Genomic DNA, 55,287 nt, shown 5'->3' with positions numbered 1-55,287 from the left:
GCCGCTGGACTGGTTGAGGGGGTTCGGCTTGACCCCCGCGGTCCAGACCAGGGTGTCGGAGTCGAGCTCGGTGCCGTCGCTGAGCACGATGCGGCCGCCCTCGGCGGACTTCATCAGCGTCTCCATCCGCGCGTCGATGCCGCGGGCGCGGAGCTCCTGCAGCGTCCAGAGTCCCATCTCGGGGCCGACCTCGGGCAGGATGCGCCCGGTGGCCTCCACCAGCATCCAGTGCATGTCGCCGCGCTGGATCGTCCGGTAGTAGCGGCAGGCGTACCGGGCCATGTCCTCCAGCTCGGCGAGCGCCTCGACGCCGGCGTATCCCCCGCCGACGAAGACGAAGGTCAGGGCCCTGTCGCGGATCTCGGGGTCGCTGGTCGACTCGGCCAGGTCGAGCTGGCCGAGGACGTGGTTGCGCAGGTGGATGGCCTCTTCCAGGCTTTTGAAGCCGATCCCGCACTCGGCGAGGCCGGGGATGGGCAGCAGCCGCGAGATCGACCCCGGCGCGTAGACGAGGATGTCGTACTCCATGACGCGGACCGGCCCGAGCTGCGGGCAGAGGTCGACGGTGCGGTTCACGGGGTCGACGCCGACCACCGTGCCGTTGACGATCGCGCACCTGTCCAGGGCCCGGCGCAGGGAGACGACGACGTGACGCGGTTCGATGTTCCCGGCCGCCGCCTCCGGCAGGAAGGGCTGGTAGGTCATGTAGGAGTCGATGTCCAGGACCGCGATCCGGGCCTCGCCGCGACGAAGCCTGCGCTGCAGACGCAGGGCGGTGTTCAGGCCGACATATCCGCCGCCGACGATCAGAATGCGGGGAGCTTCAGTCATAAACCGGCTTGTACCCGGAAAAACCTCTCAAATCGGGAAGGTCATGGTAATGAACGTTCCCGCGACCCCTGTCCTGAACTGCATGTCCGAGCTGACCATCCGGGCCACCCACAGCCCCATGCCACTGGTGGCGTGCGGACCGGGGGGCGTCTGACCGGGGGGCTCGGCGGGGAACCACCGGCCCTCGTCGTGGATCTCCACGACGAGGGCGCCACCGGTGGTCCATATCCTCAGCACGGCCTTGGCCGTGGTGTGACCGTGGGTCACGGCGTTGGTGGCGACCTCGTTCACCGCCACCAGGAAGTCGGGCAGGTTCTCCTCGCGCATCCCGCCGCGCAGCGCGTGGGCGGCGGCGAAGTCGCGCACGTCGGGCAGGTCCGGCAGGCAGAAGGCGAGCTCGGCTGCGGGGACGCCATCGGGGTGCGGCCGGGAACGGTCGTCCCCCGCCATGAAGCGAGCCGGACGAGCACCGTCCTCGTTCACGCGAGATCCGCCTCCCCTGTCCCAGCGCGCGATCGTCCTCAGCATCCGGGGATCATCAAGAAGCACCCTATGCCACACCACGCCGTCGCCGACTTGGGTGCCCGATGCGGGCCGGTGTATTCAGCATTCCGCCACCAACTCGGCGCGGAGCTGGTCGAGCACCTTCCGCAGGATACGGGAAACGTGCATCTGGGAGATACCGAACTCCGCCGCGATCTCGGCCTGGGTCATGTTACCGAAGAAGCGCAGGAGCAGGATGTTCTTCTCCCGGGCCGGCAGCTTGTCGATCAGCGGCTTGACGGCCTCGCGGTCCACGAGCGCGCCCATGGCGTCGTCCTCGTCGGGGATGACGTCGCCCAGTGCGGCCGCGTCGTCGTCGGAGCCGAGGGGGGCGTCGAGCGACAGGGCGCTGTAGGCGGCGGAGGCGTCCAGGGTCAGCAGGACGTCCTCTTCGGAGATCTTCATCTTGGCGGCCAGCTCGGCGACCGTCGGGGCGCGGCCGAGGTCCTGGCTGAGGTCGGCGACGAGCCGGTTCAGCTCGGCCCGGCGCTCCTGGTAGACGCGGGGGACCCGGATCGCCCAGGTACGGTCGCGGAAGTGGCGCTTGACCTCACCGGTCATGGTGACCACGGCGTAGCCGCGGAAGGGGTGGCCGAGGGTGGCGTCGAAGCCGTTGATGGCCTTCATGAGCCCGACGTAGGCGGCCTGGAGGAGGTCCTCCATCGGCTCGCCGCGGTAGCGGTAGCGGCGGGCGATCTCCATGGCGAGCGGCCGGTGCATCTCGACGAGGCGCTCGCGCAGACGCTCGGCGCGGTACTCGGAGATCTCGGGGGCGGACATCTCGGCGAGGAGATCCTCGGCGGTCATGTCGGTGATTTCGAGGGCCTGAACAGACATCGCTGCTCCTTGGTATAACTGCCGGGCGAAGCCATCGGCGCGGAGCAGTATCCGGGCAGACGGCATCGCCTCGACCTGTCTTCGAGGCGAGGCCCTCTGCTGGACCTCGGTTCTAGTATTACCCCGATTCCGGGAGTATTGCTCGCTCGCAGGTAACAGTAAGGTTGCTAATCGAATGTCGAGGAGGACCTGAGTGACGGTGTCGGAGAACGGCGAGAGAGCGTCAGCCCTGACTCTGACGTCGGCGCTGGCCGACGGGGTCAACGTGATCCGGGTGACGGGCCTGCTGGACGCGACGACCAGGGACCAGTTCGCCGACTATTTGGCGGCCGAGTTCGGAGAGCACGGCCCGGACATGGCGCTGGACCTGGCGGGAGTGACCTTCATGGACTCCCGGGCGCTGGGCCTGATCGTCCACCACTGGCAGCTCAGCACCGGTGCGGGCGGGAAGTTCGCGCTCATCGGGGTGGAGTACGCCAAGACCAAGGTGATGTGGATCACCGGGCTGGCCCAGCGGCTGCCGCTCTACGACACGATCGACGACGCGCTCGCCGCCTTCGGCTGAGGCCGGGCGCGGCTCCGGCCGCGCCCGGCCTCAGCCGGCCTCCTCGTGGCTCTCCTCGTGGCTCTCCTCGGGGCGGTCGCGCTGGTTGCGCTGGTGCTCGTCGACCAGCAGCCGGGCCAGGTCCACCACCTTCACCTGGTGGTGCTGGGAGATGCGGCGCAGCTCGTCGAAGGCCGCCTCGGCCGAGCACCCGCTGGACTTCATGATGATGCCCTTGGCCTGGTCGATGATCGCCCGGCCGGCCAGCGCCTCCTGCATCTGGGCGGCGTCGGTGCGGACCTCGTCGTAGTCCCACATGTTGGCCAGGGCCACGCTGACCTGCTCGGCGAGCATGTCGGCCAGCGGCGGGACGTTGCGGGCCGCGAACGCCCCGGGCCGCACGCCGTACAGGCCGAGGACGAGGACGGCGCGCTCGACGGTGATCGGCAGGGCCAGGATCGAGCGGACCCCGAAACGGACCGCCATGCCGGTGTAGGCGGGCCAGCGAGGGTCGCGCAGGACGTCCTGGACGATCACGTGGCGGCCGGTCGCCCGCGCCTCGGCGGAGGGCCCCTCCCCCAGGTCGCCCTCGCTGTCGACGAGCACGACGAGCTCGCTGTGCGAGGCCGACACCACAAGGCGTTCCTCGCGCCACAGCTCGGCGGAACCGCCCGCGCAGCCGGGCACCCCACCCGCCAGAGTCGCGGTCAGGCCGCGTAGCACGCTCTCGCTCGATGTCTCCTCGTTCACCCTGCCCAGGGCCGCGAGGTCTCGGGCGAGGACAGGTGTGACCATGTCCATGGCGCGAATTCCCTTCCCGATGTCGCTAACTTAACCACTATCCGACCGCGCATCGATTCGGCCCACCGGGTGGCGTACCGTCTACGACGAAACCCGCCTCACGGCCGCTGACGAGGACGAGCATTGACCGACGCCATTGGCCTTCAGGCCCTGGAGCACGCGCTGAACGCGCTCACGACCAGGGTCTCCTCCCTGCGTGAGGCGAGGTCCGCCTACCCCGCCGACCCCCGGTCCACACTCGACGCGGCGCTCGCCGAGCTCGACACCGCCGGGGAGCTGCTGGAGGCGTCCCTGCGCGAGCTGCGCAGGGCGCCCCGCCGTTCCGGGGAGCGGGAGAGCGGCTCGCAGCGCGAGCTGAAGCTGCTGCGGCAGGTGTTCCGCACCTTCCCGGTCCCCGTGGTGGTGCTGGACGGCTCCGGGGTGGTCCGGCGGATCAGCGCGGAGACCTCCCGGATGCTGGGCAGCCCCGCGGGTTACCTGATCGGTCGTTCCTTCCCGCTGTTCGTGGACGTCTCGCGGCGGGCGGCGTTCCGCTCGCACCTGACGGCGGTGCAGCGCGGAGCCGAGACCGCGACGTTCCAGACCCGGCTGGCCCACCAGGGCCGGGCGCACACGGTGCAGCTCGCGGTGACCCGGCTGGCGATGCCGGGCGAGCCGCAGGCGATGATCGCGATCGTGGTCCTGCCGCTGGAGACGCAGGTCTCCGGCGCGCCCGCCGGTCCGGTGGCCCGGTCGGACGCCTCGCTGATGCTGGCCGCCGCCCGCCGCCAGGAGCTGCTGGCCAGGATGACCCGCATACTGCTCGACGAGGAGAGCCTGCGCCAGCCGGTGACCGTCACCCGGGCCGCCCGGCTGCTGGCGGCCGAGGCCGCCGACTGGGTGATCGCCGACGTGGTCCGGGACGGCATGCCCCGGCGGGCCACCGTGCTCGGCCCGAGCGACAAGCCGGTGACCGAGCTGGTCCGCGTGGTCGAGGGGCTCAACCCGCTGACCGCGCCGGCCGTCGCCCACGTGCTCACCGGCGGGTCGGGCGTGGTCCACGAGATGCTGGAGGACGACACGCTGCTCGGGTCGGTCCCGGGCGGCCCGCCGCTGCTGCGGGTCATGGGCGCCGCGTCGGTGCTGATCGTGCCGATCCAGGGCGAGGCGGGCGCGCTGGGCGCGCTGACCCTGGTACGGCTGCGCGACCGCGAGCCGTTCACGCTGGCCGACCTCGGCCTGATGGAGGAGATCGGCGTCCACCTCGGGCTGGCGCTGCGGGCCCGCCGCAACTTCCAGACGCGGTTCCAGGCCGCCGAGGCGCTGCGCACCAGCGTGGTCCCCCGCGCCCTGCCGGACATCCCGGGCTTCGAGGCCGCGGCGGTCTACCACGCGGGCTCCTCCTCGGTCGGCGCGGAGTTCTACGACGCCTTCCCGGTGCGCGACGGCTGGGGCTTCGCACTGGGCGGCGCGGTGGGCAAGAGCGAGGAGGCCGCGCCGGTCACCGCCATGGTCCGCAACGGCCTGCGCGTGCTCAGCGTCTGGGAGTCCGATCCGGCCGAGGCGCTGCGCAAGATGAACCAGGCGCTGACCGCGCAGAACAGCGGCATGTTCGTGATGGCGGCGGCCGGGTTCGTCCGGGGCCGAAAGATCAAACTCGCCAGCGCCGGGCACCACCCGGCCGCGCTGCTGCAGCCCGACGGCGGGGTGCGTTTCACCGCCGGCGGCGGGGTTCCGCTCGGCATCGACCCCGAGGCGGAGATGTTCGGCGAGGAGATCACCCTCACCAGGGGCCAGACCCTGGTCTTCTACTCCGACGGACTGGTGGCCTCCCAGAACGAGCAGGGCGAGCCGTACGGCGAGGACCGCCTGGCCGACGTGCTGGCCCGGTCGACGGCGCAGGCTCCGGCCACGGTGGTCAAGGCCATCGAGGACGACCGGAACGCCTTCTCCGGCGGGCGGGTCTGGGACGAGGTCGTCATTCTGGCCCTGCGCGCGGTGTGAGCCGCTCCCGCGGGCGGTCGTCCACGGGAGCGGGCCTACCCGGCGCGGATCCCGTCCCGGCCGGCGGATCGCCTGGTCAGGAAGCCTGGCGATCCGCCCGCCGGCCCGTCCGCGGCAGGGCGGGTTTGCCTTCGCCGGATAAAGGGGTATGGTTTTTCTCATACAGATGAGTGCCTAAGACGCAGGCACCCCTGAAGGAATCACAGGCTCCCCACGCCTATACGTCCTCCCAGAGGTGTGCCATGAACATTGCATTCGTCTCCTTCGACACCGTGTCTCCTTCTCAGAGCCGGTCGGACATCGCCGCGCAGCGTGAGCACCTTCTGTCCGTCGCCCGCGAGCTCGGCCGTGACCACAAGGTCACCGTCTACTCCCGCAAGACCTCCGAGGACGACCGGGACCGCGTCCGCGTCTCCCCCGGCGTCACCCTGGAGAACCTCTCCGCCGGGCCCGCCCACGACCTTCCCGAGGACGGCCTGCTGCCTCACCTGTCGGGCCTCGGCGAGCAGCTGACGCGCCGCTGGTGCCAGGAGCGCCCCGACGTCGTCCACGCCCGCTCCTGGATCGGCGGGCTGGCCGCCATCGCCGGCGCGGACGGCCTCGACGTGCCGCTCGTGCAGAGCTTCGGCGCCCGCCGCACCCGTGACGCCAAGAAGGTCCGCGTGCAGCGCGCGATCGCCCGCCGGGCCGCCGCGGTGGTCGCCGGCTGCGGCGACGAGGAGTCCGAGATGATCCGGCTGGGCGTGCCGCGCAACGCGATCTCGGTGATCCCCTGCGGCGTCGACGTCGAGCGCTTCCGCCGCCAGGGCCCGGCCGCGGCCCGCGCCAACCGGCCGCGCCTGCTGCACGTCGGCTCGCTGGCCCCGGGCCAGGGCGCCCACACCGCGCTGCGCGCCCTGGAGGGCGTCCCGGAGGCCGAGCTGCTCATCGCGGGCGGTCCCGCCGCCGCGGAGCTGGAGCACGACGCCGAGGCGCACCGGCTGATGCTGCTGGCCAAGGAGATGCGGCTGGAGGACCGCGTCACGTTCCTCGGGCACGTGCCGCACGCCTCGGTGGCCAAGCTGATGCGCAGCGCCGACGTGGTGCTGTCGCTGCCGCGCGAGGCGGCCGGCGGCGCGGTGGCGCTGGAGTCCATGGCGTGCGGGGTTCCGGTGATCGCCTCCTCCGTGGGCGCCCACCTCGACTCCGTCGTCGACGGCGTGACCGGCCTGCTGGTGCCGGCCGACCGTCCGGCGCAGACCGCCCGGCTCGCCCGGGAGCTGCTCGCCGACCCCACCCGCCGCACCGCGCTCGGCTTCGCCGGCGCCGACCGGGCCCGCTCGCGCTACTCGTGGGAGCGGATCGCCCAGGAGTTCGCCCAGGTGTACGAGGGCCTGCTCGCCACGCGGCACGCGATGGCCGCCTAGTCCGCCGACGCCGCCGGCGGACGACCGCCGGGTCCCCTTCGGGGGACCCGAAATCCAGGGCCCTTCGGGGCCCTGTTTTTTTGCTCCTCCGCCCCCGCCCGGCCGGTCCGCTCCGTACGGCGGTCCGGTCCGCCCGGCCGGTCCCTCCGTACGGCGGTCCGCTCCGTACGGCCGGTCCCTCCGTACGGCGCCGCGGGGCTCGGAACGGGGCGGGGCTTCAGGCGGGGTGAGGCTCAGAGCAGGCGGGCCGCCTTGAGGGAGAGGTGGACCAGCAGCCGGTCCGCGCCGTCGTCGAGGTCGCGGCCGGTGAGCCGCCCGGCCTTGGCGAGCCGGTAGTAGAGCGTCTGGCGGTGCACGCCGAGCGCGGCCGCGGTCTGCTGGACGTGTCCCGCGCGGTCGAGGTACTCCTCCACCGTCCTGGCCACCTCCGGATCGCGGGCCAGCGCCACGGTCTCCTCGGCCAGCTCCCGCAGAGCCTCCCGGGGCAGGCGGGCGAGCGTCCGGTAGACCCCGAGGTCGGGCCAGGACGCGACGGGCGCGAGGCCCGGCACCCGGTCGGCCACCTTCAGCGCGCTGACGGCCTCCCGCCAGCTCCGCCACGCCTGGGCCGGCTCGCCGCGGGCGCCGCCGACCCCGGCGGCCGTGCCGTACATCGCCTGGACCCGCTGGGCGGTCTCCCGGGCCTGGCCGGCCGGGGCGAGGAGGGCGACCAGGGACTCGCCCTCGCCGATCACGCCGGGGTCGGCGAGCACGGTGCGCGGCAGGGCCCACAGCGCGGCCACCCGGTCCAGCGAGCCGCGGACGGCGATCGCCGCCACCGGGCCGGGCAGGTCGAGCCGGGACAGCGCCCAGGAGCGTTCCTCGGCGTCGGAGGAGAACAGCTCCCGCAGGTTCCCACCGAGGTCCTGGCGGCGGCGGGCCTCCTGGGCGAGTATCGCGGCGGCCCGGGCCACCAGAGGAGCCACCGACGCGAGCGCGGCGTCGCCGAGCGTGCCGTCGTCGAGCAGCCACAGGTACCCGTAGGTGACGTCGTTGTGGCGCAGCGGCACGCACACCCGGGCGAGCACGCCCAGCGCGGCGTCGGCGGGGATGCGGACCGGGCCGCGCGCCGCGGCGATGCCGTACCCCTCGAAGTAGGCCCGCACCTCGGGGGTCGCGCGGCGGCGCAGGATCGACTCCTGTCGCACCTCGTCGATGTCGCCGCTCTGGGCGCCGTAGGCGAGGAGCTGGAAGGAGCGGTCCTCCAGCGTGGCCGAAGCGCCCAGCCGGGCGGCGATCTCGTCGATGGTCTCCTGCAGCACCGTTCCATTGTCCGGCACTTTGGACAAATGTCGGAAAGCACCGCCGGATGATCGTTGCACATGCACATGCGCCTTCGTTGACCTGCGGTTTTAGCATGAGAGCATGCTCGGTTCCCTTCTTCTCGCCGGTTCGCGGATGCCGCTCGTGCGGCGCGCGGTCTCCGGCGTCCCCCTGACACGCAAGGTCGTCGACCGCTTCGTCGCGGGCGAGAGCGCCCGGGAGGCGGTGGAGGCCGTACACCGGCTGGCCAGTGCCGGCCTGGCCGTCACCGTCGACCACCTCGGTGAGGAGACCCGGGACGCCGAGGCGGCCGCCAAGACGGCCGAGGCGTACGTCACGTTCCTCGGCGCGCTGCGCGAACTGGAACTCGGCGACCGCGCCGAGGTGTCGGTGAAGCTGTCGGCCGTCGGCCAGGCGCTCGGCGCGGACGGCGACAAGATCTCCCTGGACAACGCCCGCCGGGTCGCCGAGGCGGCCCGCGCGGCCGGGGCGACCATGACCCTCGACATGGAGGACCACACCACGGTCGACTCCACGCTTGCGACCCTGCGCGCGCTGCGCGAGGACTTCCCCTCCACCGGGGTCGCCCTCCAGGCGTACCTGTTCCGCACCGAGGGCGACTGCCGCGACCTGTCGCACACGGGTTCGCGGGTCCGCCTGGTCAAGGGGGCCTACGCCGAGCCCGCCTCCGTGGCCCACCAGGGCAAGAGCGACGTCGACCGGGCCTACGTCCGCTGCCTGCGTCTCCTGATGGGCGGCGAGGGCTACCCGATGGTGGCCACGCACGACGACCGGCTGATCGCGATCACCGAGACCCTCGCCGACCGGTTCGACCGTCCCCGGGGCGGCTACGAGTACCAGATGCTCTACGGCATCCGGACCGACAAGCAGCAGGCCCTGGCCGGGGCGGGTCACACCGTGCGCGTCTACGTCCCCTACGGCGACGACTGGTACGGCTACTTCATGCGCCGGCTGGCCGAGCGCCCCGCCAACATCGCCTTCTTTCTCCGTGCCCTTGGAGGCAAGTGATGGATGCCATCTCCAACGTCCCGGCTCCGGTCAACGAGCCGGTGCTGGGCTACGCGCCCGGCAGCGCCGAGCGCGCCGCGCTCGAGAACCGCATCAAGGAGCTCTCCGGAGCCCAGCTCGACCTGAGCATGACGATCGGCGGCGAGCAGCGCATGGGCGGCGGCGCCTCCATCGACGTGGTGCAGCCGCACAACCACGCCTCGGTGCTGGGCCGTACGGCCGACGCCACCGCCGATGACGTGCGGGCCGCGATCGACGCCTCGCTGGCGGCGGCCCCGGCCTGGCAGGCGCTGTCGTTCGACGAGCGGGCCGCGATCTTCCTGCGCGCCGCCGACCTGCTGGCCGGCCCGTGGCGGCAGACGCTGAACGCCGCGACGGTCCTGGGCCAGTCGAAGTCGGCGCAGCAGGCCGAGATCGACGCCGCCTGCGAGCTGATCGACTTCCTGCGGTTCAACGTCTCCTACGCCCGGCGACTCTACAGCGACCAGCCGGTGTCGTCGCCGGGGGTGTGGAACCGGATGGAGTACCGCCCGCTGGAGGGCTTCGTCCTGGCGATCACGCCGTTCAACTTCACCGCCATCGCCGGCAACCTGCCGACCTCGGCGGCCCTGATGGGCAACGTCGTCGTCTGGAAGCCCTCCCCCACCCAGCAGTTCGCCGCGCACTTCACCATGCGGCTGCTGGAGGAGGCCGGGCTGCCGCCGGGCGTGATCAACATGGTCACCGGCAACGGCCAGGCCGTCTCCGAGGCGGCCCTGACCCACCCGCGGCTGGCCGGCATCCACTTCACCGGCTCCACCGCGACCTTCCAGCACCTGTGGTCCACGGTGGGAGCGAACATCGCCTCCTACCGCGGCTACCCGCGCCTCGTCGGCGAGACCGGCGGCAAGGACTTCGTGCTGGCCCACCCCTCGGCCGACCCGGCGGTGCTGACCACCGCGCTGGTCCGGGGCGCCTTCGAGTACCAGGGCCAGAAGTGCTCGGCGGCCTCGCGCGCCTACGTCCCGCGGTCGCTGTGGTCGCTGATCCGCGACGATCTCGTCGGCACCGCCGAGTCGCTGACCGTCGGCGACGTGGCGACCGACCTGTCGGCCTTCATGGGCGCGGTCATCGACGACCGGGCGTTCGCCAAGCACAGGGCGGCGATCGACCGGGCCCGCTCGCTCGACTCGATCGACGTGCTGACCGGCTCCTACGACGACTCCACCGGCTACTTCGTACGGCCCACCGTCCTCGAGTGCGCCGACCCGGCCGACGAGATCTTCGCCAAGGAGTACTTCGGGCCCATCCTCGGCGTCCACGTCTACGACGACGCGGACTTCGACACGGTGATGGACCAGATGGAGAACGTATCGCAGTACGCGCTGACCGGCTCGATCATCGCCCGCGACCGGTACGCGATCGCGACGGCGTCGGAGCGGCTGCGCTTCGCGGCGGGCAACTTCTACGTCAACGACAAGCCCACCGGCGCGGTCGTCGGCCAGCAGCCCTTCGGCGGCGCCCGCTCCTCGGGCACCAACGACAAGGCCGGCTCGATCTACAACCTGATCCGCTGGGTGAACTCCCGCACGATCAAGGAGACGTTCGTCCCGCCGACCGACCACCGCTACCCGCACATGGGCTGACGTCCGCTCCGGCCGCTCCGGCCGGTCGCGGGAGGCGGCGACGCCCGGGTCTCAACGGCGAGACCCGGGCGTCACCCTTTTCCACCGCTCCCGCCTCCCCCGGGCGCTGGAGACGCCCCGGGCACCGGGCGGACCGGGCGCGGCGATCGGGGCTCGGGCCCCGCCGACGTGCGGGCGGACCCTACGTGGCTTACGTGGCCGAGGAGGCCGTCAGCCCCGCGAGGATGCAGCCGACGCCGAACTCGAAGTCGGCGTCTTCGTGGCGTTCCGGCGACTCGCGGTAGAGCCCGCCGTCGAAGAGGGCGGCGATCCGCGGCATCCCGCGCTCGACGAGCAGCGGGCCGACGAGGTCGATGATGGCGGACCCCTCGACCACCGGCGTCCGGTTCCCGGCGAGATCGCGGGCCGCCGCGGAGCTCCACCGGACGTAGCCGTCGAGGAGCCCCGCGGCGCGCAGCGTGCCCACGTCGTCCAGGCCGCTGCCGCCGAGGCGTTCGAGGAGGATCTCGAGCCAGGCCAGCGCGTGCGGGGTCACCGGGACACGGACGCTCAGGTCGGCGAGCCAGGGGTGCCGCACGTAGCGCGCGCGCAGGGAGCGCGCCCATTCCGCCACGGCGTCCTGCCAGCGGTCGAACGTCCGTTCCGTGCGTTCCGGAGCCCCCAGCGCGTGGTCACGCAGCAGGAGGTCGAGCTCCTCGCGTGAGTCGAGGTAGCGGTAGAGCGCGTTGGTCGTGACCCCGAGCTGTTCGGCGATCCGTACGAGGGACAACCCCTGGAGTCCTTCGGCGTCGGCGAGCGACACCGCCGCGTCGAGGATCATCGGGATCGACAGCGACGCCTTGGGGCCCCGTCTCGGCGCCGGATCGGCGACCCCCCACGCGCGGCGCAGGCCACCGGGAAGCCCGGCGTTTTTCTCGTGGGAGGCGTCGGGCGGGGCCTTCGTCATCGTCCCATGGTATCCGTGTGACCCTCGCACTGATCGGGCGGCCCGCTGTGCCCCCACCCGGGAACCGGTGCCCGATAAAACAGTGCATGCCTCATACTGTTCATTCATTACACTATTTATGGTGATGATCTGACGGCTTGGGGCCGAGGATGGAGAAGTCGGATGGACGTCGGCGAGCAGCCGCCCGGGGGCGGGTCCACGGGGATCCCGGTGGCACTCGACACGGTGACGAAGGTCTACGGAACGGGCGAACAGGAGATCCGCGCGCTCGACGGGGTGTCGCTGGAGCTGAGCGCGGGGTCGTTCACCGCCGTCATGGGCCCTTCCGGGTCGGGGAAGAGCACGCTCATGCACTGCGCGGCGGGACTCGACTCCCCCACGTCCGGATCGGTCACGCTGGCCGGGCAGGCGCTCGGCGGCATGTCCGAGGACCGGCTCACGGAGTTCCGGCGTGAACGGGTGGCCTTCGTGTTCCAGTCGTACAACCTCGTCCCCACCCTGACCGTCGCGCAGAACGTCGCCCTTCCGATGACCCTCGCGGGCCGCGCCCCGGACCGGCGGCGCATCGAGCGGGCGCTGGAGCGGGTCGGGCTCTCCGGACGGCAGGCCCACCATCCGGGCATGCTGTCCGGCGGCCAGCAGCAGCGCGTCGCGATCGCCCGCGCGATGGCGGGCGAGGCCGACGTGCTCTTCGCCGACGAGCCGACCGGGGCACTCGACACCGTGACCGCCGCCCGCGTTCTCGAACTTCTGCAGGACTCGGCCCGTGAGACCGGCCAGACCATCATGATGACGACGCACGACCCCGTCGCCGCGTCGTACGCCGACAGCGTGGTCTTCATCGTCGACGGGCGCGTCGCCGGCCGGATCGACCGCCCGTCGGCCGAGAGGGTCGCCGAGCTCCTGGCGCACCTCGCCGCCGGCCGTACGGCGGTGCGCTGATGCTCGGTCTGGCCCTGAGCGGCATCCGTCACCGGATCGCCGCGTTCGTCGCCGTGTTCGTCTCCGCGCTGCTGGGGGCGGCCCTCATCGTCCTTTCCGGCTCGCTCTTCGAGACGGGCATCCGGCTGACCGCGCCGCCCGAGCGCCTCGGCGCCGCCCCGCTCGTCGTCATCGGGGACGCGAGCTACCGGATGCTCGACGGGGACGGGCGCCCCACGACGGACTTCCGTCCCTACCCCGAGCGGCACCGGCTCGGCGCGGACGTGACGACCGCGCTGTCCTCGGTGGAAGGCGTCGGCGCCGCGGTACCGGTGTCGTTCTTCCCCATGACCGCCGTCCGGAGCGACGGGTCGGCGGTCACCGTCCTGGCCCAGAACTGGTCGTCGGCCGCGCTGGGCCCGTTCCCGCTGTCCGGAGGCGCCGCGCCCGCCGCTCCGGACGAGATCGCGATCACCCCGGCCCTGTCCCGGTCGCTCGGCCTCGAACCCGGCGGAACCGTGAGGCTCACGGTCCAGGGCGACGCCGCGGACCACCGCGTCTCGGCCGTCGCCGGAGACACGGACTCACCCCCCGTGATCTTCATATCCGACGGGAGGGCGCGGACGCTGGGCGGCACGGAACCGGTCGACGCCGTCGGCGTCCTGCCCCGGCCGGGCGCGGACACCGACGAGGTGGCGAGGCGCGCCGCCGCCGCGGTCCCCGGCTCGACGGTGCTCACCGGGGACGGCCGCGGCGCCGCGGAGGATCCCGCGGTCCGGGCCGCGCGCACCCCCACGATCGTCATCGGGGCGGTGTTCGGCGGCATCGTGCTCATCGTCCTGGCGACCGTCGTCTCGGCCACCGTGAGCCTTTCGGTCAGGCAGCGCGCCAGGGAGATCGGCCTGCTCCGGGCCGCCGGCGCGACCGGCCGGCAGGTACGGGGACTCATCGTCTCCGAGACCATGATCGTCGGTGTGGGCGGGGCGGCGCTCGGCCTCGCCGCCGGGATCCCGCTGGCCCACCTGGTCTTCGGTGTCATCACCGCCGCGGGGGTGGTGCCCGGCACGCTCCGCCTGGAGGCGGGCGTCGTCCCGCTCGCCGTCGCGCTGGTCGTGACCTCGCTCGCCGTCTGGTCCGCCGCGCGGTCGGCCGCCCGCCCCGCGCGGCGGTCCCGGGCGATCGACGCGATGCGCGAGGCGGATCTGCCCTCGTACCGCGTCGGCGCCGCACGATGGGCGTTCGGCGTCCTCTTCGGGATCGGCGCCGTCGCGCTCGCCGTCGTCACCTGCCTGATGAGCCCCTCCGTGGTGTCCGCGACCAGCGGTCCCGCGGTCCTCGCCGGGAGCATCTCCGCCGCCCTGCTGGCGCCGGCGATCCAGCGCCTCGGGACCCTGACGCTCCGCCCGCTCGTACGGCTCGCCGGCGGACGCCTCGGGACCCTCGGCGCGGACAACGTCCGGGCGCGCGCGGCCCAGCTCGCGACGGTGAGCTCCTGCGTGGCGCTCGTGATGGGGATCGGCGGGGGCGATCTCGTCGCGCAGTCGATCCGGCTCGCGGCCCAGGAGGAGGCGTCGGTCGCCACGGTCGGCGCGGACTTCACGGTTCAGGTGCCCGGCGGCGCCGGGCCCGGCCTCGTCGGCGCCCTGGAGGCGGTCCCGGGAGTGGACGCCGCGAGCGCACTCGTCATGAGCGGCGGCTGGATCGAACGCCCGTACGACGGCTCGCACCGTGACCGCCCGTGGCCGGTGCGCGGGGTGACGGCCGCGGGAGCGGGCCGCGTCCTCACCAACGAGGTCGTCACCGGATCCCTGTCCGATCTCACCGGCGCCGCCGTCGCGCTCCCGGCGGCGAACGCCGGAGAACTCGGCGTCGCGGTCGGCGACACGCTGCTGTTCCGGTTCGGCGACGGCGCGGCGAAGGAACTGCGCCTCGTGGCGACGTTCGAGGACCGGGCGGGCTACGAGAACCTGCTGCTTCCCGCCGGGCTCCTCGCCGCCCACACGACCGGACGCGGCATCGGGCAGGTCGTCGTCCGCGGCGCCGGGGACCTTCCGCCCGGCGACCTCCGGGCCCGGCTCGCACACGCCGTCGCCGGGCAGCCGGGAGCCGTGGTGCGGGGCCGCGAAGGCGTCGAAGCCGCGTTCCGGCCAGGACTCGGGGTGCAGGCGCTCGTCGACTCCCTGCTCGTCGCCATCACCGTCGCCTACGCGGCGATCGCCGTCGTCAACACCGTGAGCGTGTCCGTCCTGTCACGGCGACGCGAGCTGGCCCTGCTGCGGCTCGCGGGGGCGACCCGGCGGCAGGTCCGCAGGATCGTCCTGACGGAGATGGCGATCGTCGCGGCGACCGGGATCGGCGCCGGGCTGGCCGTCGCCGCCGCCGCCGTCCTCCCCACCGCGATCGCGGTCTCCGGGGACGTCCTCACCGGCGGATCGGCGGCCGTCGCGCTGTGCCTGCTGCTCGTCGTGGCGGCGCTCGTGACGCCGGTGACCTCGGTCGCGGTCCGGCGGGCGATGGCCCGGAGACCGGCGGAGGTGCTGGCGGAACCGGCATGACGATCGAGGCCACGATGATCAAGATCAACGACGACCTTTCCGCAATGTTCTCCGGACGAAGTCGGGGTCGTATCGCACCGGCTCATCGGCGGCGAGATGACCACGGACCAGCCGGGCGAACGCAGAGGTCCCCGCCCGATCCAGGGCATCGGCGATATCCAGGACGGTCATGGGCGGACGGCGCTTCCCCGCTGCCATCCGGCTCAGCACGCCTGTCACCTCACCGGGGTGTCGACCAAATAGTGAGCACAGATAGGCATCGGGATCGGTGACGGTCAGCCCGTACCGGCCCAGGAAGGACACGGGGAAATCGGAGAGGTTCCAGGTGACCAAGGTCTGGGCCCGGCCGGCGATGGCGGCGGCCATGTGATGGCGATCGTCGAGGTCAGGGCCGTCCATCTGATCGAGCAGATGCTTGTAGTCGTCCTCGTCAACGCGAGTGTCGGCGAAGAACTCCCGGATCGCGGTGCTTATGCGCACCGCCGCATGCGTGGAGCGATGCCGTTCGCGCACGATCACACGCTCCCACTCCTCCAGCAGATGGTCACTCCAGACCACGGTGTGCACCGCGTCCTCGGCCAGAGCGAGCATCAGGTCCATCAACGAGAAGGGGAACAGCACGTTCGTGTCGACGAAGACCCGCGCCATCGGCCAGTCCCTCCGAAAGATCAGTAGGGCAGTTCTTCCTCTTCGGCGATCTCAATGATCCTCCGGCGGCCCTCGGCGCGGCGTTCACGACGAACCTGGAACTCCAGGACATCCGCAAGGCGGACCAGACGGTGACGGCTGTCTGGCAGACGCTGGAAGGGGATCTCACCCTCATCGAGCAACCTGACCACGAAGGGGCGTGACAGGCCGAGCATCCGGGCGACCTCGTTCGGGGTCAGCCGGGTCTCCACCGGCAGAGCGAGAACGGCGTTGCCCTTCGCGAGATCATGGGCCGCGGCCAGGACCAGGCTCACCAACGACCGGGGCAGTTCGATGTCGGCGCCGTCGGGGCCGCGCAGCACCAGCGACGCCTGCTCAGCGGCTATGGCTTCTTCCACGTGGGCCAGGAGCTCGCGGTCATCACTGTCCGCCTCGATACGCGTGGCGTCGGCCAGGACTCCGGAACGGGACATGGCACCTCCAACTCGAAAGCTTATCTGCAATAAATGTAACCCGATGGCGTCGAACACGCCACACGATGACCGAGCGCGTGAACGCGGGTCAGGCCGTCTCCGCCAGCAGGCGGTCCCAGTCGGACAGGAAGCGGGACAGGCCGTAGCGGGACAGGGCGGCGGCGCGGGCGGCCCTGCCCGCCCGCGCGGCCAGAGCCGGGTCGGCGGCGAACGCCTCCAGGGCGGCGACCAGGGTGGCGACGCGGGTGGAGATCACCCCGGCCTCGGCGGGCACGGCCTCGACGGCCTCGGTGCAGGCCGGCGCCACCACGGGCATGCCGAGCAGCATGGCCTCGATCAGCGAGAGCCCCAGCGAGGTCCACCGGTAGGGGTGCAGGTAGACGCGCCGCCGGGCCAGCTCGGCGTGCATCCGCTGCTGCGGCAGGTCCTCGAAGGTCCCGTACGGCAGGCCGGTGACCTTCATCCCGAAGAGGTCCAGCGGCACGGCGGCGGCGAAGCGCGGGAGCAGGTCGGTGCCGGCGACGCGGGTACGGCGGACCGGCTCGTTGACCACGACGCCTGCGCGGGGCAGCTCCCCGGTGTAACGGTGCCCGGGATCGACGACGCCGTGCTCGATGACCCGGGCGGGGGCCAGGCCCGAGTCCCAGAACAGGTCGTTGAAGTGCGTCACGTGCACCAGCGGGATGTCGGAGCGGCCGGCCAGCGGGTGGCGGGTGCGCGGGACGTCCCCGGCGGGGGTGTTGTGCTCGACGTAGACGGCCGCCAGGTCGCGTCCCGGGCGGCGGCCGAGCCACTGTTCGGCGAGTTCGGTCTCGCGGGGCCGTTGCAGGACGGCGACGTCGATCTCCTCGTCGCGGAGCCGGTCCCACGGCACCTCGCGGACGTTCTGCGGCCAGGGGAAGGTGCGGGCCCGGCCGCGGCCGTCGGGTCCGCGATCCGGGACGAGCGGCACCAGGTAGTCGTGGCCGCCCTGGACGAACGCGGTGGTCCACGACCCGTGCACGTGCCACAGCAGGATCTTCACGCGGGCTCCTCGGTGTCGGCCCGCGCGGTCTCGGCGGGAACGGGCCGCAGGATCAGGTCCACGGCGGCGGCGAGGTCCGCGGCGACCTCGGGCGCCGCCGCCACCTCCTCGGGCAGGGTGATCGGCGTCGGGACGAGGATGCCGCGCGCCCCGGCCGCGCGGGCGGCCTCCACGTCGCGCCCGATGTCACCGACGACCACGCAGTCGCGGGCGTCGACGCCGAGGACGGCCGCCGCGTGCAGCACCAGCCCGGGGGCGGGCTTACGGCAGGCGCACCGGTCCTCCTCGCCATGGGGGCACACCGCCCAGACCGCGAACGGGCCGAGCAGCTCCTCCACGCGCCGGTTGACGTCCTCCAGCGCGTCCGGGGTGAGGAGGCCCCCGGCGATCCCCGACTGGTTGGTCACCACCCCGACAGGGATCCCGGCCCGGCGCAGCCGGTCCAGTGCGCGGCGGGCGCCCGGCACCGGTCGTACCCGGCCGGGGTCGGCGTTGTAGGGGACGTCCTCGACGAGGGTCCCGTCCCGGTCGAAGAGCACCGCGGCGGGACGGTGGGCGGGCAAGGGCACCTCCGGGCGGACGGACGGCGGCGGACCCTCCGCGCCGGACCTGCTCACCGGGGAACGGCGCCTCCGGGCGGACCGGCGGTGTCTCCAGGCGGGACGGCGACGTCGTCTTCCCCGGACGGGCAGCGCGGACCCGGCGCCACGGGCTCTCCGGAAGGCCATACGGGATGGTCTGCGATTTCCCGGGCCCGGGATTCTCCAAACGGCTTCTTACCAGGACAGGACGGGACTTGCCCTTCGTCTACCTTCCTCTGCGGGAAATCCGAGGTTTGAAAGGCGCTTCCCTCGGTAGTCGTGCGCGTACCTCAACAAGGGGGCGCAATGCGATCTCTCGTGATGAACGCGATCTCTCATGATCCTGCCGCCGTGACGGCCGTACCGACCCCGACCGCCGTGACGGCCGCGTCAGCCGTGACGACCGCGATGGCCGGGAGCCCGTGCGCGGCCCGCCGGGCGGAGGTGTCCACCGCATGATCACCGTGGTGGTCCCGACCGTAGGCCGGCCCAGCCTGGCCGCGACGCTGGCCGCGATCGACCCGGGTCCCGACGTCATCGTCGTGGACGACCGGCCCGAGCACGTCCCCGACCCCCGTACCGACCTGGCCGACGCCGTGATGTGCGAGCTGCCGGGCCTGATCGAGGCGTACCCGGCGGAGACGTACCCGGCGGAGGCGTGTCCGCCCGGCGGCGACGGCGAGGCGGGACAGCGGATCCGGGTGGTGCGCTCCGGCGGACGGGGCCGGGCCGCCGCCCGCAACGCCGGCTGGCGGGCCGCGGACACCCCGTGGGTGGTGTTCCTCGACGACGACGTGATCCCCGCACCCGGCTGGGTGCGGGCGCTCCACGCCGACCTGGCGGATCTCCCCTCCGACGTGGCCGGCAGCCGGGGCCGCGCCGAGCCCCCGTCCGAAGCCGTACGGCCGGACGGCGTGGGGCGCGGCGCCGCCGGGCGACCGGCCGGCGAGGGACGCGCCGCCGGCGGACCGGCGGACGCCGGCTGGGCCACCGCCGACATGGCCTACCGGCGGGACGTGCTGAAACGGGTCGGCGGGTTCGACGAGCGTTTCTCCGGCGCCTTCCGGCAGGACGCCGACCTCGCGCTGCGGGTGACGGCGGCCGGCCACCGCCTGGTCAGGGGTGAGCGCGTCGCCCGGCACCCGTCCCGGGACGACGGGCCGTGGGCGAGTGTGCTCCGCCAGCGCGGCAACGCCGACGACGCGCTGATGCGCCGCCTGCACGGTTCGGCCTGGCGGACGGCCGTCGGCGGCGGTCCGGGACGGCTGCCCCGCCACGCGCTGACGACGGGGCTGGGAGCGCTGGGCCTGCTGGCCGGCGGCCTGGCGGGCGGTGTCGCCGCGCGCGGCGGACCGCGGGCCGCCGGGGCGCTGCGCGGCACGGCGGCGCTGGCCGGAGCGGGCTGGCTGGCGCTGACCGCGGAGTCCGCCTGGGCCCACATCGCCCCGGGGCCGCGCACCCGGCAGGACATACGGCAGACGCTGCTCACCAGCATGCTCATCCCGCCCGCCGCCTGTGGCCACCGGCTGCTGGGCGAGTGGCGGGCCCGCCGGTGACGTCCGCCGGGGCCCCGCCCCGGCCCCATAAGGCCCTATAAGGCCATAAGGCCCCGTACGGCCCGGCCCCCGCTGTCAGGACGGGCCGGGCCGTACGGGGCCCTGAGCCGTCAGGACGGGCCCGAGCCGTCAGGACCCGAACCACCAGGACCGGAGCCGTCAGGACCTGAACCGTCGGGGCCGGAGCCGTCGGGGTCGGAGCCGTCGGAGCCGTCGGAGCCGTCGGAGCCGTCGAAGCCCGGGCCGAGGCCGTGCACGGTGGTGACGTCGACGAGCCCGGAGATGGACAGGACCGGGGCGAGCAGGGGGTTGGCGACCAGCTCGATGTGCGGGGCGTGCTCGAACAGGACGGTCAGCCCGGCGCTGTCGAGGTAGTCCACGGCGGCGAGGTCGACGACGAGGCGGCCGTCGCCGGCGGCCCCGGCCAGGGCGTCGTCCAGGGTGCCGGCGTTGCTCATGTCGATCTCACCGGTGACGGTGAGGACCGGGGTGCCGTCGGAGCGCCGGGAGGCGGCCAGCGTCAGGGGGGTCGTCATCGGGTGATCCTCGTGTGCATGTCGACGGTGGTGCCGCCGGCGCCGGGTTCGATGGTGACGTGATGCATCAGGGCCCGCATGAGGGCGACGCCCCGGCCGCGGTGGGAGTTGATCTCCGGCCGGGGGGTCTTCCACCGCCCGCTGTCGACCACGGTCAGACGCAGGTCTCCGCCGGTGGCGACCGCCCGCAGCCGGATCATGTCGCCCGGGGCGTGGCGGTGACCGTGCTCGATGGCGTTGGCGCAGGCCTCGCCGGCCGCCACCAGGACGTTCTGGATCATCGTCGAGCTGATCTCGCAGCGGTTCAGCCAGTCGCGCAGCGCCGTACGCACCGGGGCGAGCTGGCCGGACTCGGCGGGGAAGGCCACCTCCAGCGGCGCGGGCTGGCGGTACAGCAGCAGCGCGACGTCGTCGGTGTACCCGCTGTCCGGCGCCATGCGGATCATGACCTCGGTCGCGAGGTCCTCAATGGGGCTGGAACGGCCGTCCTGGACGGCGGCGCCGGCCTGGCCGATGCCGTCCGTGAGCGGGCGGCTGCGGCGCTCGACCAGGCCGTCGGTGTACAGCAGCAGGGTGGAGCGGGCCGGCATCGTGCAGGCGGCCTCGGGACGCGCCCGGCCGGGGCGGGCGGCCAGCGGGGTGGAGCGGCCGTCCTGCAGCAGCCGGGTGACGCCGTCGGGAAGGACCAGTATCCCGGGTGGATGCCCGGCGCTGGAGTAGACGAGGTCGCCGGTGGCGGTGTCCAGGACGCCGCAGAAGACGGTGGTGTACCGGGCGCCGGGGACCTGCGCGGCGAACCGGTCGAGAGCCGTGAGCACCTGTGAGGGGCCCGCCTCCTGCAGCAGCAGGGCGCGGCAGGCGCTGCGCAGCTGCCCCATGACCGCCGCGGCCTCGAGGCCCCGGCCCACGCAGTCGCCGACCACGATGCCGATGCGGTCGTCGGGCAGCGGCACGATGTCGTACCAGTCGCCGCCGACCTCCAGGGGCCGGCCGGCCGGTTCGTAGCGTACGGCGAAGCCGTCGGGCAGCCGGGGCGGGCCGAGGATCGCGCGCTGCAGCGCCACCGCGGTCTCGCGCTGCCGGTCGAGCTGGTGTGCCCGGTGCAGGCCCTGGCCGAGGTGGCCGGCCAGCAGCGCCAGCAGGGTCTGGTCCTCGGCGGTGAAGGGCCGGTTCTGGCCGAGGTCGATCCAGACGGCGAGCAGCCCGGCGGGGTGCTCCAGGGTGATCCCCGCGCCACCGGCCCCGCTCGCGGACGGGCGCAGCGGCGGCTGCCCGCGCAGGACGCCGAGCGAGGCGCGCAGCTCCGGAGGCAGGGTCCGCCAGTCGGCTCCGGCGGCGGTGGAGGTCAGGGCGGGCCGGTCGCCGCCGCCCCCGCTGTCGCCGTCGCCGTCGCCGTTCCAGAGGACGGCCAGCACCTGGCGGGCGTGCCAGACCTCCCGCAGCTCCGCAAGGGCCCCGCGCAGGGCGTCGGTCATGCTGCCGGCCTGCGACAGGCGGACGCTGAGGGCGGCCAGCGCGCTCTCCCGCTGCACGGCGTAGTGCTCGGCGGTGACGTCGCGGAGCGTGCCGACGACCCGGCGGCGGCCGGTGTCGGGGTCGAGGACGTCGTTGAAGGTGACCGCCACCCACACCCGGTGCCCGTCGCGGTGGGCGAGGGGTATCACGCCCCTGCCCTTCCCGACGGCCAGGAGCCGGGAGAAGACGTCGCCGACCAGGCGGTGCCCTTCGGGGTCGTCGGCCTCGTCGGGCCACCACGGGTGGATCGGCCGGTACGGCAGGCCGTCCGCGTCGTAACCGAGGATGTCGGTGAACGCCGAGTTGATCTCGATGACGGCGCCCTCCTCGTCGCAGACGAAGAACGCCTCCTGCAGGGAGTCGATCAGCGCGCTGCGCCATCGGGCGTGGTGGCCGCGCAGCCGCGCCAGCTCCACGTTGGCCCGCACCCGGGCCAGCAGCTCGGCCGCGGAGAAGGGCTTGACGAGGTAGTCGTCGGCGCCGGCCTCCAGGCCCTCGATGGACGCCTCCTGCCCGGCGCGCGCCGACAGCAGCAGAACCGGCACGCCGGCGGTGCGCGGGTCCGCGCGCAACGCGGCGACCAGCTGCAGGCCGTTCAGGAGCGGCATCATCACGTCGCTGACCACCAGGTCCGGCGGGTCGGCGCGGACGGCGTCCAAGGCGGCCCGGCCGTCGGTGACCACCGTGACGTCATAGGCCGGATACAGCAGCCGGGTGAGGTATTCGCGCATGTCGGCGTTGTCGTCGGCGATCAGCACCCGGGCCCGCCCGGCCTCGCCGTCCCGCCCCCCGGGAAGGTCCTCCGGGGCCCGACCGGCGGTCTCCGCCGCACCCCCGGCATCCCCGGTGCTCCCGGTGTTCCCGGCATCCCGGGCGGGCGCGTCGCCGGGCAGCCAGCGCAGGGCCTCCTCGACGAACGGGTCGGCGGTGGCCGAGACCCTCTCCGCGTCGCCGGCCGGGACGATGTTCCCGGGGGGCAGGTGCGCGGCGCCGAAGGGCAGGCGGACGGTGAACGCGGTGCCCTCGCCCTCGGCGCTCTCGGCGGTGATGGTGCCGCCGTGCAGCCCGACCAGCTCCCGCACCAGCGCCAGGCCGATGCCGCTGCCCTCGTTCGAGCGCGACCGGGCGCTCTCGACGCGGTGGAAGCGCTCGAACAGCCGCGGCAGCTCCTCCCCGGAGATCCCGACGCCGGTGTCGGCGACCGTGAGGACGGCGTGCTCGCCGTCGCCGCGCAGCGCGACCCGGATCGAGCCGTCGAAGGTGAACTTCAGCGCGTTGCTGAGGAGGTTCAGCACCACCTTCTCCCACATGCCCCGGTCGATGTGGACCGGCTCGGCCAGCGGCGGGCAGTCCACCTCGAAGGCCAGCCCGGCCTTGTCGATCGCGGAGCGGAACACGCTGGCCAGCTCTGCGGTGACGGCGGCGAGGTCGACCGGCTCGTAACGGGCCTGCGCCCGCCCCGCCTCGATGCGGGAGAAGTCGAGCAGGGTGTTGACCAGCTTGCCCAGGCGCAGTCCGTTGCGGTGGACGACCTCGAGGTCCTCCCGCACCCGCTCGTCCGCGCCGGCCAGCGCGCTCCGCAGCTCCTGGACCGGCCCCATGATCAGGGTGAGCGGGGTGCGGAACTCGTGGCTGACGTTGGAGAAGAAGGCCGTCTTGGCCCGGTCGAGCTCGGCCAGCTCCTCGGCCCGGCGCTGCTGGAGCTGGTAGGCGACCGCCGCGTTGACCAGGGCGGCGGTCTGCCGCGCGACCAGGCCGAGGAACGACTCGTACGCCTCGTCCAGGGCCCGGCCCGCGCCGGCCGCCAGCACGATCGCCCCGACGGCCTGGCCGCCGGTCTCGCCGGCCAGCGGCAGCACCATGGCCTGCGTCGGGGGGGTCTGCCAGCCCCCGGCGGGCAGGGCGCCGAACCGCTCCGCCACGTCCGTCACCGTGACGGGCCGCTCGGTGCGCAGCGCCTCCCGCACCGGCCAGTCACCGGGCCCGCCCGCCAGGGGGGAGACCTCCGTGCCCTCGGGGCTCATGGCGGTCAGCACCGGCTCGTCGTCGTCCGGCCGGCGCAGGTAGATCGCGGCGAACGGCACGTCGCGGCCGGCCCGCTCCAGCACCCGGGCCGCGAGCCGGCACGCCTCGGTGACGCTGCGGGCACGGCCCGCCTGGGAGCCCAGGTCCTGCAGAACGGCCAGGCGGCGTTCGCCGATGACCCGCTCGGTGGTCTCGCTGACCGCGGCGAACACCCCGCGCACGGCGCCGTCGTCGTCGTGCAGCGGGCTGTAGGAGTAGGTCCAGTAGGTCTCCTCCCAGTAGCCGTGCCGGTTCATCGACAGCAGGAGGTCCTCCGACCAGGTCGCCTCCCCCGAGTCCATCACCGACCGCAGCATCGGCCCGATGGTGTGCCAGATCTCCTCCCACACCTCGTCGCCCCGCTTGGCCAGGGCGGGATGCTTCGATCCCAGCAGCGGGAGGTAGGCGTCGTTGTAGAGGAACCACAGGTCCTCACCCCACCAGACGATCATGGGGAAGCGCGAGGTCAGGCAGATCCGGCAGGCGGTGCGCAGGCTCGTCGGCCAGGCGTCCGGCTCGCCCATGGGGGTCGAGGACCACGGGTGGGCGCGCATCCGCCGCGCCATCTCACTGGTTCCGGGGAACATCAGTTCCGCCGGTCCGGAGCGATCCCGTCCGCTCATCGCCCGCCTTCCCCAACGCCCCGGCCGGTAAGCCTCCTGTTCAACGATTACGTAGGATAGGGCAAACCCCTGAGGGGGCATTAACGTTGTCCCCACCCTGCCCGCGCCCGCCGCCCGACCGCAGTCCCTCTCCAGGAGTCATGGTGCACAACGGTCTGACCGTCACCCTCCGGTCTCACCCCGCCGGCCCCCGCCTGCTGGTCGTGACGGGTGATCTGGACCACCACACCAGTCCCGATCTGCGGGACGCCCTGGAGAAGATCCCCCTGGAGACCGGGTCCGGCGTGGTGGTCGACCTGTCGGCCCTGACGTTCTGCGACTCCACCGGCATCGCCGTGCTGATCGCGGCCCACCAGAGTGCCCAGGCCGCCGGGGCCTCCCTGGCGCTGGCCGGCACCGACCCCGACATCGCCCGGGTCTTCCGCATCATGGGGCTGGACCGGCTGCTGTCCTTCTACGACACCGCCGAGGACGCGGTGCGGGCCCTGTCGGCCTGACCTCCCCCGGCCCGGGGCACGGCGGCCAGCGCCAGGACCGCCAGGTCGTCGCGCAGCCCTCCGCCCCACCGGCTCAGGGCGTCGGCCATCAACGCCTCGACGATCCGGTCGGCCGGCCGGTCACCGGGCTCAGGGGGAAGGCACGCGGCCAGCGTGGCGGCGAGGTCGTCGGGCCGGCGCTGGCGGTGGGAGGCGCCGCCCTCGACGAAGCCGTCGGTGTAGAGCACGAGTCCGTCGCCGGGACGCAGGTCCAGTGAGTGCTCGGGGTAGCGCGCCCCGTCGAACAGGCCCAGCGCCGGGCCGTAGCCGTCCAGATCCTCCAGGGCCATGGTGACGGTCCCGCCTGCGCGCCGCAGGATCGGCGAGGGGTGACCCGCGCAGGCCAGCCGTACCCGGACGGGCTCGGCGGAGCAGTCCACGACGGCGTAGACGAGCGTGCAGAACGGGCTGTTCTCGCGTCGCAGGGCACGGTGGACCAGCGGGAGCACGTGGCCGGGGTCGGGGTCCTGCTGGGCGGCGGCCCACAGGGTGTGGCGGACCAGACCGGTGACGGCGGCCGCGGCCGGTCCCTTGCCGCACACGTCTCCCAGCGCCACGGCCCAGCGCTCCCCAGGCAGCGGGAAGGCGTCGTAGAAGTCGCCGCCGATCTGCAGGCCGTCGCCGTACGGGCGGTAGCGGGCGGCCAGCTCGACACCGGGCGGCTCGGGCAGCCGCGGCGGCAGCAGGGGGCGCTGCAGGGCGTCGGCGGCGGCGCTCAGCCGTTCCAGCAGCCGGTCGCGGTGCACGGCCACGGCGATCTGGCCGGCGATCCCGGCGAGGGCCCGCACGCCGGTGTCGGGCAGGCGGCGGCGGGCCAGGACCGCGAGGACGCCCATCACCTGCCCCTGGATGACCAGCGGGTATCCGGCGAACGAGGTCAGCGACTCCCGCCGCACCCAGTCCTGTTCCTCGATGTGCGGGTCGCCGATCGCCTCGGAGGTCACGTACGGCAGGCGCCCGGCGGCGATCCGGCCGATCGTCGACTCCCCCAGCCGGACGCGGGCGCACCCGTCGTCCAGGGCGGCGTCCCGTACGGCGTCGGCCGTCAGGCGCAGCGTGCCGGTCGGAGGGTCGAGGATCCACACGGCGGCCACGGCGCCGTCCAGGTGGCCGACGAGCGCCTGGACGCACCGCCGCAGCCGCCGTTCCAGCGGTTCGTCGGCGGTCACGGCGGCGGCGACCTCCCCGCTGAGCAGGGCCTGGCCGGTGCGTTCCGCCAGGGCCCGCCGCGACTGGACGGCCTCGGTGACGTCCTCGGCCAGGACGAGGATCTGCTCGGCCCCGCCGGGGTCGGTCACCGGCTGGGGGCTGAGCCACAGCACCTGCTCGGCGCCGTCGCCGGTGACGCGGGTGAAGACCGGACCGGCTCCGGCGGGATCGGTCCCGGTCACCGAGGTCCCGGTCACCGAGGTCCCGGTCACTGACGTCCCGGTCACCGGGATTCCGGCCGCGGGGTCTCCGGCGGGATCGGGGCCGGTCGCGTCGGCGGGCGGGCCTCCGAGGTAGGACCGCAGGCGCTCCCGGGCGTCGGCGGGGAACCATCCGTCCAGGGAGCGGCCGATGGAGCCGGGCTCCTCCAGCCCGAGCAGGCCGGCGGCCCGGTGGTTCCACGCCACCAGGCGCAGGCCGGGGTCGAGCAGAAGGGCGCCGGTCAGCGCCTGGCCGAGTATCGCGCCGAGCAGGTGCCGGCCGGGCTGCCGGGGAGCGGGACCGCGGGAGGTCAGGGCATGCTGCACGGCGGCCTGGGTGGCGGCGTAGGCGCGCTCGCGGTCGATCTGCTCCATCAGCCGGCGGGCGAGGTCCGGCAGGTCGTCGAGCCTGTCGTGCGGCAGCGTGCCGGCGAGCCGGGCCGGGAGCAGCAGCGGCAGCGCCGCGGCCCGCTCCCGGTTGTGAGGCGTCGTCAGCACGACGACGGCCAGGTCACGGGGATCGGGACGCAGGGCGTGCACCAGGCCGACCGGGGCGGGCGGTTCGGCGCCGAGCACCACCAGGGTCGGGCGGCGCCCGCCCGGCGGACCCTCGGCGCGCAGCAGGTCGAGGGCCTGCTCCGCGGAGACGTCCACCACTTCGACGCCGGTCTCCGCCAGGCCGGACAGACGCGCCCCGGCCTCGGCGCCGGCCCGCACCAGCAGGACGCGCCGGCGCCCGGACGGGCCGGACGGCTCAGACGGGCCGGACGGACCGGGAAACGGCGGTCCGGGAAACGGTGGTTCAGGGGACGGCGGACCAGAAGGCATCGGTCCGGAAGGCATCGGTCCGGAGGGCGGCGGTCCGGGGGGTGTCGCGGGCGGCACCGTCATCCCTCCAGCAACGGCTCGTCCAGCAGCGCCCGGCCGACCCAGACGCGCAGCACGTCGGTGATGGGCGACATCACGTGCGCGGCGCGGGCGTCGCGCAGGTGCCGGTGCAGGGCGGAGCCGTCGGAGTATCCCACCCCGCCGACGAGCGTCAGGGCGTCGTTGACGACGGCCTCGGCCGCCTGGGCGACCTCCGCCTTGGCCGAGCACAGGGCCGGCAGGGCCCCGGGACCACCGGTCTCGCCCTCGGCCGCGGCGTGGTAGATCAGCCGCCGGGTCCGCTCGACGACGGCCCACATCTCCCCCAGCCGGTGCTGGACCAGCGGCTGGGCGGCCAGGCTCCGGCCGCTGTGGGCGTGCCGGCGGCGCAGCAGGTGGGTACGGGCCTCCTGCAGCGCGGCCTCGGCCACGCCCAGGTAGGTGCCGGCCATGGCCATCAGGAAGTAGGGGGCGACGACGTTGAAGACGTACCAGATCTCGTCGCCCTCCTCCCCCAGCAGGCCGGCCCGGGGGATCTCGACGTCCTCCAGCAGCGCGCCGCGTGAGGCGTTGCCGCGCATGCCGAGCCCGTGCCAGGAAGGCCCCCAGTCCAGCCCGGGGGCGTCGGCGTCGACGACCACGCAGGAGAACTGGCCGGGGACGGCCCCCGGTCCGGCAGCCGTCGCCGACACCACGTAGGAGTCGGCGTGGCCGCCGTTGGTGACGAAGCTCTTGGCGCCGCTCAGCCGCAGCCGGTCGCCGTCCGTCCGCTCCATGCGGGTCTGCGGGAGCCAGAACTCCGCGCCCGTTCCGGGCTCCGACAGCGCCAGCGTGGTCAGGTGCCGCCCGGCGGCGATCGCGGACAGGCGGTCGTGCTGCCCGGGGCGGTCGGCCTTGGCGGCGATCACGGCCGAGCCCACCAGGTGCATGCCGAAGCAGATCGACGTCGAGGCGCAGGCCTGGCCGGTGATCTCGCCGACCTGGGCGACGGCGAGCAGGCCGTGACCCATCCCGCCGAACCGCTCGGGCACCACCAGCCCGCCGAGCCGGGATCGCAGCGCGGCCATGCCCTCTTCGGGCCAGCGCCGCCCGGCGTCCACCGCGGAGGCCCGTTCCGCCAGGACGTCCCGGGCCGCGTCGCGGGCGGCCGTGAGCGCGACACCCAGCTCGGTCCGCGCCATGGCCCACTCCTATGATGATCCACCGGCCCGGTGCCGATGTTCTCCGTCGCTTCGGATGTCAAGATAGTTGACGTCGGGCGCGGACGCACAACGGTGCGTTCTCGTCTGGTTTGTCGCTTGCTCTTCCCGTGCGGCTCTTCGGGGCCGCCGCTCCAGGTGAAGCCATGATCCCCGCTTGAAACCGGAGAAGTCGATGTTCCCCCACCGTTTCCGCTCGCGGCGGCCGGGTGACCGGCAGCCGTCCGCCGATCCCCTGCTGCGCGCCCTCACCGAACAGGTCGGCGCCGCGTGCGCCGGCCTCGCCGTCCAGGCCCCGGCCGCCCGGCTGCGCTCCCTGGCCACTTTGCGCGCCGCCCTCGACGAGGTGGCCGACGAGGCGCTGCGTCAGGCGATGCGCCAGGCGCGGGGCGAGGGCTGGTCGCTGCGCCGCATCGCCGCGCACGCCGGGTGCTCCCACGAGCAGGTCCGCCAGATGCTCCAGGACGGGCCGCGCTGAACGCCGGCCGGCCCCCGGCCCCGGTGCGGAGAACGGCCCTGGCGCGGAGAACGGCCCTGGCGCGGAGAACGGCCCCGGGCGCGGGGATGCCGCGACCGGGGCCGTCACGCGACGTCCGTCAGGGGACGGGCGCCGGAGCTCAGGAGCCGGAGGTCGGGGTGGGGGCCGGAGTCTCGCCGGGCGGCGGGGCCGGCGTGTCCGGAGACGTCGGGCTCGGGGTGGTAGGCGCGGTGGGCGTGGCGCCGTCCGTCGGAGTCGGGGACGGGGTCTGCGGCGGCGTGGGGCAGGGCTTGGGGGCCCGCCACTTGCCCGTGTTCGGCCAGCCCTGCCGCGGGGACCACCAGGCGCCGCGCCTGCCCGGCTGCGACAGGTCGTAGACGTAGGCGGCCGTGGCCTCCTGCGCCTGCCGCAGCGCCGTCAGGGCCACCCAGTCGCCCTGACGGACCTCTCCGTTCCCCCGCCTGCCCGCCACGACACGGGTGTCGTCGGCGAGCGTGTACGCCTGCTCGAAGCCGTCGCGGCTGCGCACGGTGATCGAGCCGTCGTCCACGGCGGTCACCTCGCCCGTCTGGGCGAACACCGTGACGAACGCGCAGGGGTCCTTCGTCCCCAGCACGAACTCGCCGTGCGCCGCGCCGCCGAACTGCAGCGGGTGCACGGCCGGCAGCTCCGTCACGGTGGGGGACGGCGTGGGCGTCGGCGTCTCGGCGGGGGGCGGGGTCTCGGCGGGGGGCGGGGTCGTCGCGGGCGTCCCGTCGGCCGTGCCCGTCGGAGTGGGCGTCGGCGGCGGCACGGGCGTCGCCGCCGACGCCGCCGTCACCCCGATGCCGCCCGACGCGAGCATCACCGCGGTCGCGGCGACGGCCAGCGGGCGCGAGACGCCCCGGCGCGGTCCGCCCGTTCCGGCCGGGCCCTCCTCGTTCAACGTGTCACGGTTGGTCGATGTCACCATGTCCTCCCGTCTACGGTGTCCGATCGAACGCCCGAGGGGCCGGCGAGGCGGCCCTCACCCACCCCGAGATGACGATCGCGGCAACCAGCCGCAATGATCTCCTAACGGGCATTCCGCCCACTTCCCGCTTCTTTCCGGCCCATGCGGCCGTGCAGCCGGACGGTCTCCGCGTGCCGCCGCTCCCCGCCAGCTCAACCCGCGGATCCGCGGCGCCGAAAAAATCCACCGCGGCCCGTACGGCGAGCCGCGCCACGCGCCGTACGGCCGGCCGGGTCGCATGCCGTACGGCCGGCCGGATCGCGCGCCGTACCACCGGCCGGGTCGCGCGCCGTATGGCCGGCCCGGGAGCCGTCAGTGGTGGCAGCCCTCCGCCTCGGTGGCGCCGTACCGGTCGTGGTGGCTGAACTCGTTGACGTACCTCTGCCGGCCGAGCGGCGTCAGGTCCAGGTAGTTGTAGGTGCCGAGCAGCAGGTCGAGGCCGCGGCCGTAGGAGGAGTAGGTGTGCAGGACCGCGCCGTCCCCGCCTTCTCCCCCGTCGGCGCGGACGAAGACGCTCACGCCGTGGGCCTCGCCCTTCAGGAAGGGGGTCAGGCCGCGCCGCTCCAGGGCCTCGCGGTCGTAGTAGTTGTACTCGACCGGGGCGACGGCCTCGTCGTTGGTCACGTGGAAGTCGTAGTTGAAGTCGCCGCCGTGGGAGGAGTACCACGGAACGTCCCAGCCCATCCGCTCGCGGAACGGCTCGATCTTCTCGTAGGGCGCGCGGGAGACCAGGGCCAGCGTGGTGCCCGCCCCGTGCAGGTGCGCCAGGTGGCCGATGTTGTCGGTCAGGAACGAGCAGCTCGTGCAGCCCTCGTCCCAGGCGGGGTCGAACATGAAGTGGTAGACGATGAGCTGGCGGCGGCCCTCGAACAGGTCGGGCAGTCCCACCTCGCCGGAGGGTCCCCGGAAGCGGTAGTCCTTGTCCACCGTGACCGCGGGCAGCTCCCGTCGCCGGGCGCGGACCGCGTCCAGCACCCGGAAGGCCTCCTTCTCCTGCTCCAGCAGCCGTCTGCGGGCGACCAGCCACTCTTCTCGCGACACGACCGGGTTGCTCATGCGCTGCCCTTCCGATACGGGTTCTCCGGGATCAGGGCGAGTTTCCCGGAAGCCCGTACGGGCCGCCACCCCTGCCGTCCCGGCCCACCCCGGAGCGGGCCGGACCGGGCGGCGGGCGCGGCTCAGCCGCGCTCGGGAACGGCCATCTCCCCCAGGAGGGACCAGTCGTCCTGCGGGACCGTGGCGTTGACGATCCGGGGCGTCTCGGCGAGGTGCGGCGGCAGCGTCTCCTGAGCCTTCCTGAAGTGCTCCGACCCCACGTGGGCCGCCCCGGCGTCGCCGTCGCGGAACGCCTCGACCAGGACGTACTCGGCCGGGTCCTCGACGCTGCGGGACCAGTCGAACCACAGGCAGCCCGGCTCGGACCGGGTGGCCCGGGTGAACTCGGCGGTGATCTCGGGCCACCGGTCGGCGTGCTCGGGCAGCACACGGAACTTCGCGGTAATGAAGATCATTGTTTTCCTCCAGCGACGGGCGCGGACGGACCGCCCTGGCCCGCCCCGCTCCGGACTCCAAGTCTGGCCGATCGCCTCCGCCCCCGGCCAACGCGACGGGCCGCGCACGGACGGCCCGCCCCGGCCGCGCACACGCCGCGGCCCCACGGCACGACCGGCCGACCGGCCATGGCAGGATCTGCAATATCCGTGTCATTGACGCCATGACCGCCCGCGACCAGCATGAAAGCCGTGAACCAGCGCGTCGTGACCGTCGTCTTCGACGGCTTCCAGCTGCTCGACCTGGCCGGACCGGCCGACGTGTTCGCGACGGCGAACCTCCTCGTCCCCGCGGGCGGCTACCGCCTGGAGGTGGCCGCCGTCCACGCCGGGCCGGTGACCGCGGGCAACGGCATGACGGTCACGGCCGGCACCGCGCTCGGCGAGATCACCGGGCCGGTCGACACGCTCCTGGTCGTGGGCGGCCTGTCCGCCGCCGGGCACACGGACGACCGGGAACTCGTCGGGGAGATCTCCCGGGTGGCCCGTTCCGCCCGCCGGACCGCCTCGGTCTGCACGGGCGCCTTCCTGCTGGCCGAGGCCGGACTGCTGGACGGCAGGCGGGCCACCACCCACTGGCTGGCCGCCGGGGACCTGGCCGCCCGGTACGACAGGGTCGAGGTGGACGCCGACTCCGTCTACGTCGGGGACGGCGGCGTGTGGACCTCGGCCGGGGTCCTCGCCGGGGTGGACCTCGCCCTGGCGCTGGTCGCGGAGGACCACGGCCACGCGCTCGCCAAGGACGTGGCGTGCGGGCTGGTGGCGTACCTGCACCGGCCCGGCGGGCAGAGCCAGTTCAGCACGCCGATGCGCGCCCTCACCCCGCGCAGCGAGCCGCTCAGGGAGCTCCAGGCGTTCATCGACGCCAACCCCGTGGCGGACCTGAGCGTTCCGGCCCTCGCCCAGCGGGCGGGCATGAGCGAACGTCACTTCTCCCGCGTCTTCACCGAGCAGGTCGGGATCTCCCCGGGCCGCTACGTCGAGCGCAGCCGCGCCGACGCCGCGCGGCGGCTGCTGGAGGCGACCGGGCACCCCCTGGACAGGGTGGCCAGGGAGTCGGGGCTGGGCACACCCGAGACCCTCTACCGGGTCTTCCGCCGCCACTGGCGGATCTCACCCGGCGACCACCGCCGCCGGTTCCGTACGAAGGAGAACTGAGAGTGCACGTCGCGATCCCCCTCTACCCCCGCTTCACCGCCCTCGACGCGGTCGGGCCGTACACCGTGCTGGCCTTCGCCCCCGGATTCACCGTCACCTTCGTCGCCGCCTCCCCCGGGCCGGTGCCGGACGACCGCGGCGGGTCCGGCCTGACGGCCACCGCCTCCCTCGCGGACTTCGGCGCCGAACCGGTGAGCGACCGGGTGGTCGTGGACGGCAGGGTCGTGACGGCGGCAGGCGTCTCGGCCGGCATCGACATGGCCCTGGCGCTGCTGGCCCGCGTGAGCGACGCGGAGACGGCGCGGGCCGTGCAGCTCGCGATCGAGTACGCCCCGGAGCCGCCGTTCGACGCCGGCTCCGCGAACGGCGCCCCGGCGGACCTGCGGGAGCGGGCGCTCGGCCTCATCGCCTGACCGCCCCCGGCGAGGACCGGCTCCGGCTCCCGGTGAGCCCCGGTTCTCCCCTCCGGCCGCTCAGCCGTACAGGTCGTCGAGACCCACCAGATCCACCTCACCCCGCCCGGCGGCCCGGACGAGGTCGTCGGTGAAGCCGGCGCCCGAGTAACACAGCAGGCGGGTGCGGGAGGTGTCGTACCGGTCGTTCCGGCCGACGAGGTCGCGGATGCGCAGGAGCCGCTGGAGATGCCCCTCGCCCATGACCTGCCCCCACTTGACCTCGCCGATCGCGAGCAGCGGGGGCCTGCCGCCGTCCGCGTGGCCGACGGCCGCGACGTCCACCTCGTGGGTGGTACGGCCCGCCGGGTCGTTCACGGTCCCGGCGGTCACCTCGGACGGCCAGCCGCCGAAACGGTCCTCGGCGAAGTGCAGCGTCCAGTCCCGGCAGACCCGCTCGAAGTGAGGTCCCACCACGTTGCCGATGAACCTCTGCCCGGCGCTCCTCCAGATCCGGTCGGTGGCGGTCGCCCGCATGAGCTGCGGCCAGAAGGGACGCATCATCGCGTGGTAGAAGGTGAGCAGCGGCTCCTTGATGCGGAAGTCCGTACGGTTGCTCCGGAAGGCGTCGCTCTCGCGGGCGATGAGCCCCGCGTCCTCCAGGACCGTCAGCGGGTGGGAGAGCTCGTTGCTCTTGCGGCCGACGTGACCGGCGATCCCGCCGCGCCCGCTGTTGCCCTCGGCGATGGCGGCGAGCACCGAGTGGTAGAGGGCGCCGTCGCGCAGGTCGGGCTCCTCCGCGAGGAGATACCTCGCCTCCAGGAACATCGGGCTGCCCGGGGACAGGATGGCCCTGACGACCCAGTCGTCGAAGTCGTCCAGGTCCCGGGGCGCGTCATAGCGGATCATCTCGGTGCGGTACGCCGGGGTGCCTCCGACGACGGCGTGGACCAGCAGCGCCAGCCGGGGGTCGGTCAGCTCCCAGAACCCGGCGGCGAGCCGGTAGTCGAGGGTGTTCACCGGCAGGTCCAGCGATGCCCGTCCGCGGAGCGGCGCGTTTCCGGAGAGCAGGCCGCCCATGAACGACATGGCCGAACCGCACAGGAGGAGCCGGGTCCGTGAGGTCGTGCGCTCCGGCCTGCGCGGGGCGTAGGCGGCCTGGATGATCGACGGCAGGGCGGGGTTGGCGCGGGCGAGGTAGGGGAACTCGTCGATCACCACCGGCACCGGCCGGTCACGGCCGATCCGGAGCAGGACGTCGACCACCGTGGGCCAGTCCGAGGGGGTGAAGGGGGCCGTCGGGTCGAGGTGGCGGGTCAGCGCGTTCCCGATGAGGGCCAGCGACTCGGCGTCGGTCGCCTCCTGCGCGGAGAAGTAGAACCCCCCCGCCTCCTGGCAGAGGGCCTCCAGCAGGAAGCTCTTCCCCTGACGACGCCGGCCCGAGACGACGCCGAGCGTGGCGCCCGGCTGGTCGTCGGTCGCGAACCTCGTCAGCGCCGCCCATTCGCGGTCGCGGTCGAACATGTCGGCAGGCTTACGCATCCACCCTCACCAAGAGAAGCGCAGTTCTGATAACTATACTTCTCTCGGTTTCCGCAGGTCTTCCTCACGCGCCCCCGCCAAGGGCGTCGTCACTCCCGACCGGCGGGATCCGTGTCCGTTCCCCGTCCCTCCGCGCCGTCTCGGCCGTCTTGGTGATCGGTCACGGTGGCCGGGATACTGCCGGGATGTTCACCGAGAGCCTCGTGGCCGTGTCCGCGGACCCCGTGGTCGAGCTGTTCACCGCGCGGACCCCGGGTCCCGCCGGCCGCACCCTGCTGGTGATCCACGGAGGGCCGGACTGGGACCACACGTACCTGCGCGAACCCCTGGGCGCGCTCGCCGGGCGGCACCGGGTCGTCCTGCCCGACCTGCGGGGCTGCGGGCGCTCCACGCGGGGCCTGGACGACGGGCACTACACCCCCGACGCCGTCGTCGGCGACCTGGTCGCCCTGCTGGACGCGCTCGGCTGCCCCCGCGCCGACGTGCTGGGGTTCTCCTACGGCGGGCTGCTCGCGCAGCGGCTGGCGCTCGCCGTACCCGGGCGGGTGCGGAGGCTGGTGGTCGCCTCCAGCAGCGTCCCGCCGGTCCCGCCGGACGCCTTCGCGGGGTGGCGTGAACGGGAGGAACGGCTCGCCGCGGAGGCCGACGTGTGGTCCGACCCCGAACTGTCCGGACCGGAGCTCACCCGTGCGGCGGCGGTCGCCTCCGCGGCGACGGACGTCTGGCGCCCGGAGGCGCTGCCGGGCTACCTCGACCGCCTGGCGGAGGTGCGTTTCTCGGCGGAGTGGATGCGCCCCTGGCGGGCCGGCGTCCTGCCGTCCGCCCGCCCCGATGACGCCGTACGGCGGCTGCGCGACCTCGGCGTCCCGGTGCTCCTGCTGCACGGCAGGCAGGACATGACGTTCCCCGCGGTCCTGGCGGAGGAGGCGGCGGCGGTGCTGCCGGCCGCCCGCGCCGTGGTGATCGAGGAGGCGGGGCACATGGCCCACGTAGACCGGCCCGATCGCTGGCTCGACGCCCTCACCGGCTTCCTGTCCTGACCACTCCCTCGCCGGGGACCGGGCCGTCCTCCCGGGCGGCCCGGTGATCCGGCGTCACGTCTTGTGGCGTGACGTCCGCATGCCGATCCCGATCTCCGCCAACCCGCAGAGCAACAGGATGACCCCGATGATGACGTTGCTGACGATGACGGACGCGGGAGCCGTGTGCGGGGACACCACCCACGGGGCGATGATCGTCCACAGGCCGATGATGGGCGTCACCCAGGCGACCCCGCGTGTGCGGCCGTAGGCGGAGGTGAACCCGACCGCCAGCGCCGCCACGGCGAGACCCGTGACGAGGTTGTTGACGGTGATCGTGCTACGGCCGTTGAAGCCGACGATCCACGGTGAGATGGCCAGGTAGAGACCGGCCAGGAAGGTCAGCCCACCGACGACTTGTGCGAGCGGCGTCTGGGTCGCGCGGTCGTAACGAGCACGCATCTCGGCTATGTCGGGATGCTGCTCCATTCCCAGTGGCGAATGTGTCATGGTTCCCGCCACCCTTCTTCAGGCTGGTATTCCACCACTTAATCCGTATCCAGTCCGGGGGCGACGACTCACGCAGGATGCAATGGTTGGACAAAAACCGGTTCTGTTTATGCGAATGTCCCGGCGTGGCGTGCTCCGGTGGGAGCGGTACGGCGTGCCGGGGTCCCCGCGGCCGCCTCCGGCTTCGGCCCCTCGATCCTGTACGCTCCCGGACCCCGTGGACCGGCCCCGGTCCTCGTGGGCGCCTCGATCCCGTATGAGCCCGTCCTCTCCGGGTATCGAGAACCGGCGAGGTGATGAGACATGACCAAGGAGAGTCCCAGGACCGTGGTCGTCACCGGCGCGAGCGCCGGTGTCGGCCGGGCTGCGGCCCGCGCCTTCGGCGCCCGGGGAGACTCGGTGGCGCTGCTCGCCCGCGGCGAGAAGGGGCTGGAGGCCGCCGCCGAGGAGGTCCGGGCGGCCGGCGGGCAGGCGCTGCCGATATCCGTGGACGTCGCCGACCACCGTCAGGTGGAGGAGGCGGCCCGGCGCGTGGAGGAGGAGCTCGGCCCGATCGACGTGTGGGTGAACGTGGCGTTCAGCACGGTCTTCGCCCCGGTCACCGAGATCGAGCCCGAGGAGTATCGGCGGGTGACCGAGGTCACCTACCTCGGCTACGTGTACGGCACGAAGGCCGCGCTGGACCGCATGCTGTCCCGCGGCGAGGGCGCCATCGTCCAGGTGGGCTCCGCGCTGGCCTACCGGGCGATCCCGCTGCAGTCGGGGTACTGCGCCGCCAAGCACGCCATCAAGGGGTTCACCGAGTCCCTGCGCTGCGAGCTGATGCATGACGGGAGCGGCGTGCGGGTCACGATGGTGCAGCTGCCGGCGCTCAACACCCCGCAGTTCGACTGGGTGCTGTCCCGCCTGCCGAACCGTCCGCAGCCGGTGCCGCCCATCTACCAGCCGGAGGTCGCGGCGCGGGCCATCGTGTTCGCCGCCGACCACCCCGAGCGCAAGGAGTTCTGGGTGGGGGCCATGACGGCCGCCACGCTGCTGGCCGACCGGGTGGCGCCCGCCCTGCTCGACAGGTACCTCGCCAGGACGGGCTTCTCCTCCCAGCAGACGCCGGAGCACCGGAGGGCCGGACGCCCGGCCAACCTGTGGGAGCCCGCGGACGACGAAAGTGGAAAGGACTACGGCGCGCACGGGCGCTTCGACTCCCGCTCGCACTCCCGCAGCCCTCAGGTCTGGGTCTCCGAGCACCGCCGTCTGGTGACCGTCGCCGGAGCCGCGGCGGGCCTGGCCGGCCTGACCTGGCTCGCCCGGCGCGCCGGGGCCGGGTGAGCCGGAACCGCGCGGAGCCGCGGCCCTCCCGGAGGGGGCCGCGGCCGGCGACCACCGTCTACGCAGTCCAGGAGCATCCCATGAACGACGACCCGCGGCGCGACCGCGACGAGACTCCGTACGACCCCGGGGACGCGCCGCACGGTTCCGGGGACACGTCACGCGCCCTCGACGGCACGCCGGACGCTCCCCGGGACACGCCGGACGCCTCCGGGGAAACGCCGCCGGCCCTCAGGCCGGTGCCGCGCAGCGAACCGAAGCCCGTCTCCGGCCGGGGACGCCCGCACGGCCGCCCGATCTCCTGGGTGTTCGTCGGCGCCTTCCTGGTCTTCTTCGCGGCCGGCGGCCTCGCCCTGGTCATCGGGAACATGCCGCTGTTCTGGGGCTGCCTCGCCGCGGTGATCCTCATGATCCCGGTCGGCAGGGCCATCAGGATCATGGACGACACGATGGGCTGGACCCACGCCAGGGCCGATCGCCATCAGAAGCGGGCCCGGGAGCGGTAGGGACCGCGGCCCGGGGCCCGGCCGGGTTCCGGAGCGGCCCGTCACGGTCCGGCGCCGCGGAACCCGGCCGGGCACGGTACCGCGCCGCGATACCCGGCCCGTCACGATCCGGGCCGCCTGGTCACGATCCGGGCCGGCCGGTCAGAAGCCCGCCTCCGGCGGCCAGCGGCCGGCCAGCGCCTCCCGTACCGACCGGGCCAGGGCGCCCATCCGCGCCGCCTCATCGCGGTCGTACCCCTGGGCGTCGGCGGTGGCGCACAGCCGTACGAGCTGATCGGCGACGGCCCGGTGGTGCTCGGGCCGGTGGGTGGACCAGGCGACCTCGCGCAGCATCGTGAACAGCCGCGCCAGCACCTCGGGATCGCCGGTGCCGTAGCGGCGGGGCTGGGTGATCGCCAGGTCGAGGAGCGTGGGGAACCCCGGGCGCCGGAGCACGACGCGCACCCGGCCGGAGTCGTCCCGCAGCAGGCGGGGGCCCAGGTCACGGCGGGCCAGGTCGCACACCAGCGCGGCGACGTGGCCGAGGGCGTGGACCGCGGTGGTCGGGTCGTTGATCCCCGGTGACAGCGCCTTGAGCGCGACGTCGACGATCTGCCGCAGCCCGAACGCGACGTCCTGGGCCGCGGTGCGCTCGTAGCCGGTCCCGACCGCCTCCGCGACGCGTCCGGACAGCGTCCCGACGGTCTCCGGGTCCAGCACCGCGCCCTCGTCGAGGGGACGTGCCGCCGCGATCGGGACGCCGGCGACCACGGAGTCGCCGGGAAAGTGCCGGAGAAGCACCACGGCGCCGGCGTCGACCGCGGCGGCCAGGATCTCCTCCTCGTCGACGGAGGTCAGGAAACCCGACGACCGGGCGCACAACGGCACCGTCTGGTCCGTGCGCATCGGCGGGACGCCGGACGGGACCGTCGTCCCCTCGTCCTCTCCCCCGTCCTCCTCCGTCAGGTTGCGGGCGATCGTCGCGGCGGCCTCCGCGTGCACCACGCGCAGCAGCGACTCCACCCGGATCTGCCGGGCCAGGTGAGCCAGGAAGGCCACCAGCGCGATCACGCCGGCCAGCGCGAGCAGGTACGCCACGGTCACCGACAGCTGGGGCACGAACGCCGACCGATCCTCCGCGGACGCGCGCACCGTGCGCAGCACGGTCAGCGAGTAGACGAACGTGGCCAGCAGCAGCGCCAGCGCGACGTGGACGAACCGGTCCTGGACGAAGGTCCGCAGCAGGCGCGGGGAGTACTGGCTGCTGGCCAGCTGCAGCGTGACCACGGTCAGGGAGAACGTCAGCGACGTCACGGTGATCAGTGAACCCGCGATGGCCGACAGCACCGTGCGGGCCGCCTCCGGCCCGCCGGTGAACAGGTAGGCCGTCATCCACGGAGGCAGTTCGTCGTCGAGGCGGGCGTCGAGGCGGGGCAGCTCCACCCCGAGCGCGGCCGCCAGGGCCACTCCCGCGACGGGGATCGGCCACAGCCGGGTGCGCCACGCGTCGGCGCGCACCCCCCACCACCGCCTCAGCCTCCCCGCCAGATCCATGGAGAGCCTCCGATCCGTGCCGGGCCGTGGCGCCCGCCCCGGGGACGGGCCCGCGATTTCCAGCATCTCAGAAGCGGCTCGCGGCCTCCCCGCCAGATCCATGGAGAGTCCCCGATCCGCGCCGGAGCGCGAGCCCGTCCGCCGCCTCAGGCGTCCAAGGCCGGAAGGACGACGTCCTCCATGACGGCCAGGGGCAGTGCGCCCTGCTCCGGGCCGTTGTAGTCGCCCGCGGTGACGGCCACGACGAGGTCGAGCCGGGGGACGACGAAGATCCGCTGCCCGCCGTTGCCCATGGCCGAGACCGCCCCGTCCGGGGCGACGTACCAGAGGTAGCCGTAGGAGGTCCCCTCCCAGGCCGGCACCCGCGGACGCAGCATCTCCCCGAGCCACTCGGGAACCACCTCGCGGCCGAGCACGGCCTGGCCGATCCTGGCCATGCCGCGCGGGGTCAGCCGCAGGCCGGAGGCCGCCGAGGCGACCCCGTCCGCACCCGTCATCCATTCGAAGGGACCGACGCCGAGCGGCTCGAAGAGCGCGGTGCGGGCGAAGTCCGCGAGCGGGCGCCCGGTCCCCCGGGCGATGAGCGCGCCGACCAGGGCGGCGGCGCCGCCGCTGTAGCCCCACCGCAGGCCCGGCTCCTCGACGACCGGTCTCTCCAGCACGAAGCGGATCCGGTCGGGCGCCAGCTCCATCCCGATCTCGTCGTTCTCCGGCGAGGTGTACGGCGCGCTCTCGTCCCACCGCAGGCCGAGGGACATCGTGAGCGCGTGCCCGACGGTCAGCCGGGCGCGGCGGGGGTCGGCGGCCAGGTCGGGATACTCGGGGAACCCCGCCAGGAGCGGCTCGCCGGGGCCGGGGACCAGGCCGTCGGCCAGGGCGAGGCCGTACAGCAGCCCGACGACGCTCTTGGTGACCGAGCGGACGTCGTGCAGGGTCTCCGGCCCGAAGTCGACCGTGCCGAGCGGGGTGTTCCAGGAGACGTCGGGGCCGCTGCCGTAGTGCTCCAGGACCAGGGCGCCGCGGCGGACCACCACCACGCCATGCGGGCCAGGCGGATGTTTCCGGGCCAGGGCATCGAACCGGTCGGCCAAATCGGGTGCGAAACCCGCCTCCCCTGGGTCGGTCTGCCGCCACATGCGAATCTCCTCAGTCTCACCCGGATGCGACGGCCACGAAGCCTCCCACAGCGGGCCGCTGATTTTCCAGCCTGTTTCCCGGCGAGGGGTTCGCGGTGCCGTCCGGCCGCCGGAGCGCCGGATCAGCCGCCGTGCCCGCAACGGCGCGTGGACGACGGGCTCCCGGCCGCTAGACGCCGCCGCGCAGGTCCGCGAGGCGCTCGGCGGAGTGGCGGACGTCCTCGAACCGCACGGTGCAGCCCTCCCCCGTCGGGGACTGGGCCTGGAAGCCGACCTCGGGGTCGCCGTCCAGCGCGAAGTAGCGGATCAGCTGCCAGAAGTCCGAGCCCGCGGCGACGTGGAAGGCGTAGGCGGAGCCGAGCCGGGAGATCCGCAGCCGGACGTCGTCGCCCTCGACGGTGAACGCGTTGCAGTCGTCGGACACCCCCCGGTTCACCACGGTGACGACCGTGGGCCTGCCCTGCGGGGAGAGCTCCAGGCAGAACTTCGCCCAGTGGTCCGGGCCCGCGTACAGCAGCATCACGCCCGCGTCGTAGGTGGACAGCAGGTCGAGCCGGACGCGGGCGCCGAGGGTGAAGTCTCCGTCGAGGCGGCCGACCAGCGCGGGGGCGTTGCCGAAGCGGCCGGGGCCGCCGGGGTCGCAGAACAGGTCCGTCTTCGGCCCCGCGGTGATGGAAAGGGCGTCCTCTCCCACCACCTCGTAGGCGACCGGCTCGTGCAGCCAGTGCATGGGGGCGGGGAAGGCGGGCAGGACGACGGGTTCCGTCATCGGATCTCCTCGGGGGGTACGGGTTCTCGGCCAAGCCCTTCGATCTTCGGAACACGCCCAGTCTGTCACGGGAGCGCTCCCATGAGGGGGCCGTCGGCGGGCGGGGCGCGCTCAGCCCACCCGGTCGAGGAACGCGAGGACGCGCCGCCAGGCGTCGGCGCACGCGCCGGCGTGCTCGTCGTCCCTGACGTCGAAGAACCCGTGCGGGGCGCCGGGGTAGACGACGAACTCGTGCTCCACCCCGGCGGTGACGAGGGCGTCGCCGAACTCCTTCACCGCGCTCTCCGGGATGCCCTCGTCGGCCCCGCCGAACAGGCCCAGGACGGGGGCGGACAGGTCGGCGGCGTGCTGGGCGGGTCCGGGACCGTACGGGCCGGCGATGCCGGGGTGGCCGTAGAAGCCGACCACCCCGGCCAGGCCGAAGCGCGGCTCGGAGGCGAAGAAGGCCAGCCGCCCGCCCATGCAGAAGCCCAGGGCCGCCTGGGCGCCGCCGTACTCCCGCAGCCGGCCTAGGGCGGCGGTCATGTCGTCCTGCTGCCGGGACCGGGTGAGCGCGGCGTAGTCCTCCATGCGGGGGAAGCCGTCGCCCCGGCCCTCGGTGGAGGGGCCCGCGGTGCGGCCGAAGTGGTCGTAGGCGATCGCGGGGTGGCCGTGCTCGGCGAGCCGTACGGCCAGGCGCTCGTAGAAGGGCGCCAGCCCCCGGTTGTCGGGGATCACCACCACCCCGGCTCCCGTCGGCCGCTCGGGGACGGCCAGGTAGGCGGCGAGACGGGTGCCGTCGGCGGAGGTCAGGGTCAGCGGGCCGGAGGTGACGGGCGTGCCGGTGGAGGCGACCGGCGGGGTGGCGTCAGCGTCGTAGCACACGGGCGTGTCCTTTCGATGGATGCCGTGGAGGCCGGGGGGAGGCCGGGGGGATACCGGGATGACGCGAAAGTAGCAAAGTCAGATTGATAAAGCTAACCTTGGCATCATGATGGACGACACCCCGGCGGATTCCGGCCGGCCGGATCACACGGCGCGCGACCTCAGGATCGCCGTCGGCCGCATCGCCCGCCGGATCAGGCAGTTGTACGGCGTCGCCGACAGCGCGAGCGACCTCACCTTCACCGAGCTGGCCGTGCTGTCCCGGCTGCACCGCCTGGGCCCCTCCACCTCCGCCGAGCTGGCCGACTCCGAGCAGGTCACCCCCCAGGCGATCGGCACGACGCTCGGCGCGCTGGCCAGGCGTGGCCTGATCGCCCGCGAGCCCGACCCGCGGGACGGCCGGAAGGTCGTCAGCCGGCTCACCGAGGCCGGTACGCGCGCCCACGACGGCCGGACCCAGGCCGTCACCGAACGGCTGGAGCGCGCGCTCGGCGACGCCCTGGACGACCGGGAACGGCGCCTGCTCGCCGAGGCGCTCCCCCTGCTGGAACGCGTCGCCGACCGCCTCTGACCACCGGCCGCCGGTCCCCCGGGATCAGGAACGGGCCGGGATCCGGGGAGAAGCACGACCGGCCCCCGGGATCAGGAGCGGTCCCGGATCCGGGGAAAGGCACGGCCGGCCTCCGGATCAGGAGTAGGACGCCACCATTCCGGCCACCATCCCCGCCACCGCGACGGACGTCAGGAGCGCTCCGAAGATCACCGCGCCCCGGCGGCCCCGCCGTATCCGCAGGGCGTGGAGCGCCACGTAGGGGAGGAAGGCGAGCACGCCGGCGCCGAGGAAGGGCATGGTCAGCGCGGCCAGCAGGCCCGCCGTCCCGGTCGGGACCGCGCGGTCGCGCCCGGGGGCGAGCCGGGCGCGCCTGACGTCCCCGGCGGTGGAGTCGGGCGAGGCCGTCACCGCGATCGCCGCGCCGCCGCCGTCGGGCGTGAACCTCCCCCGGCAGTCGTAGCGCCCCTCCCCCAGCGGCACGCAGGAGACGACGGTGAGCGTGCCCGGCGTGCCGGTCCGGCCTGTCGCCAGTTCCAGGTCGTCCACGGCGAAGACGAAGGGCATCAGGCCCAGGGCGAGCCAGCAGACCAGGAGCACGGTCATGCCGACGGGTCCGGGGGTGCGCCCGGGGCCCGGGGCCGGTCCGGGCTCCATGGCGTCGAGGAGGTTTTCCAGCGCGTCGTTCATGGAACGGAAAGGTGCACCCTGCCGCTTGCGGATCACCTGCCTCCGGCTTGCGGCGGGCCGCCCTCCGGCTCGTTCCCGGCGCGCGTCCTCCCCGTGCGATTCCCGCCGCGCGTCCTCCACGCGTCCTCCACGCGGTGGGACTCCGGGGGCGGGCGGTCGCGGCGGCCCGCCCTCCGGCTCACGCCTGGCGGCGGGCCTCCCGCTCCTTGGCCTCGGCCTCGTCCATCTGGGCGGCCTCCTCCGGGGTGGGGGCGGTCCCGCCGAGGTGCCTGGGCTGCCACCAGACGCCCTGGGGCTGCTCGGGGTAGTTCCGCTGGGCCCGGTCGAGCAGCTCGGTCATGCGGGTGCGCAGGTCGGCGGTGGCGGCGTCGTAGTCGTCGCCGCGCTTGGGATGCATCGACTCGCCGACCAGGATGGTCACCGGGACGTGCCGCTGGAGGAGCTTCTTGGGGCGGCCCTTGGTCCACAGCCGCTGCGTGCCCCACAGGGCGACCGGGATCACCGGCACCCCGGCGGCCACGGCCATCCGGATCGCGCCGTTCTTGATGTCCTTGACGGTGAACGACCGGCTGATCGTGGCCTCGGCGAACACGCCGACGACCTCGCCCGCCTTGAGCGCCTTCATGGCCGCCCCGAACGCCGAGGCGCCCGCCGCGCGGTCCACCGGGATGTGGTGCATGCCGCGCATCAGCGGGCCGGAGATCCTGTGGTCGAAGACCTCCTTCTTGGCCATGAACCGGACCAGCCGCTTGGCCGGCAGGGCGGCGAAGCCGGCGAAGATGAAGTCCAGATAACTGATGTGGTTACTGACCAGCACCGCGCCCCCGGTCCTCGGTATCCGCTCGGCGCCCTCGACGCGGATCTTCAAATCCAGCGCGCGGAACATGGTCCGCGCGGCCCCGATGACCGGGGGATACACGATCTCAGCCATGGCTGAACCGTACCTCAGCTTCCCCGCTCACCGGCCTGCCCCGGTCCCGCGACGGGGTGGGACCGGGGCAGGCCGAAGGACCGCGGCGGACCGGGAACCCGTGGCGGGCCGGGGACCCGCGACGGGCCGAGGAGCCCGTGGCGGGCCGGGGTCCGCCTCAGTGGCCGCGGAACGCCTCCTCCAGCCACCACGAGCCGCGCGCCCGGGTGACCCTGGCGTGGACCAGCAGCGGCCGCTCCCGCGGGCCGTCCAGCCACCGGGCCACCGCCGCGAGGTCTCCGGGGGCTTGTACGGTGACCGCCTCGAAGCCGAAACCCCGGGCGATGCCGGCGATGTCGGCCGGTGGGAAGACCACGGTGTCCAGGGGATGGCCGTCCGGTCCGAAATGGTGCACCTCGGCGCCGTACGCCTCGTCGTCGTAGACGACGACCACCATGCGCAGGCCGAGCCGTACGACCGTCTCCAGCTCGGAGACGCCCATCAGCGCGCCGCCGTCGCCGAGCGCCGCCACCGCCAGCCGGTCCGGCCGGGCGAGGGCCGCGCCGATCGCGGTCGCCAGGCCGAGGCCGATCGACTGGAACGCCTGGGTGAAGCAGAAGCCCCCTTCGTCCGGGACGTCCATGAACATCGCCGGATATCCCATGAAATTTCCGGAATCGGGGCAGACGACGCGCTCGGCGGGCAGCAGGTCGTCGAGCGCGATCGTCAGGGTCCGGGGGTCGATGCGGCCGTCGCCGCTCTCGTCGGCGTACGGGACGTCCCGCCAGCGGACCTCCCGGGCGATCCGCAGCGCCAGCGCCTCCGACCGGTACCCCGCCCCGCCCGGCACTGCGCGCGTCCCGGGCTCCTGCCGTACGGCACGCGGCCCCGCCCCTTCCGGGGCGGCGCGCGTCCCGCCGGGTTCCCCGTCCGCCACGACGGGCGCGGGGCGGGCCCCGGCCCCGTCGGCGAGCAGGTCCGCGACGGCCCGTGCGGTGCGGGCGGCGTCGCCGGTCACCCCGAGGCGGACCGGGCGGTGCGCGCCCAGGGCGTCGGGATCCAGGTCCACCTGGACGACCACGGTGTCCGGGCCGACGAGCGCGCCGTGCCGGGTGGTCCACATGTTCAGGGCGCATCCCCAGCCGACGATCACGTCGGCCTCACGGATCAGCTCGGCGGTCAGGGGTGAGGCGAAGCCGCCGCTGACGTCCAGGTCCCACGGGCTGCCCCGGAACAGGCCCTTGGCGACGGCGGAGGTGGCGAGCAGCGCACCGGCCCGCTTGGCGAGCTCCTCCAGCTCGCGCCGGGCCGTACGGGCTCCCCGGCCGGCCACGAACACCGGCCGCCGCGCGCCCGCGAGGATCTCCGCCAGCCGGGCGGCCGCCTCCGGGTCGGGCCCGGCCGGGAGCGGGCGCGCCCCGCCGGTGAGACCGGCGGACCCGGCGAGACCGGCGGATCGGACGGAATCAGCGGATCGAGTGGAACCGGCGGTCCCGGAGCCGCCGGTCTCCCCGTCCCCCACCCCAGGCAGGCCGGGGACGGTCAGCGCCTGTACCTCCAGCGGCAGTCCGAGCAGGACGGTGCGACGCCCGTCGCGGGCGGCGCGGAACGCCTCGGCCGTCAGGGTCGCGGCGTCCGGGGCGGAGCCGACCCGCATCGGAACGGCTCCGACCGCCGCGGCCAGCGCGGCCTGGTCCACGAAGAAGTTGGACCGCGGGGCGGTCACCTCACCGGCCAGCACGACGAGCGGCGTCCGGCTCTTGGCCGCCTCGGCGACGCCGGTCAGCGCGTTGGTCAGCCCCGGCCCCTGGTGGACGCTGAGCACGCCGACCCGGCCCGTCATCCGCGCGTGGGCGTCGGCCATGGTCGTCGCCCCGCCCTCGTGGCGCGCGGCGACGAACCGCACGCCGTGCGCGACCAGCGCGTTGGTCACGTGGAAGTTGCCACTGCCGACCACCCCGAACGCGATGTCCACGCCCAGGGAGGCGAGGACCGCGCCGACGGTCTCCGCGACGGTCCCGCCGCCGCTCACCGCTCGACCAGGGCCAGCACCCGCACCGGGCTGCCCGAGCCTCCGACGATGGGCAGCGGCGGGGCGACGACCACCGCGCCGGTGACCGGGAGCCGGTCGAGGTTGCGGAGCTGGGTCAGGCCGTACTTGCCCGCGCCCAGCAGGAACGAGTGGCACGGGAAGGGCGGGTCGAAGCCGTGCGCCGCGCCCGCGTCGGTGCCCACGGTCTCCACGCCGATCCCGGCGATCGGGGTCTCCTCCGCCAGCCACCTGGCGCACTCCACCGACATCCCGGGGCTGTGGGGGCCGGTCTCGTCGGCGTTGAGGAAGCTCTCCTGGTCGTGGGAGCGGGCGTCCCACCCGGTGCGGTAGAGCAGCCACCCGCCGTCGGGCAGCGGCCCGTTCGCCTTCTGCCACGCCTCTATGTGGCCGATCTCCAGCAGGAAGTCGGGGTTCCCGGCCGCCTCGCCCGCGACGTCCAGCACGACGGCGGGGGCGACGAGCCGCTCCGGCGGCACCTGGGAGACGTCCTCGCCGTCCTTGCCGGTCACCCAGTGGACGGGCGCGTCGAAGTGCGTTCCGACGTGCTCGCCCGTGGTGAAGTCGTTCCAGTACCAGGCGGGACCACGGTCGTCGTAGCGGCTGATCTCCTTCAGCGTGAACGGGACCGTGTTCGCGAACGGCTCCGGCAGCCGCAGGATCGGCGTCTCGGACGACAGCGGCGCGGTCAGGTCGATCACCTCTATCCCGCCGTTACGGATGCTCTCCACCAGGTTCCGCAGCACCGACATGACGCCTCCGAGGTCGGGAGATGGCCTGGTCGGATCCTCCTACACGCCGGAGGCCTCCGCCATCCCTCCGCGCCGTGTCGTCCCCGGCCCGGGGCGGCCGTTCAGAGATAGGCGTCGAGGGCGAGCTTGGCCGCGACGAGCAGGCCGCAGACGGCGGCGACGACGCGCAGGGACGCGCCGGGGAGCCGCCGCGCGATCACCGGGCCGATCCGCCCGCCGACCAGGAACCCCGCGGCCAGCGGGACCGCCGCCGACCACTGCACCGGCCCGAAGACCGCGAAGCCGAGGGCGGCGACGGCGTTGGCGAAGGAGGACACGACGTTCTTCACGGCGTTGACCCGGACCGGCGACTGGTCGAGCACGGCGGTGAGCACCGCGAACATGACGATCCCGCCGGCCGCGCCGAAGTAGCCGATGTAGGTGGCGACCGCGAACAGCGCGGCCCGGACCGGCCAGCGCTCCCCCGCCTCCGCGTCGCGGGACACGCCGTACGGCGGGCCGCCCGCGGGACCGCCCGCGTCGCCCGGTGACGCGCCGACTGGACCGGCGAGCGGGTCATCGGACGGGCTGTCGGGAGAACCGCCGGGAGGGCCGCCCGCCGTACCGGGGCGGGTGGCGGCGGTCAGGCCGGGCAGCCGGGGCGGGCGGATCAGCGTCAGCGAGGCGACCGCGACCAGCCACGGCACGATCGCCTCGAACGTCCGCGACGGCGTGAGCAGCAGCAGGGCCGCGCCCGTGGCGCCGCCGAGCGCCGTCACCCAGCCCATGCGCAGCACCAGCCCGCCCTGCCCGGCCAGCTCGGGCCGCGACCCGGCCGCCGCTCCGAGGCCGGTGAAGACCAGGGCGGTCGTGTTGGTGACGTTCGCGGTCAGCGGGGGCAGCCCGAACGCCAGCAGCGCCGGGTAGGAGACGACGGACGCCAGGCTCACCACCGTGCTGACCACCCCCGCCAGCGCCCCGACCCCGGCGAGCCCCAGCGTCTCGATGACGTTCACGAGATCCAACCCAACCACACCCCGTTTTGGCCCCGGACACCGAGGTTTTCCGGTCGCGGCGCTTGCCCTCCCCGCCGAACGGGCAGATCTTCGGGATGTGAAGAAGCTCATCAACAGTGCCGATTCGGTGGTCGCCGACGCGCTGCGCGGGCTCGCCGCCGCGCACCCGGACCTGCGGGTCGATGTGAAGAACCAGTTCGTGACGCGCGCCTCCGGACCACGTCCGGGCAAGGTCGGCCTGGTCTCCGGCGGCGGCTCGGGACACGAGCCGCTGCACGCCGGTTTCGTCGGGTACGGCATGCTCGACGCCGCCTGCCCCGGTGAGGTCTTCACCTCGCCCGTGCCCGACCAGGTGATCGCGGCCAGTAGCGCCGTGGACGGCGGGGCCGGGGTGCTGCACATCGTGAAGAACTACACCGGCGACGTCCTGAACTTCGGCATGGCCGCCGAACTGTGCGCCGACGAGGGCGTGGAGGTCGCGACCGTGGTGGTCGACGACGACGTGGCCGTCCGCGACTCCCTCTACACGGCGGGACGCCGGGGAACCGGCGCCACGGTCTTCGTCGAGAAGATCGCCGGAGCCGCGGCGGAGGGGGGCGCGCCGCTGGCGGAGGTGCGGCGGGTCGCCGAGGAGGTCAACTCGCGCAGCCGGTCGTTCGGCGTCGCGCTGAGCGCCTGCACCACCCCCGCCGCGGGCGTGCCCACCTTCGACCTGGGCGACGACGAGGTCGAGCTGGGCATCGGCATCCACGGGGAGCCCGGCCGCACCCGGTCGGCCATGCGCGGGGCGCGCGAGCTGGTGCGCGTCGCGATGGACGCCCTCCACGAGGACATGCCCCTCGAAGGGGACGTCCTGGTCATGGTGAACGGCATGGGCGGCACCCCGCTGATCGAGTTGTACGTCGCCTTCGCCGAGGTGGCCGCCTACCTGGAGGAGAAGGGCGCGACGCCGTCGCGCAACCTGGTGGGCGACTACGTCACGAGCCTCGACATGCAGGGCTTCTCGGTGACGGCCTGCCTGCTGACGCCGGAGCTGACCCGGCTGTGGGACGCGCCGGTGCAGACGCCCGCGCTGCGGTGGGGCCGCTGACGTGACCGGGCCGGACGACCGCGCGCGTGACACGGGCGGCACGGGGAACGCCGACGGGATGAGCGACACGAACGCCCCGGGCGACACGACGGACACGGCCGGCGCGGGCGGCATGAGCGGCCCGGCCGGTATAGGCGGTGCCACCGGTACGGCCGGCGCGACCGGCGGCCTGGACGCCGCCCTCTTCGCCGCGTGGGTCGAGGGGATCGCCGCGGCGGTCCGGACAGACCGGGACCGGCTGACCGCGCTGGACTCCGCGATCGGCGACGCCGACCACGGGGCCAACCTCGACCGGGGCTTCACCGCGGTCGCCGAGGCGCTGGCCGGCGGCCGGCCGGACACCCCGGGGGCGCTGCTGTCCCTGGTGGGCAACACGCTGATCCGCAAGGTCGGCGGGGCGTCCGGGCCGCTGTACGGCATGGCGTTCCGGGAGGCGGGCAAGGCGCTGGGCGACTCCCCCGAGGTCTCCCTCGCCGACCTGGACGAGGCCCTGGCCGCCGGGCTGGCCGGGATACGGAGGCTGGGATCGGCCGCCGAGGGCGACAAGACCATGGTGGACGCGCTCGCCCCGGCGCTCCGGGCGCTGACGCAGGCCGTACAGGAGGGGCGGGCGTCGGCGGAGGCGGTCGGCGCGGCGGCGGAGGCGGCGGAGGCCGGGGCGCAGGCCACGGTCCCGATGCAGGCCCGCAAGGGCCGGGCCAGCTATCTCGGCCCGCGCAGCGTGGGGCACGAGGACCCCGGCGCCGCGTCCACCGCCCTCATCGTCCGGGCGCTGCACGCGGCGGTGTCCCGCACGGCGGGCGTCCCGGGCGGGCGGTCCGGGCCCGCCCCGGAGGGGACGCCCCGGCAACCGGTGGGAGAGCCGTCCCGGCGTGCCCAGGAAGGACCGGAGTGATGGTCGGCGTCGTACTCGTCTCCCACAGCGGCCCGCTGGCCGACGAGCTCGTACGGCTGGCCCGGCAGATCGGCGGCGCGGACGTGCCGCTGGCCGGGGCCGGCGGCACCGACGACGGCGGCCTCGGCACCAGCCCTGACCTGGTGGCCAGGGCGATCGAGGAGGTGGACCGGGGCGACGGGGTGGTCCTGATCCCGGACCTGGGCAGTTCGGTGCTGACCGCCCGGCTCATGGAGGGTCCCGGCGTGGTGATCGCGGACGTGCCGTTCGTGGAGGGCGCGATCGCGGCGGTCGTCTCGGCGGGCTCCGGTGCCTCGCTGGAGGACGTGGTCGCCGCCGCCGAGGAGGCCAGGACCTTCCGCAAGCTCTGAGGGGCGTCAGCGGACGAAGTCACGCACCTGCTGGGAGACCGACCAGGAGAGCAGCAGGGACAGGTGACCGATGCAGCCGACGTTGACGTTGGTCGCGCCGTCCAGCTTCACGCTGTCGTCGGGGTTGATGATCTCGTCGCACCACGACCGGAACGCGCCGTAGTGGACCGCGCCGGGCGTCTCGTCACCCTCGTTGAGCCGGTCCAGGAAGGACGAGTGGTAGTTCATCTGCGCGCAGGAGACGATCAGCAGGTCGCAGAGGTAGGAGGCGTTGGTGCCGTGGTTGGGGCCGCCGATGGACACCCAGTCGTCGACGGCGTCGACGCCGCCGAGGAACTTGAGGTACCAGCGCGACGACAGGCCGCCCATCGAGTGGGTGACGATGTCCACCTTCTGGGCACCCGTCCGGCCGCGGACCTGGTTCACGAAGTCCGCGAGCTGGTTCGCGGTGGTGACGTTGGACTGCGCCGAGTTGTAGCCCCAGGCGAACAGCCGGTCGGCGGGCCAGCCGTCCCGCTGGAAGTCGCCCCTCATGACGTCCCAGTTCCAGGCGGCTCCCGCCCAGCCGTGCACGAAGATGACGGGGTCGGGGGCGGCCGCCTGGGCCGGGGCGGGGACGAACGGGACGATCATCGCCAGTCCCGCCACCAGGGCGAGCCACAGCCTTCGTCGCATGGGCTTCTCCTCCTTCGTACGGCCCGCCGAACACGGCGGCACCGACGAAAGAGTCCGTCGACGGCGGCTCCGGGGCACCGGTGACATCACCGGTCTTCTCCGAACCGGTGATGTCACCGGGGGGCCCGTTGGCCGTCCCCTATTCACACGGATGTGACCGACAAGTAACTTATGGGGTGTGACGGCCATCACACCCCCCGATCTGCACGGCCGCGAACGAGAACGGGCCGACCTCGACGCCCTGATCCTGGCCGCGGCCGCCTCGCGCAGCGGCGTGCGGGTGCTGGTCGGCGAGCCCGGAGCCGGGAAGACCGCGCTGCTCGACTACGCGGCCACCCGCGCCGGGGGCTTCACCGTGCTGGCGGCCCGGGGGGTGCCGTCGGAGTCGCGGCTGCCCTTCGCCGCGCTGCACCGGCTCGTCCGCCCGCTGACCCCGCTGGTCGACGGGCTCCCCGAGCCGCAGCGCCGGGCCCTGGCGGTCGCCCTCGGCCGGGCCGAGGGTCCCGCGCCGGACCGGTTCCTGATCTCGGTGGCGGTGCTCAGCCTGCTGTCGGAGGCGGCCGAGCGCGGCCCCGTCCTCGCCGTGGCGGACGACGCGCACTGGATGGACGCCCCCTCCCTCGACGCCCTCGCCTTCGCCGCGGCCCGGCTGGAGGCGGAGGGGGTGGCGCTGCTGGCGGCCCGCCGCCCCGACCATCCCCCGGTGTTCCAGGGGCTGCCGACGGCGCAGGTCGGCGGGCTGGAGGCGGAGGCGGCCGGCCGGCTCGTCCGCGAGCGCGCCCGGGGACCGGTCGGCGAGGCGGTGTGCGCCCGGCTGGTCGCGCACACCGGCGGGAATCCCCTGGCGCTGCGGGAGATCGTCGACGGCCTCACCCCCGACCAGCTCGCCGGCCGTACGGCCCTCCCCCGGCCGCTGCCGGTCGGCCCCGGCCTGGAGCGCGCCTACCTCGACCGGGTCGCGGCGCTCCCGGAGGACACGCGGACGCTGCTGCTGCTCGCCGCGGTGGAGTCGGAGATCGACGCGGCGACCCTGGTCCGCGCCGCCGCCCACGCCCGGATCGACGTCTCGGCGATCGAGGCGGCGGAGGCGGCCGGGCTGGTCCAGCTCTCGGAGGCGGGCGTGCGCTTCCGGCACCCGCTCATGCGCTCGGCCGTCCACCAGGGGGCGGGCCTGACCCGCAGGCGGTGGGCGCACCAGGTGCTGGCCGAGACCTCCGGCCCGCCGGACCGGCGCTCCTGGCACCGGGCCGCCGCCGCCCTGGAACCCGACGCCGGCCTGGCCGCCGAGCTGGAGGCGACCGCCGTACGGGCGCGGGTGCGCAGCGGCTACGCGGCCGCGGCCGTCGCGCTGGAGCGGGCCGCGGAGCTGACCCCGGCCGCCGCCCAGCGCGGGCGGCGCCTCGTCGCGGCGGCGTGGGACCGCTGGCAGGCCGGGCACACCGACCTCGCGGTCCACCTGCTGGACCGCGCCGGCCGGCCGACCGGCGTCGAGGCCGATGCCGGTTCCGCGCGTCCGTCCGGCGACGACCCCGGCCGCCCGGCCCCGGAGAGGACCGGAGACACCGCCCCGGAGAGGGCGGCGGACCCCGGTGAGCCGGAGGGAGCCGAGGATGCCGGTGGACCGGAGGAGGCCGGAGATCCCGACGAGATCGCCTTCCTGTCCGGGGTCATCGGCCTGCGGGTCGGGGCCACCGGGACCGCCTACGAGTCACTGCTGTCGGCGGCGCGCCTGCCCGACCCCGCGCGGGCCCTGCGCGCCCTGATGGGCGCCGCCGAGGCCGCCTCCTACGCCGGTGACCTCGTACGGCTGGCCACCGCGGCCCGCCGGGCGGGCTCCCTGGGCGACACGCCCGGCGCGCGCGCCGCGCTGATGCGCGCCTACCTGGCCGCGCTGGCCGAGGCCGCCTCCGGTGACCTCTCGCGGGCCGTCGGACCGTTGCGCCAGGTGGTGGACGCGGCCGGACTCGTCGCCGACCCCGACGCCCTGGGCTGGGCCGGCACGGCGGCGCTCATGCTGGGCGACGACGAGGCCGCGCACGCGATCTCCTCCCGCGCGGTGGCGCTCGCCCGCGCCCGCGGCGCGGTGACCGCGGTCCCGCAGGCCCTGGAGCTGCTCGTCTACAGCGAGCTGTGGACCGGCCGGCTCGGTATGGCCGGCGCCAACGCGCTGGAGGGGCTGCGCCTGGCCACCGACACCGGGCAGCTCAACTGCGTCTGCCACCTGCACGCCCTCCTCGCGCTGCACGCCGCCATCGAGGGCGACGAGCACGCCTGCCGGGAGCGGGCGCAGGCCGCGCTGGCCCGCGCCCGCGAGCACCGCATCGGCCTGGCCGCCGCCGTGGCCACCTGGGCGCTGGCCTTCAGCGACCTGTCGGCGGGCCGGTACGGCCAGGCCTCCCAACGGCTGACGCGGATGAGCCGGGCGGACGCGGGCCTCGGCCACGGCGCCATCACGCTGCTGTCGGCCCCGCACTACGTCGAGGCCGCCGTACGCGACGGCGACCGCGAGCGCGCCGCCCGCGCCCTGGAGGCGTTCCGCACCTGGGCCGAGACCGTCGGCAGCCCGTGGGCGCGGGCCCTGGTGGAGCGGTGCCGGGCGCTGCTGGCCCCGGAACGGGACGCCGGAGAGCACTACCTGGCGGCCCTGGAGCTGCACGCGCGCGGCGAACGGGACTTCGAGCGGGCCCGCACCGCGCTGCTGTACGGCGCGCACCTGCGCCACCGGCGCCGCCGCGAGGAGGCGCGCGACCACCTGCGCGAGGCGGCGGAGGTCTTCGAACGGCTCGGCGCCGCGCGCTGGCGGCAACGGGCCGCCGCCGAGCTGCGGGCCGCAGGCGAGCCGGTGTCCGGGCCGGGCAGTTCCATCGGGGAGGTGCTCACCGCCCAGCAGCTGCAGATCGCCCGCTTCGTCGCCGAGGGGGCGACCAACCGGGAGATCGCGGCGAGGCTGTTCGTCAGCCCTCGCACCGTCGACTACCACGTGCGCAACATCTTCACGAAGCTCGGCATCACCTCCCGCGCCGAACTCATCCGCTCCGCCGCGTCGTCCCTCACCGCTCCGGGCGTCTGACCCGCCCTTTCTCGTCCGGATCCGGTTGGGGACCCGAAGTCGGCTCAGCCTCCCGGGCACCGTGAACGTCGAGTGTTCCGGCTGACCTGGCCCGCAAAGCGGTGGCCCAGGCTTCCTTGTTCAGCATGAACGACATGACACGTGGAGGCGCGTCCGCGCGGCGAGCGGTGTCGGCCGCCGCCCGAGCGAGCCAGACGGCCCAGGCGGGCTGCTCCAAGTGGATCGCCTGCCGAGCGAGGGCGGTCAGGGCCTGAACACCGGTCAGCGAGTCGTCACCCGCCTTGGCCAGTTTGAGAGCGTGCCCGAAGTGCTGCTGGGCTTGACCATGCTGGTTGATGTCGAAGGCCGCCCAGCCCGCCATCAGATCCTCCCGAGGGGACCGTCGCCTTCAGGCGACGGGGGAATCGGGAGCGGAAGGGCCGCCAAGGCCCGATCGTGCCCTGATCGGCCGTGTCTGCGCATCGGAGTTCTCCAATCATCGCGTGTCAGATGGATGGCGCTGTCATAGTGATCGTGTGAATCGTCAGGTGCGCACCTCCGTGTGGTCACGGTCGTACTTCGTGGCCACGGCCGGCGCGGTATCGGCCGAGACGGTGCGGCGCCACATCGAAACCCAGCACGAGCGCGCCCCCACGGGGCAGCGCCGTGCGTAGGTCGTACAGGTTCCTGATCCGCCCGACCAGCAAGCAGGTGGCCGCGTTGACGGCGTGCCTGGAGGATCACCGCGCCCTGTACAACGCGGCGCTGGAGCACCGCCGCACCGCCTACGCCAAGGCTGGGGTGAGCATCCGCTACGGCGATCAGTCGGCGGAGTTGAAGCACATCCGCGCCGACGATGCGGGCGGGCAGGGACGGTGGTCGTTCTCCTCCCAGCAGGCCACCCTGCGCCGCCTGGACAAGGCGTTCGCGGCGTTCTTCGCCCGCGTCAAGGCCGGGCGCACGCCGGGCTTTCCCCGCTTCAAGGGCAAGGGCTGGTTCGACACGGTGACGTGGCCCAAGGACGGTGACGGCTGCCGCTGGGACTCCCAGCCCGACCACCCCACCGCGACGTTCATCCGCCTCCAGGGCGTCGGGCATGTCCGGGTCCACCGGCACCGCCCCGTGCGGGGCC

51 protein-coding genes (1 of these 51 only partly in view) are annotated in these 55,287 nt (G+C 74.1%); 21 read left to right on the top strand and 30 right to left on the bottom strand.

The window, feature by feature from the left end; translation table 11 throughout:
- The 3 genes from AB0D67_RS24490 to AB0D67_RS24480 all read right to left on the bottom strand — a co-directional run.
- Window positions 1–831: the 5' portion of an FAD-dependent oxidoreductase gene (locus tag AB0D67_RS24490; RefSeq protein WP_362940067.1), read on the bottom strand. The gene continues 525 nt to the left of window position 1, outside the view; 831 of the gene's 1,356 nt are visible here — the first part of the coding sequence; the start codon lies at window positions 829–831; its stop codon lies beyond the left edge, outside the window.
- A gap of 27 nt (window positions 832–858) precedes the next feature.
- The gene (locus tag AB0D67_RS24485; protein ID WP_362940064.1) at window positions 859–1,359 is read right to left on the bottom strand and encodes an ATP-binding protein; all 501 of its coding nucleotides are present in this window, start codon (window positions 1,357–1,359) and stop codon (window positions 859–861) included.
- A gap of 75 nt (window positions 1,360–1,434) precedes the next feature.
- Window positions 1,435–2,211, bottom strand: a complete 777-nt coding sequence (locus AB0D67_RS24480) for a SigB/SigF/SigG family RNA polymerase sigma factor (RefSeq protein ID WP_362940061.1) — start codon at window positions 2,209–2,211, stop codon at window positions 1,435–1,437.
- 193 nt (window positions 2,212–2,404) lie between these two features.
- Between AB0D67_RS24480 and AB0D67_RS24475 the strand changes: the two genes are divergently transcribed.
- A complete protein-coding gene (locus AB0D67_RS24475) occupies window positions 2,405–2,776 on the top strand; it encodes an STAS domain-containing protein (RefSeq protein WP_362940058.1) in 372 nt (123 codons plus the stop codon).
- Between the two features lie 30 nt (window positions 2,777–2,806).
- Here AB0D67_RS24475 and AB0D67_RS24470 read toward each other — a convergent pair whose 3' ends face one another.
- Window positions 2,807–3,556: a GAF and ANTAR domain-containing protein gene (locus AB0D67_RS24470; protein ID WP_362940055.1), complete on the bottom strand. Its 750-nt coding sequence runs from the start codon at window positions 3,554–3,556 to the stop codon at window positions 2,807–2,809.
- Between the two features lie 123 nt (window positions 3,557–3,679).
- On the opposite strand from AB0D67_RS24470, the gene AB0D67_RS24465 reads away from it, so the two are divergent.
- Window positions 3,680–5,539 (top strand): SpoIIE family protein phosphatase, encoded by a 1,860-nt coding sequence (locus AB0D67_RS24465; protein ID WP_362940052.1) that lies wholly within the window; start codon window positions 3,680–3,682, stop codon window positions 5,537–5,539.
- A gap of 242 nt (window positions 5,540–5,781) precedes the next feature.
- The gene (locus tag AB0D67_RS24460; RefSeq protein WP_362940049.1) at window positions 5,782–6,945 is read left to right on the top strand and encodes a glycosyltransferase; all 1,164 of its coding nucleotides are present in this window, start codon (window positions 5,782–5,784) and stop codon (window positions 6,943–6,945) included.
- A gap of 233 nt (window positions 6,946–7,178) precedes the next feature.
- Here AB0D67_RS24460 and AB0D67_RS24455 read toward each other — a convergent pair whose 3' ends face one another.
- Window positions 7,179–8,246: a helix-turn-helix domain-containing protein gene (locus AB0D67_RS24455; RefSeq protein WP_362940046.1), complete on the bottom strand. Its 1,068-nt coding sequence runs from the start codon at window positions 8,244–8,246 to the stop codon at window positions 7,179–7,181.
- 103 nt (window positions 8,247–8,349) lie between these two features.
- Between AB0D67_RS24455 and AB0D67_RS24450 the strand changes: the two genes are divergently transcribed.
- Both AB0D67_RS24450 and pruA read left to right on the top strand, forming a co-directional pair.
- Window positions 8,350–9,276, top strand: a complete 927-nt coding sequence (locus AB0D67_RS24450; RefSeq protein WP_362940043.1) for a proline dehydrogenase family protein — start codon at window positions 8,350–8,352, stop codon at window positions 9,274–9,276.
- Window positions 9,276–10,901, top strand: a complete 1,626-nt coding sequence (gene pruA / locus AB0D67_RS24445; protein ID WP_362940040.1) for an L-glutamate gamma-semialdehyde dehydrogenase — start codon at window positions 9,276–9,278, stop codon at window positions 10,899–10,901. Before AB0D67_RS24450 ends, pruA begins: the two co-directional genes overlap by 1 nt.
- Window positions 10,902–11,091: 190 nt before the next feature.
- Here pruA and AB0D67_RS24440 read toward each other — a convergent pair whose 3' ends face one another.
- A complete protein-coding gene (locus AB0D67_RS24440; protein WP_362940037.1) occupies window positions 11,092–11,847 on the bottom strand; it encodes a TetR/AcrR family transcriptional regulator in 756 nt (251 codons plus the stop codon).
- Between the two features lie 162 nt (window positions 11,848–12,009).
- On the opposite strand from AB0D67_RS24440, the gene AB0D67_RS24435 reads away from it, so the two are divergent.
- Complete coding sequence (locus AB0D67_RS24435) at window positions 12,010–12,789, top strand: ABC transporter ATP-binding protein (protein ID WP_362940034.1); 780 nt, start codon at window positions 12,010–12,012, stop codon at window positions 12,787–12,789.
- Window positions 12,789–15,323 carry an ABC transporter permease gene (locus AB0D67_RS24430; protein ID WP_362940031.1) on the top strand — a complete coding sequence of 845 codons (2,535 nt, stop codon included), beginning with the start codon at window positions 12,789–12,791 and terminating at the stop codon, window positions 15,321–15,323. Before AB0D67_RS24435 ends, AB0D67_RS24430 begins: the two co-directional genes overlap by 1 nt.
- A 24-nt stretch (window positions 15,324–15,347) precedes the next feature.
- Here AB0D67_RS24430 and AB0D67_RS24425 read toward each other — a convergent pair whose 3' ends face one another.
- From AB0D67_RS24425 to AB0D67_RS24410, 4 genes are read right to left on the bottom strand one after another with little or no spacing between them, the layout of a single operon-like run.
- Window positions 15,348–15,971, bottom strand: coding sequence for a PIN domain-containing protein (locus AB0D67_RS24425; RefSeq protein WP_362940028.1), 624 nt, complete (start codon window positions 15,969–15,971; stop codon window positions 15,348–15,350).
- A gap of 20 nt (window positions 15,972–15,991) precedes the next feature.
- The gene (locus tag AB0D67_RS24420) at window positions 15,992–16,501 is read right to left on the bottom strand and encodes a helix-turn-helix domain-containing protein (RefSeq protein WP_362940025.1); all 510 of its coding nucleotides are present in this window, start codon (window positions 16,499–16,501) and stop codon (window positions 15,992–15,994) included.
- Between the two features lie 31 nt (window positions 16,502–16,532).
- Window positions 16,533–17,468: a glycosyltransferase gene (locus tag AB0D67_RS24415; protein WP_362940022.1), complete on the bottom strand. Its 936-nt coding sequence runs from the start codon at window positions 17,466–17,468 to the stop codon at window positions 16,533–16,535.
- Complete coding sequence (locus AB0D67_RS24410) at window positions 17,465–18,031, bottom strand: HAD-IIIA family hydrolase (protein WP_362940019.1); 567 nt, start codon at window positions 18,029–18,031, stop codon at window positions 17,465–17,467. Before AB0D67_RS24410 ends, AB0D67_RS24415 begins: the two co-directional genes overlap by 4 nt.
- Window positions 18,032–18,504: 473 nt before the next feature.
- On the opposite strand from AB0D67_RS24410, the gene AB0D67_RS24405 reads away from it, so the two are divergent.
- Window positions 18,505–19,605 (top strand): glycosyltransferase family 2 protein, encoded by a 1,101-nt coding sequence (locus tag AB0D67_RS24405; RefSeq protein WP_362940016.1) that lies wholly within the window; start codon window positions 18,505–18,507, stop codon window positions 19,603–19,605.
- Between the two features lie 110 nt (window positions 19,606–19,715).
- Here AB0D67_RS24405 and AB0D67_RS24400 read toward each other — a convergent pair whose 3' ends face one another.
- Together AB0D67_RS24400 and AB0D67_RS24395 are read right to left on the bottom strand one after the other, a co-directional pair.
- Window positions 19,716–20,141: an STAS domain-containing protein gene (locus tag AB0D67_RS24400; protein ID WP_362940013.1), complete on the bottom strand. Its 426-nt coding sequence runs from the start codon at window positions 20,139–20,141 to the stop codon at window positions 19,716–19,718.
- On the bottom strand, window positions 20,138–24,343 hold the full coding sequence (locus AB0D67_RS24395; protein ID WP_362940010.1) for a SpoIIE family protein phosphatase: 4,206 nt from the start codon (window positions 24,341–24,343) through the stop codon (window positions 20,138–20,140). The genes AB0D67_RS24400 and AB0D67_RS24395 overlap by 4 nt, the downstream gene beginning before the upstream one ends.
- Window positions 24,344–24,483: 140 nt before the next feature.
- Between AB0D67_RS24395 and AB0D67_RS24390 the strand changes: the two genes are divergently transcribed.
- Complete coding sequence (locus AB0D67_RS24390; RefSeq protein WP_362940007.1) at window positions 24,484–24,840, top strand: STAS domain-containing protein; 357 nt, start codon at window positions 24,484–24,486, stop codon at window positions 24,838–24,840.
- On the opposite strand, the gene AB0D67_RS24385 is transcribed toward AB0D67_RS24390, so the two are convergent.
- The gene (locus AB0D67_RS24385) at window positions 24,798–27,005 is read right to left on the bottom strand and encodes a SpoIIE family protein phosphatase (RefSeq protein WP_362940004.1); all 2,208 of its coding nucleotides are present in this window, start codon (window positions 27,003–27,005) and stop codon (window positions 24,798–24,800) included. The genes AB0D67_RS24390 and AB0D67_RS24385 overlap by 43 nt on opposite strands.
- A gap of 170 nt (window positions 27,006–27,175) precedes the next feature.
- Window positions 27,176–28,336 (bottom strand): acyl-CoA dehydrogenase family protein, encoded by a 1,161-nt coding sequence (locus AB0D67_RS24380; protein ID WP_362940001.1) that lies wholly within the window; start codon window positions 28,334–28,336, stop codon window positions 27,176–27,178.
- Window positions 28,337–28,511: 175 nt separating this feature from the next.
- Here AB0D67_RS24380 and AB0D67_RS24375 point away from each other — a divergent pair, with 175 nt between their 5' ends.
- Window positions 28,512–28,832, top strand: a complete 321-nt coding sequence (locus tag AB0D67_RS24375; RefSeq protein ID WP_362939998.1) for a hypothetical protein — start codon at window positions 28,512–28,514, stop codon at window positions 28,830–28,832.
- Window positions 28,833–28,971: 139 nt separating this feature from the next.
- On the opposite strand, the gene AB0D67_RS24370 is transcribed toward AB0D67_RS24375, so the two are convergent.
- The 3 genes from AB0D67_RS24370 to AB0D67_RS24360 all read right to left on the bottom strand — a co-directional run bounded on the left by AB0D67_RS24370 (window position 28,972) and on the right by AB0D67_RS24360 (window position 31,334).
- Window positions 28,972–29,784, bottom strand: a complete 813-nt coding sequence (locus AB0D67_RS24370; protein ID WP_362939995.1) for a hypothetical protein — start codon at window positions 29,782–29,784, stop codon at window positions 28,972–28,974.
- A gap of 351 nt (window positions 29,785–30,135) precedes the next feature.
- Complete coding sequence (locus AB0D67_RS24365; protein ID WP_362939992.1) at window positions 30,136–30,879, bottom strand: DUF899 domain-containing protein; 744 nt, start codon at window positions 30,877–30,879, stop codon at window positions 30,136–30,138.
- A gap of 122 nt (window positions 30,880–31,001) precedes the next feature.
- A complete protein-coding gene (locus tag AB0D67_RS24360; protein WP_362939988.1) occupies window positions 31,002–31,334 on the bottom strand; it encodes a putative quinol monooxygenase in 333 nt (110 codons plus the stop codon).
- Window positions 31,335–31,556: 222 nt separating this feature from the next.
- Between AB0D67_RS24360 and AB0D67_RS24355 the strand changes: the two genes are divergently transcribed.
- Complete coding sequence (locus AB0D67_RS24355; protein WP_362939985.1) at window positions 31,557–32,531, top strand: GlxA family transcriptional regulator; 975 nt, start codon at window positions 31,557–31,559, stop codon at window positions 32,529–32,531.
- A gap of 2 nt (window positions 32,532–32,533) precedes the next feature.
- Window positions 32,534–32,944 carry a hypothetical protein gene (locus tag AB0D67_RS24350; RefSeq protein ID WP_362939982.1) on the top strand — a complete coding sequence of 137 codons (411 nt, stop codon included), beginning with the start codon at window positions 32,534–32,536 and terminating at the stop codon, window positions 32,942–32,944.
- Between the two features lie 60 nt (window positions 32,945–33,004).
- Here AB0D67_RS24350 and AB0D67_RS24345 read toward each other — a convergent pair whose 3' ends face one another.
- A complete protein-coding gene (locus AB0D67_RS24345) occupies window positions 33,005–34,465 on the bottom strand; it encodes an ATP-binding protein (RefSeq protein ID WP_362939978.1) in 1,461 nt (486 codons plus the stop codon).
- Window positions 34,466–34,650: 185 nt separating this feature from the next.
- Between AB0D67_RS24345 and AB0D67_RS24340 the strand changes: the two genes are divergently transcribed.
- A complete protein-coding gene (locus tag AB0D67_RS24340) occupies window positions 34,651–35,505 on the top strand; it encodes an alpha/beta hydrolase (protein ID WP_362939975.1) in 855 nt (284 codons plus the stop codon).
- A gap of 54 nt (window positions 35,506–35,559) precedes the next feature.
- On the opposite strand, the gene AB0D67_RS24335 is transcribed toward AB0D67_RS24340, so the two are convergent.
- Window positions 35,560–35,994 (bottom strand): SPW repeat protein, encoded by a 435-nt coding sequence (locus AB0D67_RS24335; protein ID WP_362939972.1) that lies wholly within the window; start codon window positions 35,992–35,994, stop codon window positions 35,560–35,562.
- 303 nt (window positions 35,995–36,297) lie between these two features.
- Between AB0D67_RS24335 and AB0D67_RS24330 the strand changes: the two genes are divergently transcribed.
- A complete protein-coding gene (locus tag AB0D67_RS24330; protein ID WP_362939969.1) occupies window positions 36,298–37,320 on the top strand; it encodes an SDR family oxidoreductase in 1,023 nt (340 codons plus the stop codon).
- Between the two features lie 80 nt (window positions 37,321–37,400).
- Window positions 37,401–37,826: a hypothetical protein gene (locus tag AB0D67_RS24325; protein WP_362939966.1), complete on the top strand. Its 426-nt coding sequence runs from the start codon at window positions 37,401–37,403 to the stop codon at window positions 37,824–37,826.
- Window positions 37,827–37,967: 141 nt separating this feature from the next.
- On the opposite strand, the gene AB0D67_RS24320 is transcribed toward AB0D67_RS24325, so the two are convergent.
- The 4 genes from AB0D67_RS24320 to AB0D67_RS24305 all read right to left on the bottom strand — a co-directional run bounded on the left by AB0D67_RS24320 (window position 37,968) and on the right by AB0D67_RS24305 (window position 42,128).
- Window positions 37,968–39,359, bottom strand: a complete 1,392-nt coding sequence (locus AB0D67_RS24320; RefSeq protein WP_362939963.1) for a DUF2254 domain-containing protein — start codon at window positions 39,357–39,359, stop codon at window positions 37,968–37,970.
- A 146-nt stretch (window positions 39,360–39,505) separates the two neighbouring features.
- On the bottom strand, window positions 39,506–40,495 hold the full coding sequence (locus tag AB0D67_RS24315) for a serine hydrolase (RefSeq protein WP_362939960.1): 990 nt from the start codon (window positions 40,493–40,495) through the stop codon (window positions 39,506–39,508).
- Between the two features lie 169 nt (window positions 40,496–40,664).
- Complete coding sequence (locus AB0D67_RS24310) at window positions 40,665–41,264, bottom strand: DUF1349 domain-containing protein (protein WP_362939957.1); 600 nt, start codon at window positions 41,262–41,264, stop codon at window positions 40,665–40,667.
- Between the two features lie 111 nt (window positions 41,265–41,375).
- Window positions 41,376–42,128 (bottom strand): dienelactone hydrolase family protein, encoded by a 753-nt coding sequence (locus AB0D67_RS24305; protein ID WP_362939954.1) that lies wholly within the window; start codon window positions 42,126–42,128, stop codon window positions 41,376–41,378.
- Window positions 42,129–42,234: 106 nt separating this feature from the next.
- On the opposite strand from AB0D67_RS24305, the gene AB0D67_RS24300 reads away from it, so the two are divergent.
- On the top strand, window positions 42,235–42,699 hold the full coding sequence (locus AB0D67_RS24300) for a MarR family transcriptional regulator (RefSeq protein ID WP_362939951.1): 465 nt from the start codon (window positions 42,235–42,237) through the stop codon (window positions 42,697–42,699).
- Window positions 42,700–42,816: 117 nt separating this feature from the next.
- Here AB0D67_RS24300 and AB0D67_RS24295 read toward each other — a convergent pair whose 3' ends face one another.
- The 5 genes from AB0D67_RS24295 to AB0D67_RS24275 form a co-directional block, all read right to left on the bottom strand.
- Window positions 42,817–43,368: a hypothetical protein gene (locus AB0D67_RS24295; RefSeq protein WP_362939948.1), complete on the bottom strand. Its 552-nt coding sequence runs from the start codon at window positions 43,366–43,368 to the stop codon at window positions 42,817–42,819.
- A gap of 178 nt (window positions 43,369–43,546) precedes the next feature.
- On the bottom strand, window positions 43,547–44,299 hold the full coding sequence (locus AB0D67_RS24290) for a lysophospholipid acyltransferase family protein (protein WP_362939945.1): 753 nt from the start codon (window positions 44,297–44,299) through the stop codon (window positions 43,547–43,549).
- A gap of 157 nt (window positions 44,300–44,456) precedes the next feature.
- Window positions 44,457–46,310 carry a thiamine pyrophosphate-binding protein gene (locus tag AB0D67_RS24285; protein WP_362939942.1) on the bottom strand — a complete coding sequence of 618 codons (1,854 nt, stop codon included), beginning with the start codon at window positions 46,308–46,310 and terminating at the stop codon, window positions 44,457–44,459.
- Window positions 46,307–47,080, bottom strand: coding sequence for a cyclase family protein (locus AB0D67_RS24280; protein WP_362939939.1), 774 nt, complete (start codon window positions 47,078–47,080; stop codon window positions 46,307–46,309). The genes AB0D67_RS24285 and AB0D67_RS24280 overlap by 4 nt, the downstream gene beginning before the upstream one ends.
- 101 nt (window positions 47,081–47,181) lie before the next feature.
- The gene (locus tag AB0D67_RS24275; RefSeq protein WP_362939936.1) at window positions 47,182–48,075 is read right to left on the bottom strand and encodes a sulfite exporter TauE/SafE family protein; all 894 of its coding nucleotides are present in this window, start codon (window positions 48,073–48,075) and stop codon (window positions 47,182–47,184) included.
- Between the two features lie 97 nt (window positions 48,076–48,172).
- On the opposite strand from AB0D67_RS24275, the gene dhaK reads away from it, so the two are divergent.
- From dhaK to dhaM, 3 genes are read left to right on the top strand one after another with little or no spacing between them, the layout of a single operon-like run.
- Window positions 48,173–49,165, top strand: a complete 993-nt coding sequence (gene dhaK, locus AB0D67_RS24270; RefSeq protein ID WP_362939933.1) for a dihydroxyacetone kinase subunit DhaK — start codon at window positions 48,173–48,175, stop codon at window positions 49,163–49,165.
- A gap of 58 nt (window positions 49,166–49,223) precedes the next feature.
- Window positions 49,224–50,060, top strand: a complete 837-nt coding sequence (dhaL, locus tag AB0D67_RS24265) for a dihydroxyacetone kinase subunit DhaL (protein WP_362939930.1) — start codon at window positions 49,224–49,226, stop codon at window positions 50,058–50,060.
- Window positions 50,060–50,431 (top strand): dihydroxyacetone kinase phosphoryl donor subunit DhaM, encoded by a 372-nt coding sequence (gene dhaM, locus AB0D67_RS24260; RefSeq protein WP_362939927.1) that lies wholly within the window; start codon window positions 50,060–50,062, stop codon window positions 50,429–50,431. Before dhaL ends, dhaM begins: the two co-directional genes overlap by 1 nt.
- A 6-nt stretch (window positions 50,432–50,437) precedes the next feature.
- Here the strand turns inward: dhaM and AB0D67_RS24255 are convergent, their stop codons facing one another.
- A complete protein-coding gene (locus tag AB0D67_RS24255) occupies window positions 50,438–51,106 on the bottom strand; it encodes an alpha/beta fold hydrolase (protein WP_362939924.1) in 669 nt (222 codons plus the stop codon).
- Window positions 51,107–51,284: 178 nt separating this feature from the next.
- On the opposite strand from AB0D67_RS24255, the gene AB0D67_RS24250 reads away from it, so the two are divergent.
- On the top strand, window positions 51,285–54,176 hold the full coding sequence (locus AB0D67_RS24250) for a LuxR C-terminal-related transcriptional regulator (protein ID WP_362939921.1): 2,892 nt from the start codon (window positions 51,285–51,287) through the stop codon (window positions 54,174–54,176).
- Here the strand turns inward: AB0D67_RS24250 and AB0D67_RS24245 are convergent.
- Complete coding sequence (locus AB0D67_RS24245; RefSeq protein WP_362939918.1) at window positions 54,157–54,537, bottom strand: hypothetical protein; 381 nt, start codon at window positions 54,535–54,537, stop codon at window positions 54,157–54,159. The two genes, AB0D67_RS24250 and AB0D67_RS24245, sit on opposite strands and share 20 nt — an antisense overlap.
- A 284-nt stretch (window positions 54,538–54,821) precedes the next feature.
- On the opposite strand from AB0D67_RS24245, the gene AB0D67_RS24240 reads away from it, so the two are divergent.
- Window positions 54,822–55,287, top strand: a 466-nt coding sequence (locus AB0D67_RS24240) for a transposase (RefSeq protein ID WP_362939915.1), incomplete at its 3' end; no start/stop codon positions are given.

This window comes from Streptosporangium sp. NPDC048047 (assembly GCF_040653115.1).
GTDB lineage: Bacteria > Actinomycetota > Actinomycetes > Streptosporangiales > Streptosporangiaceae > Streptosporangium.
Note: the sequence above shows the minus strand (reverse complement) of the source record. Positions and strands in the feature narration are given on the sequence as shown.

Coding starts and splice junctions, on each gene's coding strand:
- AB0D67_RS24485 (WP_362940064.1), bottom strand. CDS start 1,359: ATGCTGAGGACGATCGCGCGCTGGGACAGGGGAGGCGGATCTCGCGTG.
- AB0D67_RS24480 (WP_362940061.1), bottom strand. CDS start 2,211: ATGTCTGTTCAGGCCCTCGAAATCACCGACATGACCGCCGAGGATCTC.
- AB0D67_RS24470 (WP_362940055.1), bottom strand. CDS start 3,556: ATGGACATGGTCACACCTGTCCTCGCCCGAGACCTCGCGGCCCTGGGC.
- AB0D67_RS24460 (WP_362940049.1), top strand. CDS start 5,782: ATGAACATTGCATTCGTCTCCTTCGACACCGTGTCTCCTTCTCAGAGC.
- AB0D67_RS24450 (WP_362940043.1), top strand. CDS start 8,350: ATGCTCGGTTCCCTTCTTCTCGCCGGTTCGCGGATGCCGCTCGTGCGG.
- pruA (WP_362940040.1), top strand. CDS start 9,276: ATGGATGCCATCTCCAACGTCCCGGCTCCGGTCAACGAGCCGGTGCTG.
- AB0D67_RS24440 (WP_362940037.1), bottom strand. CDS start 11,847: ATGACGAAGGCCCCGCCCGACGCCTCCCACGAGAAAAACGCCGGGCTT.
- AB0D67_RS24435 (WP_362940034.1), top strand. CDS start 12,010: ATGGACGTCGGCGAGCAGCCGCCCGGGGGCGGGTCCACGGGGATCCCG.
- AB0D67_RS24430 (WP_362940031.1), top strand. CDS start 12,789: ATGCTCGGTCTGGCCCTGAGCGGCATCCGTCACCGGATCGCCGCGTTC.
- AB0D67_RS24425 (WP_362940028.1), bottom strand. CDS start 15,971: ATGGCGCGGGTCTTCGTCGACACGAACGTGCTGTTCCCCTTCTCGTTG.
- AB0D67_RS24405 (WP_362940016.1), top strand. CDS start 18,505: ATGATCACCGTGGTGGTCCCGACCGTAGGCCGGCCCAGCCTGGCCGCG.
- AB0D67_RS24400 (WP_362940013.1), bottom strand. CDS start 20,141: ATGACGACCCCCCTGACGCTGGCCGCCTCCCGGCGCTCCGACGGCACC.
- AB0D67_RS24395 (WP_362940010.1), bottom strand. CDS start 24,343: ATGAGCGGACGGGATCGCTCCGGACCGGCGGAACTGATGTTCCCCGGA.
- AB0D67_RS24390 (WP_362940007.1), top strand. CDS start 24,484: ATGGTGCACAACGGTCTGACCGTCACCCTCCGGTCTCACCCCGCCGGC.
- AB0D67_RS24380 (WP_362940001.1), bottom strand. CDS start 28,336: ATGGCGCGGACCGAGCTGGGTGTCGCGCTCACGGCCGCCCGCGACGCG.
- AB0D67_RS24370 (WP_362939995.1), bottom strand. CDS start 29,784: ATGGTGACATCGACCAACCGTGACACGTTGAACGAGGAGGGCCCGGCC.
- AB0D67_RS24365 (WP_362939992.1), bottom strand. CDS start 30,879: ATGAGCAACCCGGTCGTGTCGCGAGAAGAGTGGCTGGTCGCCCGCAGA.
- AB0D67_RS24360 (WP_362939988.1), bottom strand. CDS start 31,334: ATGATCTTCATTACCGCGAAGTTCCGTGTGCTGCCCGAGCACGCCGAC.
- AB0D67_RS24355 (WP_362939985.1), top strand. CDS start 31,557: ATGAAAGCCGTGAACCAGCGCGTCGTGACCGTCGTCTTCGACGGCTTC.
- AB0D67_RS24345 (WP_362939978.1), bottom strand. CDS start 34,465: ATGCGTAAGCCTGCCGACATGTTCGACCGCGACCGCGAATGGGCGGCG.
- AB0D67_RS24340 (WP_362939975.1), top strand. CDS start 34,651: ATGTTCACCGAGAGCCTCGTGGCCGTGTCCGCGGACCCCGTGGTCGAG.
- AB0D67_RS24335 (WP_362939972.1), bottom strand. CDS start 35,994: ATGACACATTCGCCACTGGGAATGGAGCAGCATCCCGACATAGCCGAG.
- AB0D67_RS24330 (WP_362939969.1), top strand. CDS start 36,298: ATGACCAAGGAGAGTCCCAGGACCGTGGTCGTCACCGGCGCGAGCGCC.
- AB0D67_RS24325 (WP_362939966.1), top strand. CDS start 37,401: ATGAACGACGACCCGCGGCGCGACCGCGACGAGACTCCGTACGACCCC.
- AB0D67_RS24320 (WP_362939963.1), bottom strand. CDS start 39,359: ATGGATCTGGCGGGGAGGCTGAGGCGGTGGTGGGGGGTGCGCGCCGAC.
- AB0D67_RS24315 (WP_362939960.1), bottom strand. CDS start 40,495: ATGTGGCGGCAGACCGACCCAGGGGAGGCGGGTTTCGCACCCGATTTG.
- AB0D67_RS24310 (WP_362939957.1), bottom strand. CDS start 41,264: ATGACGGAACCCGTCGTCCTGCCCGCCTTCCCCGCCCCCATGCACTGG.
- AB0D67_RS24300 (WP_362939951.1), top strand. CDS start 42,235: ATGATGGACGACACCCCGGCGGATTCCGGCCGGCCGGATCACACGGCG.
- AB0D67_RS24295 (WP_362939948.1), bottom strand. CDS start 43,368: ATGAACGACGCGCTGGAAAACCTCCTCGACGCCATGGAGCCCGGACCG.
- AB0D67_RS24290 (WP_362939945.1), bottom strand. CDS start 44,299: ATGGCTGAGATCGTGTATCCCCCGGTCATCGGGGCCGCGCGGACCATG.
- AB0D67_RS24280 (WP_362939939.1), bottom strand. CDS start 47,080: ATGTCGGTGCTGCGGAACCTGGTGGAGAGCATCCGTAACGGCGGGATA.
- dhaL (WP_362939930.1), top strand. CDS start 49,224: ATGAGCGACACGAACGCCCCGGGCGACACGACGGACACGGCCGGCGCG.
- dhaM (WP_362939927.1), top strand. CDS start 50,060: ATGGTCGGCGTCGTACTCGTCTCCCACAGCGGCCCGCTGGCCGACGAG.
- AB0D67_RS24255 (WP_362939924.1), bottom strand. CDS start 51,106: ATGCGACGAAGGCTGTGGCTCGCCCTGGTGGCGGGACTGGCGATGATC.
- AB0D67_RS24245 (WP_362939918.1), bottom strand. CDS start 54,537: ATGGCGGGCTGGGCGGCCTTCGACATCAACCAGCATGGTCAAGCCCAG.